A 42,869-nucleotide genomic window follows, 5' to 3' on the forward strand; every position below is an offset into this window, starting at 1 on the left:
TGGTGCGTGCAGCTGCAAGGCGGAGGAGGGAGTCATGGCGGAGCCATGGCGAGTGACGACAACGCGGCAGATGTGCGTGCCAGGGCCCGCGACGCCGGGCTGATCCGAAAGGGAGGCCCCAGTAGTGGCTGAAGTTGGGCAACACGGTCAGAATTTGGGGAGGAGGGGGACGTAGGAATCCGGGGTGGGGGGAGTAGGGAACGGAACGGGCTTCGCCCGACGGGTGTGGCCGGCGCTACCGAAAGCGGAAAGCGGGAGGCAGCTGTGAGGACAGCGACACTGGGGCCGGCGCAGCGGGCCGAGTCACTGGCGGGAATGGCCGAGCGCGAGCTGGACGTGCTGGTGGTGGGCGGCGGTGTGGTCGGCGCGGGCACTGCCCTCGACGCCGTGACCCGCGGCCTGTCGACGGGCCTGGTCGAGGCGCGCGACTGGGCCTCGGGCACGTCCAGCAGGTCCAGCAAGCTCATCCACGGCGGCCTGCGCTACCTGGAGATGCTCGACTTCGCCCTCGTACGGGAAGCACTCAAGGAGCGTGGGCTGCTGCTTGAGCGGCTCGCCCCGCACCTGGTGAAGCCGGTGGCGTTCCTGTACCCGCTCCAGCACAAGGGCTGGGAGCGCCTGTACGCGGGATCGGGCGTCGCGCTCTACGACGGCATGTCGATGGCCCGGGGGCACGGTCGAGGCCTGCCCACGCACCGGCACCTGAGCCGCCGTCACGCCCTGCGCGTGGCCCCCGCGTTGAAGAAGGACGCGCTGGTCGGAGCGTTGCAGTACTACGACGCCCAGATGGACGACGCCCGGTACGTGGCCACCCTGGTGCGCACCGCGTCGTCGTACGGCGCGAAGGTCGCCAACCGCGCACGCGTGACCGCCTTCCTGCGCGAGGGCGAACGGGTCGTCGGCGCGCGCGTGCAGGACGTCGAGGCGGGCGGCGAGTACGAGATCCGCGCCAAGCAGATCGTGAACGCGACGGGCGTGTGGACCGACGACACCCAGGCGCTGGTGGGGGAGCGCGGCCAGTTCCACGTACGGGCCTCCAAGGGCATCCACCTCGTCGTACCGAAAGACCGCATCAACTCCTCCACCGGCCTGATCCTGCGCACCGAGAAGTCCGTCCTGTTCGTCATCCCCTGGGGCCGGCACTGGATCGTCGGTACGACGGACACCGACTGGGATCTCGACAAGGCGCACCCGGCCGCGTCCAGCGCGGACATCGACTACCTCCTTGAGCACGTCAACTCGGTGCTCGCGGTGCCGCTGACCCGGGACGACGTCCAGGGCGTCTACGCCGGTCTGCGCCCGCTGCTGGCCGGCGAGTCCGACGCCACCAGCAAGCTGTCGCGCGAGCACACCGTGGCGCATCCGGTGCCGGGGCTCGTCGTCGTGGCGGGCGGCAAGTACACGACGTACCGGGTGATGGCCAAGGACGCGGTGGACGAGGCCGTGCACGGACTCGACATGCGCGTCGCCGAGTGCGTCACCGAGGACGTGCCGCTGATCGGCGCGGAGGGCTACCGGGCGCTGTGGAACGCGCGGGCGCGGATCGCGGCCAAGACCGGCATCCATGTGGTGCGCGTGGAGCACCTGTTGAACCGGTACGGGTCGATGGCGGAGGAGGTCCTGGACCTCATCGCCGGCGACTCCTCGCTCGGCGAACCCCTGCAGGCCGCCGACGACTATCTGCGCGCCGAGATCGTCTACGCCGCCTCGCACGAGGGCGCCCGGCACCTGGACGACGTGCTGACCCGGCGCACGCGCATCTCGATCGAGACGTTCGACCGGGGGACGCGCAGTGCCCGTGAGGCGGCCGAGTTGATGGCGCCGGTCCTCGGTTGGGACAAGGACCAGATCGAGCGCGAGGTCGAGCACTACGAGAAGCGGGTGGAGGCCGAGCGGGAGTCCCAGCGCCAGCCCGACGACCTGACGGCGGACGCGGCGCGGTTGGGGGCGCCGGACATCGTGCCGCTGTAGGACGCGCGGCGGGGTGCCCTGCGGGGCGGCGGGTAGTGCCCCGCCGGGCAGTCGCCGGTCGGTCGCCGGTCGGTCGTCGAGCGGTCGTCGAGTGGTCGCCGAGTGGTGCTGTGACGGGCGGTCCGCGGAGTTCCGCGGGCCGCCCGCGCTATCACTCGAACGAGTGTCGCGAACCGGGATCTTCGTTCGGAACCGGGTCGTTCTACGAGGTGCGGGGGCAGAACTCGGCGGCGAGCAACCGGGGTTCGAGGTCGGGGTCTGCGATCGCGGTCGTGTTCACGCGGAAGGTGAGGACACGACGGCTGTCGACGGTGGCAGCGGTGCGCACGTAGCTGCCGGAGATGCGTCCGTTGTGCCCCCACACCGTGATGCCGCACGGCAGCTTCACGGGAAACAGGCCCATGCCGTACGAGCCGTGTGCGGTCCGGGTGTCACGCATCTCGCGCAGCCAGTGCGGGGGCAGCAGTTCACCGCCGAGCAGGGCCGCGTAGAAGCGGTCCAGGTCGGCGAGCGTGGTCACCAGCTCGCCCGCGGCGCCGGCCACCCGCGGGTCGAGTGCGGTGACGTCGGTTCCGTCGGCGGCGTAGGCCCGGCCGTGCGGGGAGGGGAGCGTGGTGCGGGAACCGGGGAAGGAGGTGCCGGTCAGACCCAGCGGAGCGATGATGCGGCGCTCGGCCTCGGTGGCGTAGGAGCGGCCGGTGACCTGCTGGACGACCATGCCGAGCACGACGTAGTTGGTGTTGGAGTAAGAGAACTGGCCGCGGTCGGCCGGAGGGTGGGTGAGCGCGAGGCGTACGGCTTGGACGGGGGTGAGGGGGACGGTGCCCGCGGTGTCGCGCGTGTAGTCGTACAGGCCGCTGGTGTGGGTCAGTAGGGCGCGCAGGGTCAGGGTGCGGCCGTCGTTGCCCGCTCCGCGGACGAGGCCGGGCAGGTGGTCCTCGACGGTGTCGGACAGGGACAGCCGGTGTTCGGCGGCCAGTTGGAGGACGACCGTCGCGATGAAGGTCTTCGTGATGCTGCCGGCGCGGAAGTGGTCGGCGCGGGAGATGCCGGTGCCCGCGGCGGCGTAGCGGGTGTCCGAGTCTTCCTGGGCGAGCAGTGCCGCGGCGGGGGCGTGGCCCTGGGTGACCAGGAGGGGGAGGAGTGCGGCCGTGACCGGCGGGCCTGGTGGTTCGGGGGGCGAGGCGGGCGCCGGGGTCAGGGCGAGGAGTGCGAGGGACACGAGGGACACAGGCAGGGCCAGTAGTGTCCGAAGCGGTGGCATCGCGGGTCCCGTCGTGGGTCGTTGTCGGGTCCGTCTCCGAACGGGGTCCGGTCCGTCTCCGGTCCGTCTTCGGTCCGTCTCTGAACCGGGCCCGGTCCGTCTTTGGTGGGGCCCATCATGCAGGGCGGGTGAGGGCGGGGTTCAACGGGGGCCGGGCTGAGCGGAACGGGTGGTTCCGGTGAGGGAGTTCCGGGGCTCGGAGTCTTGGGATGCGGGGGCTTCGGGTGCTTTGTTACTGCGGGTTCGGGGGCCTGGAAGACGGGGTTCCGGATGCGTGAGGGTTTTGGGGCAGGTGTTCGGGTCCGGGTGGGGCGTCAGAGGCACCCTGGGCGTAGGGCACTTGTCGGGTGAGGGACAATGGAGGCTCTGTCAGGGCGGGTTGTATGAGGGGACGCATGTCGGAGGCGGAGCGGGCGGGCACATCTCGCCAGGACACTCGTCAGGACAAGAGCGAGCGTCTTCTCGCCGGGCGGTACCGCCTGGGAGGAGTGCTCGGCCGCGGAGGCATGGGCACGGTCTGGCGGGCCGAGGACGAGACACTGGGCCGGACGGTCGCGGTCAAGGAGTTGCGGTTCCCGTCGAGCATCGACGACGAGGAGAAACGGCGGCTGATCACGCGGACGCTGCGCGAGGCCAAGGCGATCGCGCGGATCCGCAACAACAGCGCGGTGACGGTCTTCGACGTGGTCGACGAGGACGACCGGCCGTGGATCGTGATGGAGCTCGTCGAGGGCAAGTCGCTCGCCGAGGTCATTCGCGAGGACGGCCTGCTGGAGCCGAAGCGGGCCGCGGAGGTCGGCCTCGCGATACTCGACGTGCTGCGTTCGGCGCACCGCGAGGGCATCCTGCACCGTGACGTGAAGCCGTCGAACGTGCTGCTGGAGTCCGAGACCGACCGTGTCGTGCTCACCGACTTCGGCATCGCCCAGGTCGAGGGCGACCCGTCCATCACCTCGACCGGCATGCTCGTCGGCGCGCCCTCCTACATCTCCCCGGAGCGGGCGCGCGGGCACAAGCCCGGTCCGGCGGCCGACCTGTGGTCGCTGGGCGGCTTGCTGTACGCGGCAGTCGAGGGTGCGCCCCCGTACGACAAGGGTTCCGCGATCGCGACCCTCACCGCGGTGATGACCGAGCCGTTGGAGGACCCGAAGAACGCGGGGCCGCTGAAGGACGTCATCTACGGACTGCTCACCAAGGACCCGGCGCAGCGGCTCGACGACGCGGGTGCGCGCCGGATGCTCAACGCGGTCATCCACGCGCCCGAGCCGAAGGAGGCCGAGCCGGAGCCGGCGGCCGACGCGACCAGGGTCGTGCCGTTGCCCGCGCAGCCCGACGGGCGTCGGGGCAAGGGGAGTTCGGGTTCGACGGGTTCCGGCGGCAAGCGCGGCGAGGAGGCCGCGGAGAAGCTGCGCGGGGCGTTCCGTTCCGTGAAGAAGGCGGCGGTGGCGGCCGGCGCCGCCGGGTCGGCTGCAGCGGCGCGGACCAAGTCGGGCAGTGGGCCGGAGAGTTCGGCCCCTGAGGGCGGGACCGGTGCCCGGAACGACGGTGCCGGTGGCGCGGGTGCGGCCGGCTCGGCCGGGGCGGTGGCTTCTTCGGCCGCTGCGGCGCCTGTTGCCGCGACGAAGCCCATTGCTCCCGTGACTCCTGCCGCTCCGGCTGTTCCTGCGGCTCCCAAATCTCCCCCCGCGTCCGGTGGTTCGGCTTCTCGGGGTTCTTCCGGCGGGGCCTCGACGACGGTGTCGCCGTCTTCAGGGGTGTCCCCCTCGGCCCCCTCGTCGCCCTCATCAGCTTCTTCAGCGGCTTCGGGGTCCAACGCCTCGGGTGGTGGGCGGAGTTCGGGGTGGCCCGTGATGACGCCGCCGGATCTGCCGCCGCGGTCGGTGCCGAGGGCGCCGATCACGGATGTGGTGCCGAGGCGGACGTTGGTGATCATCGCGGTGGTCGTGGCGCTCGCCGTGCTCGCCGTCGTGCTGGCCTTCACGCTCGGCGGGGACGACGACGGGTCCAAGAACGGCAGCAGCGGGAGCGACAAGGCTGCTGCGAGCGCGGGTTCGAGCGCCAAGGCGAGCACGGGTTCCGAGTCGGGGGACAACACCAAGGAGGACACGAGCGCGGGCAAGGAGGCGGACGGGTCCTCCTCGGGGAACACCGGTTCCGGGAACGAGGCGGACGCCACTGCCAGTGCGAACGCGTCCGGCGACGGGTCGAGTTCGGGCAGTTCGAGTGGGTCGGGCGGATCGTCCGGGAGCGAAGCCGGCGTCGAGTCGACGCACAAGGGCAGCCAGGGGTACTCGATCGGGCTGCCCGCGGGGTGGAAGTACCAGTCCTCGGACGGGGCGGGTGACCGGTTCACGGGGCCCGACGGACAGAAGCTGTTGGTCGCCTGGACGTCCACGCCCAAGGGCGATCCGGTCGCCGACTGGAAGAACCAGGAGCGCTCCATGGAGCGCTCGCAGTACACGAAGATCCGAATAGAGCAGGTGGACTACCGCGGCTGGAACACGGCCGACTGGGAGTTCACCTACGTGGACGGCGGCACCAAGTACCGGACGATAGACCGGGGGTTCGTGGTCAACGGCAGTCTCGGGTACGCGCTGATGTATACGGCGAAAGCCGCGAACTGGGACAGTGACCTCCGCAAGGCCACATGGCAGACCCTCGCGAAGACGTTCGAACCCAAATCGTGAGCTGACTGGCCCGTGTTTGGGGCGTGAGATCTGGCATCCCCTCTTTGCGAGTTGCCTCCGGCACGTATCGTGAAGGTTCGCGGACCGTACGCATCCGGGTATGCGTCGGAACGGGACGCGAGGCGAACGGAATTGACCGACCGGGCGGCTGGGGGAGGCAACGTGGACGACTATGCGGGACGGGTCCTCGCCGACCGCTACCGCCTGCCGCTGCCGCCTTCCGACGAGTACGAACTGCGGGAGACCCGCGCCTTCGACACCTACAGCGGACAGGAAGTCCTCGTCCGCCAGGTGCCGTTGCCGGAGGTCGTCGAGGCCGAGGTGCTCGACGACCAGGGGTTGCCCGAGGGGTTCACGGCGCGTGATCGCGGGGCGCGACGGCCCCCGACGCGGGGCGAACCGCGGCGGCCCACCGATCCGGTCGTACGGCGCGCGGTCGACGCCGCGCAGGCCGCGGCCCGGATTCCCGACCACCCCCGGCTCGACCAGGTCTTCGACGTGTTCGCCGAGGGCGGGTCGCTGTGGATAGTGAGCGAGTTGGTGCCCGCGAGGCCGCTGGCCGCACTGCTCGCCGAGAAGCCGCTGACGCCGTACCGGGCGGCCGAAGTCGCCTCCGACGTCCTCATGGCGCTGCGGGTGCTGCACGCGCACGGCTGGGTGCACCGGAACATCACCGCGCGCACGGTGCTCGTCTGCGACGACGGCCGCGTGATGCTGACCGGGCTCGCGGTGGGGGCCGCGGAGGAGGCGCTGTGCGGGTACGACCCGGTGCCGCCCCCGGATGACGACGGCGCGGGTGGCGGCGGCAGTGCGGGCATCGGCATGGGCGGCGCTGGTGGGACCGGGGCGCCGGGGGCGCTCGGGCACGGTCACGCGCAGGGGCAGGGGCAGGGGCAGGGAATTGGGCCTGGGCAAGGGCCGGGGGCGGGGCAGAGGTCCGGAGCGGGACAGGGACTTGGGGGTCCTGGCGGGGCCGTGGGCCAGGGATTCGCCGGGGCCGGTGGGCCGGGCGGCGGGACCGGTGGTTCCCGTGGCGCTGGTCGTGGTGTCGGTGCGGGTGCCGGTGCCTTAGGAGTAAGCAACTCCCCGGGGGTTACGGGCGTTTCGGGGAGTCAGGGCGGTCCGAGTGGTACGGCGGGTGGTGCCGGGGGCGTTGATCCCGAGGCCGCTCGGCGTGCTGCCATCAACGCGCGTGCGGCGGGCGGGTTGCCGCCGGCCGGGACGGAGACGGCGGCCAACGGGACGGGGACGCAGGGCGCCCTCGCGCCGAAGGCACTCGAAGGCGGCGGGGACATCAGGGCCGCGCGGGCCGGGGCGATCGCGGCGTACCGGGCGGGCGCCCGTGCCGCGGCCCGGGTCCAGGAGGCGCAGCAGCACGGGCGGGCGGCCCTGCCTGGTGCCCGGCCGGCACCCGAGGTCGGGCCCGGCCCGGGGACCAACGGCTCGGCACAGCCGTATCCCCCCGGGAGCGGCGTGGAGAGCAGGCCCGGTGCGGGAGCGCCGCCGGGGCAGATCGCCGACCCCTATGGCGTGGGTACCTCCTGGCACGGTGCGACGCCTCGGGGGGCGACTCCGGTGACGGGGGAGCAGGACCGTAACGCGCTGCCGCCCGGCGGCGAGGCCGGCGGTCATCCCGGAGGCGGCGTCGGCCAGGAGCCCGCCGCGTACGCGCCTGGGTCCGGCGCGGGTGCCGGACCCGGCTTCAGCATGCCCTCCGCGCCCGGCGCCCCGGCTCCCGGCCTGGGCGCAGCCCCCGCGACGGGCGTCCCGACCCCCGGCGCGCTCGGTCAGCCCGGTTTCGGCACCCACCCCGGCTCGGCGGGTCATCCCGACTCCTCGACCGGTACGCACAGCTTGCCCGGCCCTGGTTCTCACCCTGGTCAGCCGGGAACCCATCGTGGCGCCACCGCCCTTCCCGCCGCGCCCGACCACTCCGCCTCCGGCCAGCGCCCCCACCCCCCGAACCGTTGGGACGACCTCCGCGCCGACGTCCCGGCCGCTCGGCGTGGGCCCGCCACTCCGCTCGCCGCCGAGCGGGCGCGGCAGGCTCGGATGGCCGTGGTGGGGCCGGTGACCGAGCGGTGGGCGCCGGAGCAGGCCGGACCCGTGCACGAGAACTGGCAGTTGGCCGCGCCGATCGGGCCCGCCACCGACCTGTGGGCGCTGGGGGCGCTGCTCTACCGGGCTGTGCAGGGGCACGCGCCGTATCCGGAGGAGTCGACGGCCGAGCTGGTGCAGATGGTGTGCGCCGAGCCGCCGGCCTTCGCGGAGGAGTGCGGTCCGCTGCGGCCGGTCGTCGAGTCGTTGCTGCGTCAGGATCCGACCGAGCGGCTGGAGTTCGAGGAACTCCGGGGCTGGCTGCGGTCGTTGGTGCGGTCCGCGCCCGAGGCCGAGGCCGGGGTGAACGTGGTGGCCGCGCCGCCCGCCGACTCCAGCCGGCTGCCCATCGTGCGCAGGCGGGGCGAGTTGGTGCGCAGGCGGCGGGCCGGGCTGCCCGCGACCTCCCCGCACGGGCGGCACAAGCGGGCCAAGACCGAGGCGAAGTCGCCGCGTCACCTCGGCCGCACCCTCCTGCTGCTGATCCTGCTTCTGCTGGCCGGGGCCGTCGCGTACGCCCTGATGTTCATGCCGAAGTCCGGCGACGACGGCGCGGCAGGCACGGACCGGACCGGGGCCGCGGGTGAGGTCAGTCCCGAGCCGCAGCGGTCGGACCTGACCGCGAGCAGCGAGCCGCGGCCGGACCAGACCTCGCCGCAGCCGGAGAAGACACCGTCGAAGTCGGCGTCGGCGAGCGTCAGTGAGACGGCGACCTCCGGACCCGACGTCGGTGCCGGGTTCACCCTGCGCAAGGACCCCGAGGGCTTCCAGGTCGCCGTGGCCAAGGGCTGGACCCGGACGCCCAAGAACTCCTGGAACCAGGTGGTGTACGCGCACGGCGACTTCGAGCTCATCCTCGTGCCCGGCCGCGACGGCGCCGTGACCTACGGCAGCGACCCGATGGCGTACCAGCGGGACACGGAGCACGAGTTGCAGCCGTACCGCACCTCCAGCTGGGCCACCGCCACCGGGCTGAAGTCGATCACGGTGGGCGAACGGAAGATGGCCGAGGGGCAGTACACCTGGAGCGACGACTCGGGGCGCGACCTCTTCGTACGGAATCTCGCGATCCTGATCGACGGCCGGTACCACGTGGTGCAGGTGCGCGGGCCCGAGTCGGAACGGGACGAGGTGACACGGCTGTACGAGCAGGCGTCGGCCACCTATCAGTTCACGGGCTGACCTCCCGTCCGCATGACGGGCCGACCTCCGCTCACGTCACCGGATGGCCTCCGCTTGTGAACAGTGCGTGAAGGGGGCGATCGGTTCACTCCGCGGCCCAGAAGCGACAACCGTCACAGTGGGGTTTCCTTGGGACCCCCCTGGTTCCCTGGACGCGGGCCGGTCCTTAGTCTGAGCCTGTCAAGACCATTGCGGGGCAACGTGAATCAGATGCAGGGCCAGCTTGTCGCCGGCCGATACCGGCTCGCCGAGTCGATCGGCAGCGGTGGCATGGGCCGCGTGTGGCGCGCGCATGACGAGGTGCTGCACCGGGCCGTCGCGATCAAGGAGTTGACCGCCGCGCTCTATGTGTCCGAGGGCGACCAGGAGCGGTTGCTCGCGCGGACCAGGGCCGAGGCGCGCGCCGCCGCGCGGATCAACAACTCCGCGGTCGTCACCGTGCACGACGTACTGGAACACGACGGCCGGCCGTGGATCGTGATGGAGCTCGTCGAAGGCTACTCGCTGGCCGACGCGGTCAAGGAGCGCGGGCGGATCGAGGCGGCCGAGGCCGCCCGGATCGGCCTGTGGGTGCTGCGGGCGCTGCGCGCCGCGCACACCGCCGGCGTGCTGCACCGCGATGTGAAGCCCGGCAACGTGCTCATCGGGCACGACGGGCGCGTGCTCCTCACCGACTTCGGCATCGCCCAGATCGAGGGCGACTCGACGATCACCCGCACCGGCGAGGTCGTCGGCTCGGTCGACTACCTCGCCCCCGAGCGGGTCCGCGGCCACGACCCGGGCCCCGCCTCCGACCTGTGGGCGCTGGGCGCCACGCTGTACACGGCGGTGGAGGGCAGGTCGCCGTTCCGCCGCACCTCGCCGCTGTCCACGATGCAGGCGGTCGTCGAGGAGGAGGCCGCCGAGCTGACCCACGCAGGACCGCTCGCCCCCGTCATCACCGCGCTGCTGCACAAGGACCCGGCTCTGCGCCCGGACACCGCCGAGGCCGAGCAACTGCTCGCCGAGGCGGCGGAGGGGCGCCGGCCGAACGGGGCGCAGGTGTACGTGCCGACGCAGCACTCCGGCGTACGCCACGACCCGGAGGCCGGTACGGGCCCGCAGGCCGAGTCCTGGACGGACGCGCGGTCGGGGTCCGGCGGGCGGGGCCCGCAGGCCGGTTCCGCGCCGCCGCCGTACGCGACCGGCTCGGGCGGCTCTTATCCGTCCGGCTCCGGCGGCTCGTACCCGCCCGGTTCCGGTACGGGGTATCCGTCGGGTCCGGGAACCTCGTACCCCTCCGGCTCGGCCACCCCGTACCCGCCGGTGAACGGGCCGACGGCGGTCGGGCCGCACGGGATGGGACCGGAAGGGCCCACCGGCATCGGCGCCGGTCCCGCGCCCAAGCGTCGGCGGCTGCGGACCTTCGTGCTCGCCGTCGTCCTCGCGGCGGTCGTCGGCGGGGGGACGGTCGTGGCGCTGCAGAAGTGGGACGAGGGGCGGCAGAACGACGGGTCGGGCTCGGTGTCGTCCAGCCCGCAGCCGTCGGCGTCGTCGGGGGCCACGGAGAACTCCAACGGGGCCGTGCCCTCCTCGTGGCAGAAGTACGACGACCCCTGGGGCTTCAGCGTCTATCTGCCCGCGGGCTGGAAGCGGTCGGTCGTCGGCATCGCCGGCGATCTGCGGCAGGTCGACTACACACCCGACGGCGGCGAGCACTTCGTCCGGATCGCCATCGACACCTCGCCGGACTTCGCGACCGCCTACGACCACCAGGCCGACCTGGACCAGCAGCTCACGGACCGGCTCGTCGACTACCACACCGTGCGGCTGGAGAAGAACGTCTACCGCGACCGCAGCGGCTCCGTCTGGGAGTACACCTGGACCGCGCGGGCGAAGGACACCCCCTTCCCCGGGCCGCGCCGGGCCGTCGAGGAGACGTACATCGCGCGGGACGGCACGGAGTACGTGATCTACATTTCCTCGCCGGCCGACGACTGGGCGACGACGAGCAAGCAGTTCACGTCGGTGCTGCAGGGCTGGCAGGAGAAGACCTCGCAGTGACCTGAACGGCCCTGTCCGCGAGGCGGGTTGGCCGGTCGCCGCCCCGGAGCCGGTTCGTCCGGTGCGGCATGATGGGGCGCATGGGGACCGAGGGGGCAGGCGTCCGCGTCATCGCGGGCCGTTACCGGCTGGAGTCGCGGCTGGGGCGCGGTGGCATGGGCGTGGTGTGGCGGGCGACCGACGAACTGCTCGGCAGGCAGGTGGCGGTCAAGGAGATACCGCTCGACCTCGACGAGACGCTCTCCGTGGAGGAGACCCGCCGCCAGCGCGATCGCACCCTGCGTGAGGCGCGTGCCGTGGCACAGCTCCGCCACCCGCACATCATCGTCGTCCACGACGTCGTCGAGCAGGACGAACGCCCGTATCTCGTCATGGAGTTGATCGACGGCGGCTCGCTCGCCGACCGGATCTCCACACGCGGCCCGGTCGACGCCCCCGAGGCCGCGCGGATCGGCATCGCCCTGCTGAGCGCGCTCGCGGCTGCGCACGCGGCCGGTGTCCTGCACCGTGACATCAAGCCCGCCAACGTGCTGCTGGGCTCCGAGGGCGACCGGATCGTCCTCACCGACTTCGGTATCGCGCAGGTCGCGGGCGCCACGACCCTCACCGAGACCGGGGCCTTCGTCGGCTCGCCCGAGTACACGGCACCGGAGCGGATGTCGGGGGCGCGGACCGGACCGGAGTCCGACCTGTGGTCGCTGGGCGCGCTGCTGTGCACGATCGTCAGCGGTGAATCCCCGTTCCGGCGCGACTCGTTGGGCGGCATCCTGCACGCCGTCGTCTTCGACGAGATCCGCCCGCCGGCCCAGGCCGCGCCCCTACTGCCCGTCGTACGGGGCCTGTTGGAGCGGGACCCGGACCGGCGGCTGGAGGCGCCCCAGGCCGAGCGGATGCTGCGGGCCTATCTGGACTCCGGCCGCACGCCCCAACTGCCGCCCGGCTACACACCGACCCAGCGGGACACACCCACGCGGGCGCCTGCTCCGACACCGTCCTCGCCCTCGTCCTCCCCGACCGTGGAGACCCGGCGCTCCACCCGTGGCGTGCTGGTGGCCGCGCTGCTCGTCGCCGCGATGGCCGGGGCGGGGGTGTCGGCGGCGGCGCTGCTCATGAACGGGGACGGGGACGGAGGCGGCGGGACGCCGAAGAGTTCGGGGCCCGGGGTGTCGGTCAGCGCGACGACGGCGGCCGGTACGCCGACTTCGCGTACGTCCGCGCCTAGTACGCCGGTGAGTGGTACGCCCTCAGCCGGTACGCCGACGCCGAGCGCGCCCCGCGCTTCCTCCCCCGCGCCCACCGACGGGCCCCACGCCTCCGCCCCCTCCGGCTACCGCGTCGCCGACGACCCCGCCGGCTTCTCGCTCGCCGTGCCGGAGGACTTCACCCGCAGCCCCCAGGGCGAGCGCGTCTTCTACCTGTCGCCGGGACAGACCTTCCGCCTCGGCATCAAGGTCACCGATCCCCAACAGGGCGGCCCGCTCGCGGTGATGCGGCGCGCGGCGGCCAAGGGCCCGGACACGAACCCCGGTTACCACGACGGCAGGGTCACGGAGACCACACACCACGAACTCCCCGCCGCTCTCTGGGAGTTCACCTGGAACGGCTTCAGCACGGCCGAGGGCCCCCGGCACACCTACGACCTGTGCTGGGAGGAGGACGGGCGGCTGTACGACGTGTGGGTCTCGGCGCCGGTCGGGAAGGTGCGGGAGGCCAAGGAGTACTTCGATGTCGCCGTGGACACGTTCGTCACGGCTCTGTGACCGCTGTGCCTTCTGTCTGGATGTGGAGCCGCGTGGCGCGATATGCATGGTGACATGAGCAGCAACGGGGGATCCGGGCACGGGCCCGACGACACGACGAGTTTTGTTCTGCAACCGCCCAACCCGGTCGCCGCGCAGACGCAGGTCGTGCAGTCGGGTCACGTGGCACCGCCCCACCAGGCGCCCCCGGCCCACGAGGCCACCCCGCCCCACCAGACCGCCCCGCCGCAGGAACCCGGCACCGGTCGGCTCATCGCCGGTCGCTACCGGCTGCTGGCCAAGCTCGGGCACGGTGGCATGGGGACGGTGTGGCGGGCCAAGGACGAGACGGTGGACCGCGAGGTCGCCGTCAAGGAGCCGCGCGTCCCGGACACGCTTCCCGAACGCGAACGCGCCAACGCCTTCGAGCGGATGCGCCGCGAGGCCCGCGCCGCGGCCCGCCTCGACCATCCGGCCGTCGTGAACGTCCATGACGTGGCCGTCGTGGACGGCCAGCCGTGGATCGTCATGGAGCTGGTGCACGGCCGCTCGCTCGGCGACGCCCTCCAGGAGGGCACGCTGGACGCCCGCGAGGCGGCCAGGGTCGGCCTGGAGGTGCTCGGCGCGCTGGAGGCCGCGCACGCGGCGGGCATCCTGCACCGGGACGTCAAACCGGACAACGTGCTGCTTGGCCGGCATGACCGGGTCGTCCTCACCGACTTCGGCATCGCCCAGATCGAGGGCGAGACGAACCTGACCGACACCGGCGGCTTCGTCGGCTCGCCCGAATACATCGCCCCCGAGCGGGTGTTGGGGCAGCGCCCCGGCCCCTCCTCCGACCTCTGGTCCCTCGGCGTCGTCCTCTACGCGGCCACGGAGGGCGTCTCGCCGTTCCGCCGCAGCAACACCCCGGCGACGCTCCAGTCGGTCCTCAACGGCACGCCGGCGCCGCCCAGTTCGGCGTCCGGACCGCTGGCCGACGTCATCACCGGCCTGCTCCACAAGGACCCGGCGCACAGACCGAACGCCGCTCAGGTCAGGGCGCTGCTGGAGGAGACGGCGAATCCGCCGACTCCCGCGCCCACACAGGCGGTTCAGGTCATCGCGGGCGCCCGGTCCGGACGTAAGCCATGGCTGGCGTTCGGCGCGGGAGCGGTCGTGGCCGCGCTGGTGGTGGGGGCGTCGGCGTATGTGGCGGTCGCGGATCCGTTCGCGGGGTCGGGGGGTCTGCCGGACGGCTGGAAGACGCACGACCTCGGCAAGAAGGTCGGCACGACGATCGCCGTACCCGCCGGCTTCGTGCGGGACAAGCGCGAGACGGACTCCGACGGGACCACCGTGCGGTTCAGGGACCCCAGCAGCGCGGTCTACATCAGCGTGGACCGGGACGCCAAGGCCGACGACAAGGACAACGAGATCCCGGACTCCGCCGCGGCCAGGGCCTTCGCGGAGTGGGAGTCGCTCAAGGACGGCGAGTACTCCTGGGGCATCGGCGACACACCCGCGCCCAAGGGCGGACCCGACGAGGCGACGTACAAGGGCCGCAAGGCGGAGGGCAATCACCTCACCTATGTGGCCGCCGACTCGCAGAATCCGCAGCCGCGCGAGGCCGAGGTCCGGTACTACCGGGCGGACAACGGCGACATGTACCGCCTGTGGATCGACTACCCGGGCAAGGGCTACTTCACGGACGAGGGCCGGGACATCGCCAGGTCCGTGATCGCGAACTGGCAGATCCACAACCTGTGACCCGCCCGCGGCGGCGGCCCGCGTCGACAACCGGGCGCCCCGCAGGGTACTGATGGGGCATGAGTGCAGGCGGCGAACGGACGCGCGAGGGACGGCTGCTGGGTGGGCGCTACCGGCTGACCGAGCGCATCGGCTCCGGCGGGATGGGCACTGTCTGGCGCGCGTACGACGAACTCGTGGGCCGGGACGTCGCCGTCAAGCAGCCCCGGCTGCCCGGCGATCCGGAGGACGAGCACCGGCAGCGGGCCGCCCACCGCCTCTACCGTGAGGCCCGCGCCGCCGCCCGGGTCGAGCATCCGGCCGCCGTCTCCATCCATGACGTCGTCGTGGAGGAGGACGGACTCCCTTGGATCGTCATGGAGTTGGTCCGCGGCGAGTCCCTCCACGAACTCCTCCAGCGCGGCCCGGTCGACGCCCCCGAAGCCGCCCGTATCGGCCACGCCGTCCTCGGTGCCCTGCAGGCCGCGCACGCCGTCGGCATCGTCCACCGGGACGTCAAGCCCGCCAACGTGCTCCTCGGCACGCACGGCCGGGTCGTCCTCACCGACTTCGGCATCGCCCATGTCCAGGGCGAGGAATCTCTCACGATGAGCGGGGAGTTCATCGGCTCGCTGGAGTTCGTCGCGCCCGAGCGGATGTCGGGCCGCGGCGCGGGTCCGGCCTCCGACCTGTGGGCCCTGGGCGTGGTGCTGTTCGCGGCCGTCGAGGGCTGGTCCCCGTTCCGGCGTACGACACTGGAGTCGACCCTCGCCGCGGTCATCGCCTCCGACCCGCCCGAGCCCAAACAGGCGGGCCCGCTCGGCTCGTTGATCACCCGCCTGCTGGCGAAGGACCCCGAACAGCGGCCCGGCCCCGAGGAGGCGTCCGCGATCCTGGAGGCGGTGGCCGAGGGCTGGCCGGTACCGGTCGGCTCCGCCGGGGAGGTGACGGACGTTCAGGACCCTTCCCTGCTCAGGGAGTTCAAGGACGACGCGGGGACGGTACGGCTGGGGGTGGGGCCGGCGTCACGAGCACCGTCGGGGTCGGCGGCGGCGAGTGACGTGACGGCGGGGGGAGGTCGGGCACCCGAGCGTGCGTCCGACCTCGACTCCGCGCCGGACCCCGTCTCCGCGCCGGACCCCGTCTCCGCGCCGAACTCCGACTCCGCGTCCGACCCCGACTCCGCGTCCCACCCCGACTCCGCGCCGGACTCCGAGGACACCCCGCCCGCCGAGAACCCGCCCCCCTCCGAACCGGTGACGCAGACCGTCCCCACCCCCGACACCCACCCCCGTCCCCCCTCCAGGCGCTCACCCCTCCGCCACCCCGCCCTCCTCGCGACCGCCGGCATCCTCGTCCTCGGCGGGGCCCTGCTCACCGTGCCCCACTTCACGGCGTCCGACGACCGGTCCGGCAGCGTGTCCAGCGCCCACAGCTCGGTCCCCGCGGCCCCTCGCACCGCGGTCCCCGCCCCCGCCCCGACCCCCAGCCCCTCCGCCTCCTCCTGGATCGCCCACCGGGAGCAGGACATGGACGCCGTCCTCTACCTCCCCGCCGCGTACAAGGAGATGGCCCGCGAGGGCAGCGCCGCCGACCAGCCCCGGCTCGTCGTCTACGACGTCGGGCTCATCCAGGTCCGCCTCACCCTGTGGGACAAGGCGCCCGGCACCGTACTGGACCGCGCGCAGCAGGTGTTCGACACCTGGAACCTGTACGCCCGCGACGCGAGCGGCGAGTCGACCCGTACCGTCTACCAGGGCCTGGACGCGGTCCTCTCCGACCTCACGTACGACAAGGAGGAGTCGCCGACCCGGGTGATCCAGCTGATCATCGCGACCGCGGACGACCGCATGTACGAGCTGCGGGTGGACATGCCCAAGGGCACGCCCAGCGAGAAGAAGGGCGCCGCGGTGTTCGAAGGGGCCAAGGACCGTCTCGTGATCGCGAAGAGCTGAAACGCGCCGGTCGCCCCCGCACGATCCCCGGCCAGCTCCGCGCAATCCCCGGCCGCCCTCGAACAACGCCCTGATCAGCGGCTTCGCTGCCAGTCATCACTGGCGGTGTGTGTGCGGTCGGTGAAGCCGCGTTACCGACGGGTACCCAAAGGCTCCGCTCCGGCATACGCTGCCCGTCATGACGGACTCGCAGGCCCCGGAGAAGACCGGCACCACCGTTGCCGGCACCAACCCCCTCGCCCCCGCCCCCGAGGGCGCCCGCACCGCCGCGGACGTGGTCACCCCCGAGCTGGTCGCCCAGCTCACCAAGGGCGTGGCCGGTTCCGGGCGCACCGCCAACCACAGCCCCTTCACCGGCGAGAAGCTGGCCGACCTGCCGGAGTCGACGCCGGAGGACGTGGCGGAGGCCTTCGCGACGGCCCGTGCGGCGCAGGCCCTGTGGGCGCAGACACCGGTACGGCAGCGCGCGGCCGTCCTGCTGCGCTTCCACGACCTGGTGCTGGCCCGGCAGGCCGAGGTCCTCGACCTCGTCCAGCTGGAGACCGGCAAGGCGCGGCTGCACGCGCACGAGGAGGTCCAGGCCGTCGCCGTCGCGGCCCGCCACTACGGCCGCAAGGCCCCGGCCTATCTGAAGCCGAAGCGGCACACCGGCGCCATGCCGAACCTCACCAAGGTCACCGAACTGCGCCACCCGCGCGGGGTGGTGGGCCAGATCGTCCCCTGGAACTACCCGCTCGAACTCTCCGTCGGCGACGCGCTCCCCGCCTTCGCCGCCGGCAACGCGGTCGTCATGAAGCCCGACACCGAGACCTGCCTGACCGCCCTGTGGGCCCGCGACCTCCTCATCGAGGCCGGCCTGCCCGCCGACCTCTTCCAGGTCGTCATCGGCGACGGACCGGTCATCGGCCCGGAGATCGTCCAGCACGCCGACTACGTCTCCTTCACCGGCTCCACCCGCACCGGCCGCGAGGTCGCGAAGGGCGCCGCGGCCCGGCTGGTCGGCGTCTCCCTCGAACTCGGCGGCAAGAACGCCATGGTGGTCCTGGAGGACGCCGACGTCGAGAAGGCCGCCGCGGGCGCGGTCCGCGCCTGCTTCTCCTCCGCGGGCCAACTGTGCGTCTCCATCGAGCGGTTGTACGTCCACGAGTCGATCGCCGACGCCTTCCTCGACCGCTTCGCCGCCCGCACGAAGGCCATGCGCCTGGGCACCTCCCTCGCCTACGGCGCCGACATGGGCTCGCTGGCCGGCGAACGCCAGCTGGAGTCCGTCACCCGCCATGTCGAGGAGGCCGTCGCCAAGGGCGCCACGCTCGTCGCCGGCGGCCACGCCCGCCCGGACATCGGCCCGTACTTCTTCGAGCCGACCATCCTCGACGGCGTCGAGGCCCCCATGGCCGTCTGCGCCGAGGAGACCTTCGGCCCGGTCGTCTCCCTCTACCGCTTCAAGACCGACGACGAGGCCGTCGAGGCCGCCAACTCCACGCCGTACGGCCTCAATTCGTCGGTCTGGACGAAGAGCACCGCCCGTGGCCGCGCGGTCGCCGCACGGCTGCGCACCGGCACGGTCAACGTCAACGAGGGCTACGCCTCCGCCTACGGCAGCGTCCAGTCCCCGATGGGCGGCATGAAGGACTCGGGGCTCGGCCGCCGGCACGGCTCCGAGGGCATCCTCAAGTACACCGAGGCCCAGACGATCGCCCAGCAGCGCCTGCTGCCGATGGCTCCCGCGCTGGGCATGGACGACGAGAAGTACGCGGCCTTCATGACCACGAGCCTGCGGGTGATGAAGGCCCTCCGCTTCAGGTGATCACGGCCGCGGACGGCCCGCAGCGCATCTCAATGAGGAGAACACGTTGTCGCAAGATGCCTATGACTACGACGTCCTGGTCGTCGGTTCCGGCTTCGGCGGTTCGGTGACCGCCCTGCGCCTGACCGAAAAGGGCTACCGCGTCGGCGTATTGGAGGCGGGCCGCCGCTTCACCCGGGAGTCCCTCCCCAAGAACTCCTGGGACCTCAAGAACTACCTCTGGGCGCCCAAGCTCAACATGTACGGAATCCAGCGCATCCACCTCCTGGGCAACGTCATGGTCCTCGCCGGCGCGGGCGTGGGCGGGGGCTCCCTCAACTACGCCAACACCCTCTACGTGCCGCCGAAGCCGTTCTTCGAGGACCCCCAGTGGCGTGACATCACGGACTGGCAGGAGGAGTTGAAGCCGTACTACGACCAGGCGCAGCGCATGCTCGGCGTACGGCTCAACCCGACGATGACCCCGTCCGACGTCCATCTGAAGGCCGCGGCCGAGCGGATGGGCGTCGGCGACACCTTCCACATGGCCCCGGTCGGCGTCTTCTTCGGCGACGGCAAGGACGCCGAGGGGGAGTCGAAGGCGGCCCCCGGCGAGCCGGTCGCGGACCCCTACTTCGGCGGCGCGGGACCCGACCGCAAGGCCTGTACCGAGTGCGGCGAGTGCATGACCGGCTGCCGGCACGGCGCGAAGAACACCCTCAACGAGAACTACCTCTACCTCGCCGAGAAGGCGGGCGCGGTCGTGCACCCGATGACGACCGTCGTGTCGGTCACCGACGACTCGCGGGGCGGCTACGCGGTCGCCACGCTCCCCACCGATGACCGCCGGAAATCTGGCGGCCGCACCTTCAAGGCCCGCCAGGTCGTCCTCGCGGCCGGCACCTACGGCACCCAGACCCTGCTGCACCGGATGAAGGCGGGCGGCCAACTGCCCTACCTCTCCGAGAAGTTGGGCGAGCTGACCCGCACCAACTCCGAGGCCCTGGTGGGCGCCCAGACCAACAACCGCCGCTACCGCAAGGCCACGGGCGAGCCGAAGGTCGACTTCACGCGCGGAGTCGCCATCACCTCCTCGGTGCACCCGGACGAGAACACCCACATTGAGCCGGTCCGCTACGGCCGGGGCTCCAACTCGATGGGCGGCCTGTCGATCCTCCAAGTCCCGTACGCCGAGGGCTCGTCGAGGGCGCTGGCCTGGCTGCGCAACGCCGTCCGCCATCCCCTCCTCGTGCTGCGCTCGCTCTCCAACCGGCAGTGGTCGGAGCGGACCATCATCGGCCTGGTGATGCAGTCGCTGGACAACTCCCTGACGACGTACCTGAAACCGGACGGCGTCGGCAGGGGCCTGCTCACCGCACGGCAGGGGCACGGCGCGCCCAACCCCAAGCAGATCAGGGCCGCTTCGGAGGGCGCGACCGCGATCGCCGCCGAGATCAACGGCTTCGCCGGCTCGAACGTCGGCGAGCTGATGGGCACCCCGCTCACCGCCCACTTCCTCGGCGGCTGCCCGATCGGCTCCTCGCGCGAGAGCGGTGTCATCGACCCGTACCACCGGCTCTACGGCCATCCCGGTATCTCGGTCGTCGACGGCTCCGCGGTCTCGGCCAACCTGGGTGTGAACCCCTCGCTGACGATCACCGCCCAGGCCGAGCGCGCGATGTCGCTGTGGCCCAACAAGGGCGAGGCGGATCCGCGTCCCGCGCAGGGAACGGCGTACGAGCGACTGAAGCCGGTCGAGCCGCAGGCGCCGGCCGTCCCCGCGGACGCGTTCGGCGGGCTGCGGCTGCCGTTCCTGGGGATGCCGACAGTGCCCGCGAAGAAGTAGCGGCCCAGGCTCCCCATCGGGAGCCGCAGCAGACGAAGTGGGGACCTGCACCCCCCTCCGAGCGCAGGTCCCGCACTTCGTCTGTGGCTGGTGGTCCTGGTGATAAGACCGGTGGTTCTGGTGGTGTGACCGACGAGGCGCGGGAATGGTTGCCTCCGTATTCACGGAAACTTTTCGGCGTGATGAATCGGCATGGGCATGGCTATCCTCGGCCCGTCGACCCATCCAAGAGAGAGTCCGATGTCTGACAGACGGTCCGAGGATCCATCGGGGGACGAGCCGTCGTCCTCACCCATATCCGACGAGGTGTGGGAGCAGTTCATCCGTGACACCGAGCGGGACATCCGCGACTCCGCTCCCAAGGAACCCTCCGCCCGGGCCCGCATGGTCACCGAGCGGCTGAAGCGCGAGGGGACGCCGCCCGAGGGCTGGCGCACCGGCCCGACGAGTACGCCGAAGAAGGGCCGTCGGCGCAAGGCGTGGGCGATCATCGGCGTACCCGTCGCGATCGCCGTGGCCCTCGTCGCGATGAAACCGTCGCTGCTGCCGGGCGACCCCTTCGGTTCGGGTTCGGATTCGGCTGCGGGCGCCTCCTCCTCCCCGCTGCCCGCCGAGAGCACGAAGCCCACCGCGCCGCCCGCCGCGGCCGACCCCGACATCCCCACGCTCGACGAGCCGTTCGCCGGTTCCCCCGCGCTGCGCTGGGCCGACGGCGAAGCAGGCATCGTGCTGCCGAAGGCCACGGCCCTCGGCGCGGTCTCCGAGGACCGGGTCGAACTGGCCCTCCAGCAGACCAGGAAGCTGCTCGTCGACGCGAACCTGAACCCGAAGGTGGTGGCAGGGGCCCGGCCCGAGGTCGCGCTCTCGGTGCTCGACCCCAAGCAGCCGAAGCTGATCGACGACCTGAACACCGCCCTGCGCACGCCGACCAAGGCCCACGATCCGCTGTCGATGTTCAGCCGCTTCGACCCGAGCGAGGTGCGGCTGGTCGGTGACGTGATCAAGACCCGCGGCCGGATCACCTTCAAGAAGGGCAAGTTCGACGCGGTCTCGGTGCACGCCGACTACACCTTCGTCTACCCGGTCGTGCGCACCGACGGCTCGACCGAGGTGACCCGCACCATCGTGCGCCGCGTGATCGACACCGAACTCCTCGACCCCACGCACTACAAGGTGACGCCGGGGCGGCTGAGCATCGCCAAGTACGACGAGGACGCCGGGAACTCCGCCTGCGACGTCAACGACGGTTATCTGCACCCCCAGTTCCCGTCCCAGGCCCCCTCCGCGAGTGCCACGCCGAGCGGTCCCGCGGTCGACCCGTACGACCGCAGCCGGGACATCGGCAAGGAGAGCGGGGACTGCGGCACGGTGAGCCGCACCTGACGGACTCCGTACGCGGGTTCGGTACACGGGCTCCGTACGCATGCGAAGGGCCCCGCGGGACGTGCGTCCGCGGGGCCCTTCTCCGTCAGCACCGACGTCAGGGCAGCGCCGGTGCCTGGGAGCGGCGCCGGGGGGTTGCGCCGCTTGTCTGTGCGCCCTGGTCGCCGCCCCGGCGCGAACCGGGCGCACGGATGGTCTCGACCTCTGGCAGTACGGAAGTACAGGGCTGTGCGATGGGCTGGTACAGGTCAATAGATGGAACTCTGGCGGGACTTGGGGCTTTCTAGGCATCGTGCTGGATGCTCGCGGCCTCCGCAACCGTTTGACCCAGGATCGTGCATATTTGCATATTCCGCCGGACGGCCCCGGGCGTCCCCGGAGCCGACCGTTCTCTTGGGTGACCGGGCTGCTGTCCCCTGCCGTCCGGTCACGACCCTGGGGCGAGGTCCCACGACGCACGGCACGATCCCGTACATCTCATCGCCCCAGCGGAGCCACGCGTGGTTCTTTCGGGCCCGCCCCTGGCTGGCACGGACATCGGGACCAACGAAGCGGTTCGCGCCGCGGTCACGCGCCGTACGGGTGAGAGGGGGCCCGAACTCAGATGCGCCCCCTGGACAGTTCGAGGAGCGTCATCGCGAGGGAGGTGCCGGGCTTGCCGAGCGCGTCGCTGTAGCGGCTGAGGATCTCGTTCTCACGGGACAGGTTCACACGCCGCCCTCCGGAGGCGATCCGTGCCTCCTGGACGAGGGCGGACACGGCGGCCCGTTCCTGGATCAGACCGATGATCCGGTCGTCGAGCGCGTCGATGCGCTCGCGGGCGTCGGCGATCGTCTGCTCGGTCGTGACGGTGGTCATAGGGGGCTCCTCGTCGGAACGGCGTCCCTGGAGCGACACGACCCGGGAAACGACAGGCGCCCCGGGCCTTGTCGGCCCGGGGCGCCTGGGAAGTCGCTTGTCAGTTGCTCAAGCAGCACGACCATGGCAGCCGGTGGGCCGGTTGCCATAGGTAAAGAGGAAGGTCGGGTGCGTGAGCATGGGCGCCAGTATGCCACGGGACCGCGCCGGGGCGGGCCTCGGTAGAATCGGCGTACGCACAAGACCCCCGCCCCACCGCCGGAAGGCTCCCGTGTCACCAGCGACCCCTACTGCCGCCGCCCCCGACACCGTCCTGGTCGTCGACTTCGGTGCGCAGTACGCCCAGCTCATCGCCCGTCGCGTCCGTGAGGCCCGGGTCTACAGCGAGATCGTGCCGAGCACCATGCCGGTCGCCGAGATGCTCGCCAAGAACCCGGCGGCGATCATCCTCTCCGGCGGCCCGTCCTCGGTGTACGCGGAGGGCGCCCCGCGCCTGGACCGCGAGCTCTTCGAGGCCGGCGTCCCCGTCTTCGGCATGTGCTACGGCTTCCAGCTGATGGCGACGACGCTGGGCGGCACGGTCGACAACACCGGCGCCCGCGAGTACGGCCGCACCCCGCTGCACGTCTCCCGGTCGTCCTCCACCCTCTTCGAGGGCACCCCGGACGAGCAGTCGGTGTGGATGTCCCACGGCGACGCCTGCTCGGCCGCCCCCGAGGGCTTCTCGGTCACGGCCTCCACGGACGTCGTCCCGGTCGCCGCCTTCGAGAACGACGAGAAGAAGCTCTACGGCGTCCAGTACCACCCGGAGGTCATGCACTCCACGCACGGCCAGCAGGTCCTGGAGCACTTCCTGTACCGCGGCGCGGGCCTCACCCCGTCCTGGACCACCGGCAACGTGATCGAGGAGCAGGTCGCCGCGATCCGCGAGCAGGTCGGCGACAAGCGCGCCATCTGCGGCCTGTCCGGCGGCGTCGACTCCGCCGTGGCCGCCGCCCTCGTCCAGAAGGCCATCGGCTCGCAGCTGACCTGTGTGTACGTCGACCACGGTCTGATGCGCAAGGGCGAGACCGAGCAGGTCGAGAAGGACTTCGTGGCCGCGACCGGCGTTCAGCTGAAGGTCGTGGACGCGGAGGAGCGCTTCCTCACCGCGCTCGCCGGGGTCTCGGACCCCGAGGAGAAGCGGAAGATCATCGGCCGCGAGTTCATCCGCGTCTTCGAGCAGGCCCAGGCCGAGATCATCGCGGACGAGGGCCCCGAGGTCGCGTTCCTGGTGCAGGGCACGCTCTACCCGGACGTCGTCGAGTCGGGCGGCGGCACGGGCACCGCGAACATCAAGTCCCACCACAACGTGGGCGGGCTGCCGGAAGACCTCGAATTCAAGCTCATCGAGCCGCTGCGCAAGCTGTTCAAGGACGAGGTCCGGATGGTCGGCCAGGAGCTCGGTCTGCCGGACGAGATCGTCCAGCGCCAGCCCTTCCCCGGCCCCGGCCTCGGCATCCGCATCGTCGGCGAGGTCACCAAGGACCGCCTCGACCTGCTCCGCGAGGCCGACGCCATCGCCCGCGAGGAGCTGACCGCGGCCGGCTTGGACCGCGAGATCTGGCAGTGCCCGGTGGTCCTGCTCGCGGACGTCCGCAGCGTCGGCGTCCAGGGCGACGGCCGCACCTACGGCCACCCGATCGTCCTGCGCCCGGTGTCGAGCGAGGACGCCATGACGGCCGACTGGTCGCGCCTGCCGTACGACGTCCTCGCCAAGATCTCGACGCGCATCACGAACGAGGTCGCCGACGTCAACCGGGTCGTCCTCGACGTCACGAGCAAGCCGCCGGGGACCATCGAGTGGGAGTGAGCCCTCCCGGGGCTCAGGTCCGCTTGAGGGTGCGCATCGGCTCTCCGGGCTTCCAGATCTCGACGACGAGGTACTTCTCGTCCTCGACGTAGGTCCGTACGACCTCCGTCAGCTCGGTGCGGAAGAGGTGGAACGGCTCCGGCGGTTCCACCTCTCGCGTGTACGCCGCCTTCACCGCTCCGTCCTCGACCTCCACCGCCCGCCCGCTCACCCGGACGTCCCCGCCGCCCATGCCGGTGCCCTCGCCGGGGTTGGCCTGGAGCGCGAAGCGGGGGTCCCGGCGCAGGTCGAGGGCCTTGAGCGAGCCGGTCATCATCCCGAACCACAGCTCGCCGTCCAGGAAGCGCACCTCAAGCCCGCTGGTGCGCGGGGAGCCGTTCGCGCGCAGGGTGGCCAGGACATGGTGGGTGTGGCCGGTGAAGCGTTCCTCGGCGATCCGCGCCAGCTCGGGTTCGGCGCCGCGGAAGGCGGCCCAGTTCGATGTCATACGCCGATCGTCGCCCGTAAACCCGACATCTTCTGTCGTGATTCGGTCGCGTGCGTCATCTTTACATCACAAGCCTGTTCTCCTGCGCTGACCGACGGTAACTTCCGCTCTTTACAGCAATCCAGTGCCGGAGGACCACATGCACGGGCCGACCCCACGGCTGCCGCTCCCCACGGATCGGCTGCGCTTCGCCATGCCGCCCATGCACGAGTCGCTCGACGACGAACGCCGGCACCGCAAGGAGCGGCTCGCGGGCGCGCTGCGGATCTTCGGGCGGCTCGGCTTCGAGGACGGGGTGTCGGGGCACATAACGGCCCGCGACCCCGAGTACAGCGACTGCTTCTGGGTCAATCCGTTCGGCATGCCGTTCAAGCACGTCACCGTGAGCGACCTCGTCATGGCCAACTCCGACGGACAGGTCATCGAGGGCCGCTACCACGTCAACCAGGCCGCCTTCACCGTGCACGCCCAGGTCCACGCGGCCCGCCCCGACGTCGTGGCCGTCGCCCACTGCCACTCCGTGCACGGCCGCGCCCTGTCCGCCCTCGGCGACCTCCTGGACCCCATCACCCAGGAGAGCTGCGCCTTCTACGAGGACCACGCGCTGTACGACGCCTACACCGGCGTCGCCGTCGACGCCGAGGAGGGCCGCCGGATCGCCACCGCCCTCGGCTCCCGCAAGGCGCTCGTACTGCGCAACCACGGGCTGCTGACGGTCGGCGACTCGGTGGACGCGGCGGCCTGGTGGTTCCTGTCCATGGAGCGCTCCAGCCAGGTCCAGCTCACCGCCAAGGCGGCCGGCCGCCCGCTCCTCATCGACCACAAACTCGCCGTCGCCACCCGCGAACAGCTCGGCGGCGACCTGGTGGCGTGGATCAACTACCAGCCGATCTGGCAGGACATCAGCCGCAGCGAGCCGGATCTGCTGAGTTGATCTCCCGCAGCGGCCGACGGTCTCAGAAGCCGCGCAGCACCGCCGCCTTCGTCATCGCGAACTCCTCGTCCGTCAGCACCCCGTCCCGGTACAGCTCGCCCAACTCCCGCAGCCTGCGCAGCAGTACGTCGTGATGGTCCGACTGCGCCGGCACGGCCGCCGCCAACCGCGGCCGCTCCTGCTCCCCGTCCGCGAGATCGCCGACGCCACGGGTGGACGGGTGCGGGAGCCGGGCGGTGACGGCGGTGGCGATCAGCGCCGTCAGCAGGTCACGGCGGGTGCTGCCCCACAGATCGAGGGCGTACGGGTCCTTCTCCGGCGGCAGTTTGGAGAACACCGTCTCCCGGGTCACGAAGCGCAGGAAGCCGTCCTCGTAGCCGGAGTTGGGCAGCCACTCGACCTGCACGAGGTCGCCGAGGGCGATGATCCGCGGCCCCGTCGCCCGCTTGACCCGGTCCGAGGTGTCGGCCCAGTCCAGGCGCACCTGGGTGCCGTCGAAGGAGACGGTGCCGTCGGAGGAGCGCACCGAGACCGGCACCGGCGGCCCCGGCAGCAGATACGCCTTCGTCGGGTCCTTGGGGACGCGGTCCAGCATCAGGGCCTGGCGGATCTCCTCGGCGATGTACTCGGCGACCCCGGAACGGTCCACGTCCACCAGCAGCCGGTAGGGATCGGCCGCCTCCGGCAGCCGCCCGCCGGTGGCCTGCAGCAGCGGGTCGGCGCCCTCGCGCAGCCTCAATCTCAGCCGCCCGCGCTTGCGTTCGGGCTCCAGGACCACGCCCGCCACGGCTTCGAGGGGCACCGCGACCTCTCCGTAGGTCTGCCGGAACAGTGGCACGGAGCGGTGGAGACCCGGCGTGATCCTGACCGTGGTGCCGTCGAAGGCCCAGGTCCCGTCCCGCTGGATGATCTCGGCCATAGGGAAATTCTCGCAGCCGGGTCAACACTGCGGTCCGGGCTTCACCCGCCTCGACCAGACCTGCCGGACGCGGACGGGGTGGCGTAGGGCACAATGCGCTGTCATCACGCGGGACTTGCAAGGCGGTGGCCGACCGACGGTCGGGGCCGCCGGTCGATGGGGTTGTGGGGAAGGCGGGCGTCGGGCGTGGCGGTGCAGGAGGCGAGAGGGGGCGCGGACGCGAGCGCCGGCCGGGCGGGTTACGGGGGAGCGCCGGGCGGTGCTCCCGTCGGCGCGCACGGGGGTGGCTGCACCTGCGGGGACTGCCCGCACGGGGCGCGCGAGGGACATCGGCGCGCGGTCGCCGAATTCCTGCTGCTGCGCGAGGAGTTCGCGGCCGGACAGGGGCTGCCCGCAGCGGTGGCCCATTCGGCCCAGGCTTCCCGGCAGTGGGTCTCGGAGGAACTGACCCAGTCGGCGGGGCTCGTCGCCGAACGCGGCCGGGCCGAGGGCGAGGCCTGGCTGGCCTGTCTGTGGCGCCGGGCCGTGTTCACGGTGTGGGCCCTGGTCCTGACGCTTCTGCTGGTGCAGGCCCTCACGGCGATCGGCGCGGGCTGGACCGCCGCGCGCACGGCCGGACTGCTCGCCGCGCTGCTCGTGGCCGGCGCCCTGACCGCCGCGTCCTGGTTCCACCGGGCGCGCGGTGGCGTACTGGCCCCGGTCATCGGCGAGGACAACCGCCTCTCCACCTCCCGCACGGTCGCCGCGGTCTGGGTGCTGTTCGTCGTCTACGCCGTGCTGGTGCTGGTCGGCCGCCTGGCCGCCGCGTCCGACCACGCGGAGCGCGACACCCTGATCTCCGGGCTCGAACTCGCCCGCGGCGCCGGTGTGGTGACCGTCCTCGCCGTGGTCTGCGCGATCGCCGTCCTGGTCCGCCGGGTCGTCGGACTACGAGTGCTCGGGCAACGCCTCCAGAAGGTACGGGCGGACCGGCCCCGCGCGGCCGACCTGCTGACGGACGACTCGGGGCGCGGCACCTTCGCGGACATCCAGTACGCCGTGATCAGCGCCGTCGCCGTGGTCTTCGCCGCCGTACGCCTGGCCCGGCGCCCGGACCAACTCCCCGACCTGCCCTGGGGCCTGGCCGTGGTCGTCCTCGTCTCCGCCGCCACCTACGTGGCCGGCAAGTACGCCGAGGGCGGGCGCCCGGTGATCCTCTCCGTGGTCCGCTCCCGCGAGGCGGGCGACCTCGACGCGCCCATCCGTACCGGCGACGACATCGAGATCCGGGGCGCCGGCTTCGTACCGCCCGGCGCGCAGGGCGCCGACCGACTGTCCCGGATGGTCGTCCGGATCGGCGCGGTCCACGTCCATGTCCCGCTCGTCCCGGTGGCGGGCGGCTTCCGCAATCCGACGGACGTGGTACTGACCGTGCCGGTGCCGGCGGACGTGGAACCGGGGCGGGTGGAGGTGCAGGTGGTCACCGCGGCGGGCGTGGAGACCAACCGTTACGCGATCGACGTCACGGACTGACCGGGACTGACCGGGGCTGACCAGGGCTGACCGAGACTGGCAGATCCTGACAGGGATTGATGGGTTCTGATGGGGGCTGATGGTCCCTGACCAGGTCTGATATGTCCTGGCGCCGGGCGTGCGCGCCCCGGCTCGAAATTCGGCACGAACGGATTGAGCGCTCCGCCCCTTACGTACGTATGGTCTTTGAAGGGGTCTTTGGCATGGCGGGCGAGAGGCGGCGGCTATGACTTACGGCACGCGTACGGATATGCAAACCCCCTACCTCGACGAGGGCCGGAGCTGGCGGGACACCGCGACCCGATACGCCCTCCTTCCTCTCCGTGTGTTCCTCGGCGTCACGTTTATCTACGCCGGGTTGGACAAACTCACCGACAGCGCGTTTCTCAAGGACTCCGGCTCCGGCTCCGTCGGCGAGATGATGCGCGCCGTCCGTGACTCCTCGGCCATCCCGGCCATGGTCGACATGGCCCTGAAGAACCCGGTCGGCTTCGGCTACGCCATCGCCTTCGGCGAACTCGCCGTCGGCATCGGCACGTTGATCGGCCTCCTCGCGCGAATCGCCGCGCTCGGCGGAGCCCTGATCTCCCTCAGCCTGTGGCTGACGGTGAGCTGGGGCTCGGACCCCTACTACTACGGCAACGACCTCGCCTACCTGATGGCCTGGCTCCCGCTCGTCCTCGCGGGCGCGTCGGTGTTCTCCCTGGACGCAGCGCTCCGAGCCCGACGGAGGCAACGGGCGGGCGGGTATCGGTAGACAGGTCGGTCGGGCAGGTCGGTCGCGTAAGTCGGTCGGGCAAGCCGCAGTTCCGGGGCCGCGGCCCTTGGCCGCGGCGGCTCCACGGTCGGGCGGACACCGGTAGCTCCTGGTCGGCGGGGGCTACCGGGCCGGTGCGTCCTGGTGGGGCTGGTCCGCGGTTCTTCGGGGGGCCCGGCGGCGCCGCACCGCCCGGGTCAGGACGCTGGTCGCGCCCGCCAGGAAGAGGCCGATCGTGACGAGCGGGATGATCGCGAACCACGGGGTCTCCCAGAGGCCGCCCGCGTCGCCGGCGTAGACGACGCCCGCGAGGGTGAGGGCGAGGCCCGCGATCAGTTTTCCGGGCTGGAACTCATGACGTGGCACGGCTGACCTCCGCCTGTCCGAGGCCGACCTGGATGTCGATGTCGAGCGTGCCGGTGTTCTTGCCGCCCGTGACGGGTGTCAGGGTGACCTCCTTGTGCTTGTCCGGCGCCACGTCCACGTCCTTCTGCTCGTCACCCGGCAACTGGATGTCGCCCACCCCCACGTCGATGCTCAGCTTCACGGTCGCGTCCTTCGGCACGATCACCTTCACCCGGCCCGCGCCGATCTCCGCCTCCGTCTCCACCGTCCGGCCCTTGGCCACGTGCACCCGGCTCAGGTCCAGGGTGCCGACCCCGGAGCCCAGGTTGTACTTGGCCCGGACGTCGGCCGCCGTGGCGGGCTGCCAGGTAGTACGTATCCAGTGCGTGTCGATGTCCTTCGGGAGCGCGACCGAGCCGGCGAGCAGCGCCGCGGTGATGATCGCGAGGAAGATCGAGCCCGCGCCCGTGCGTCCCAGGAACGCGCTGACCGCGATGCCCAGACCGAGGACGATCAGCGCGGCGGCCAGGCCGGTCTGCAGGCTGGTGCCGAGCGCGTGGTCCTCCCAGGTCCCGGCCGTGCCCAGGACGCCTGCGCCGAGGGCGAGCAGGAACACCCAGCCGCCGATCCAGCGCGAGCCGCGCTGCCTCGGCGCCGGGACCTGCGGGGCGCGTATGTCCGCGCGGCTGCGCCAGGGGGAGCCCAGGCTGATGTTGACCGCCGCCGCGATGTCCCGGTCGCGGGAGTCCTGGGGGCCCCAGAGGTAGCCGGTGCCCCCCACGTGCGTGCCGTCCTTGACGATCGGGTCCCGCCACCAGGAGGGGTAGGCGGCGGGGACCGGCGGTGCCTGGGCCTCCGGCGGGGCGTCCGCGGCGGCCTGGGCGGCGAGCGGGTCGGGGTCGGGGGTGCCGCGCTGGCGCGACCAGTACCCCGCGCCCGCGAGGAGGAGGGAGAGGACGACGGCGAAGGCCATCACCCCGCCGTTGGCCACCATCGTCAGGAACACTCCGCAGCCGACCAGCGCGAACAGCACGGCTGTCAGGGCCTGGCCGTCGACCCGGCCGGTGAGGAGCTTGCGGACCTCGTTCTCCTCCTCGTCCTGGTACGGCACGAGGAGCCAGGCGAACCCGTAGAAGATCAGACCGATACCGCCGGTCGCGGAGAGCACGGCGAGCGTGATCCGGAAGATCACCGGGTCCATGTCGCACTGCCGCCCCAGCCCCGCGCACACGCCCGCGAGCATTTTGTAGTCACGGTCGCGCCGGAACTTCCGGGAGATGTCGCCGCCCTCGGCAGACCCGCTGGCGCCGTCCGCGGCGGGGGGCTCAGTCGATGTCGTCGCCGATGCCGACGCCTGAGCTTGCGCGTCCCCAGCCCTTCGCCCCGGTCGGGGCCCCGCCCCCGCGTCCGCCGTGGGTGGGGCGTCCGCGGCGGGCACGGCATCCTGCGGCCCGGCGCCCGGAGCGGGGCGCGGGCCGGAGCCGGGTCCCGGACCCGTCGCGGCACGCTCGTGATCTGTCATGTGTCCATGGTGACGGGCGCGACGCGACAGCGGCAGTCGGTACGACCCTGGCCGGACCCTGATTTCCCCCCTGACCCGACGCCGGGGAAGCGTTCGACCGGCCCGGACGCCGAAGATCAGGGGAGTCTCCGGGGTCGACCCTGATGCTCTGTCTCCTCGGCCATGTGACCATCGATGCCATGCCGGAAGTCGCAGCAGCGCCCCTCGTCGAACCGCGACCGCCGCGCAAGCTCTACCGCAGCAGCGACGGACGCTGGCTCGGTGGTGTGGCGCGGGGGCTCGCCGGGCATCTCGGGCTGCCCGTGATCTGGGTGCGGCTGGTCTTCGTGGGCCTGTTCATGGCGGACGGGCTCGGTGCGCTGCTCTATGCCGCGTTCTGGTTCTTCGTGCCGCTCGGCATCGGAGGCGTGGCCGGTCAGCGGCCGCCGTCGTTGGTGTCGACCGAGACCTCCCCCGACGGTCGGCGAAGGCTGGTCGCCCGTCGCCCCGACAAGGGGCAGATCGTCGCGCTGCTCCTCATGGTCGTCGTGGCCATGGTCTTCGTCGGCAGCGTGAATCTGGGCAACGGCGCGAAGGCGTACCTGTGGCCCGTCGTCCTCGTCGGCGCGGGCGTCGCCCTGGTCTGGCGCCAGGCGGACAACGCGCGCCGGGCCCGCTGGGCCGAGGTCGGCCGCCGCAAGCGCACCCTGCGGCTGCTGCGTGCCGCCGGCGGTGTCCTCCTCGTCACGGCGGGCGTCACCGGCATCTTCGTCCTCCAGGGTTCCGCCGCCCACCTCGGTTCCGTGCTCCAGGCGGCGCTCGCGGTGCTGGTGGGGATAACGCTCCTCGCCGGCCCCTACCTCGTCCGCATGACCCAGGACCTCTCCGAGGAACGCCTGATGCGCATCCGCGCGCAGGAGCGCGCCGAGGTCGCCGCCCACGTCCACGACTCGGTGCTGCACACCCTCACCCTGATCCAGCGCAACGCGGAGAACGCGAACGAGGTGCGCCGTCTCGCCCGCGCCCAGGAGCGCGACCTGCGCACCTGGCTGTACAAACCGGAGGGCACCGGCAAGGACGAGGCCGACGAACCCACCACCCTGGCCGAGGCCGTCCGGCGCAACGCGGCCGAGGTGGAGGACAAACACGGCGTCCCCATAGAGGTCGTGGTCGTCGGCGACTGCCAGCTCGACGACCGCACGGGACCGCAGATGCAGGCCGCGCGCGAGGCAATGGTGAACGCGGCCAAGTACGGTGGCGAGGGCGGTGCGGTCCAGGTCTACGCCGAAGTCGAAGGAAAGACGGTCTTCGTGTCCGTCCGGGACCGCGGCCCGGGCTTCGACCTGGACTCGATACCCGCCGACCGGATGGGTGTCAGAGAATCGATCATCGGCCGCATGGAACGCCACGGCGGAACAGCCAGGCTGCGCGCGGTGCCTGGCGGCGGCACAGAGGTCGAGCTGGAGATGGAGAGGGCGGAGATGACGTCATGAGCGACCCGACCGAGGCGAACCCGGAGCGCACGGAACAGGCGGCCGGCGGCGCGGGGGAGCGCCACGTACGCGTGGTCCTCGTCGACGACCACCGCATGTTCCGTACCGGAGTGCAGGCAGAGATCGGCCAGACGGCACAGACCGGCGTCGAGGTCGTCGGCGAGGCCGCGGACGTCGACCAGGCGGTCACGGTCATCACCGCGACCCGCCCCGAGGTCGTCCTCCTGGACGTCCACCTCCCGGGCGGCGGCGGGGTCGAAGTCCTGCGCCGCTGCGCCCCGTTGATGGCCGACGCCGAACAGCCCGTGCGCTTCCTCGCGCTGTCCGTGTCGGACGCGGCGGAGGACGTCATCGGCGTGATCCGCGGCGGCGCGCGCGGGTACGTGACCAAGACGATCACGGGCACGGACCTGGTCAACTCCATCTTCCGGGTCCAGGAGGGCGACGCCGTCTTCTCCCCGCGCCTTGCCGGATTCGTCCTCGACGCCTTCGCCTCCACGGACGCCCCGCCGGTCGACGAGGACCTCGACCGCCTCACCCAGCGCGAGCGCGAGGTGCTGCGGCTCATCGCCCGCGGCTACGCCTACAAGGAGATCGCCAAGCAGCTGTTCATCTCGGTGAAGACGGTCGAGTCGCATGTCTCGGCGGTGCTGCGGAAGCTCCAGCTGTCCAACCGGCACGAGTTGACCCGGTGGGCCACGGCACGACGTCTGGTGTGACGGGTCGGTCCGGGGTTCACACCACGCGCGTGGCGCCCGCGAACGGCATCTCGTCGATCGGCGCGATCCGCACCGGCGCCGAGGGGTTCGGGGCGTGGATCATCTGGCCCTTGCCGATGTAGATGCCGACGTGACTGATGCCGGAGTAGAAGAACACCAGGTCGCCCGGGAGCAGTTCGGAGCGGGTGACGCGTCGGCCGGCGCCGATCTGGGCGTAGGTCGTGCGGGGCACGGAGACGCCCGCGGAGCGGTACGCGGCCTGCACCAGGCCCGAGCAGTCGAAGGCGTCCGGCCCGGTCGCGCCCCAGACGTAGGGGCTGCCGAGTTTGGCGTAGGCGTACGAGACGGCCGCCGAGGCACGGGAGTTGGGGGCCGCGGCGGTTGCGGAGGAGGGGGCCTCCAGGGCGGTCCGGGCGCCCGAGGCGGACCGGGACGCGCGGTCCGAGCCGGCTCCCGTGCCCTCCTCGAACCGGGCGCGCTCCGCGGGCGACAGCTCGGACATCAGCCGCTTGGCCGCGTCCAGCTTCCCGGTGATGGTCTTCTTGTGGCGGCTCAGCTCGGCCTGCCGTGACCGCAGCGCGGCCAGCTCGACGCGGGCGGCCCCGCGCAGTTGCTCGATCTCCCGCAGCTCCTCGCGGACGTCCGCGACGGCCGCGGCCTGCCGGGTGCCGGCCCGGTCGACGAACTCGGCGCCGTCGAGGTAGCGGTCGGGGTCGTCGGAGAGCGCGAGTTGCAGCGCCGGGTCGAGACCGCCGTCGCGGTACTGGGCGGCGGCCATCGAACCCAGCGACGCACGCGCCGAGTTGAGCTTGTCCGTCTTGCGGGCCGCCTCGTCGCGCAGGGTGCCGAGACGCTGCTCGGCGGAGTCCGCCTTCTCCTTCGCCCCGTTGTACTTCTCGGTGGCCTTCTCCGCCTCCTGGTACAGCTGGTCCACCTTGGCCTTGACCTGCGACGGCGTCAGTTTCGGCTCGGCGTGTCCGGTCCCGTCGAAGGCCGTCGCGGTCGCCGCCCCCGCCAGGGCGATGGTGAACGCGGTGCGGGCCGTACTGCCGCCGGCCGAACGCCGGCCGGGCTTTCGGTGCGCTGCCAAGTGGACTGCACGTCCTTTCGTACGACCGCTCTCACACGTCCGGCGGCGGCCCGCACAGGGGGAGCGGGCCGCCGCCGGACCTTCTCGGCGGTGGTGTCCGACTGCCGCCCCTGGCCCGGGCGGCGGTGGGGAGCCGGTCACCTGGGGAAGGACGCTAAACCCGACTGTGTCGGCTTGGTAACGCGATGTGCGGAACTGCCGCCAGGGGACCGCCCGGTGACCGGAAACGATCGTGATCGCGGCCCAGGTCCGTCGACTTCACACAGTGCGCTGACCGATGTGACGATTCCCGGACACGTATGGGCGACGCGGTGCTATAGCCCGCATTTATGCAAGATCGGCCGAACGGGTTCGGCGCGTGAAAGGCGGCCCGGTGTCGGGTGGCACCCGAGCCCCTGATTAGGCTCCGGCGTCATGGACGTACTCATCCATCTCTTCGTCGGCCTGCACATCATCGGCATCGCCTCGCTGCTCGGCGGTTTCCTCACCCAGATGAAGGCGATGGGCCGCGGCGAGGCCCGGTTCGTCCCGGCGATGCTGCACGGCGCGCTGACGATGCTGGTCACCGGCGCGATCCTGGTCGGCCTCAACCAGGCCGACGACCAGCACGTGAACAACATCAAGATCGGCCTGAAGCTGGCCCTGCTGATCGTGATCCTCGGCCTGGTCTACGTGAAGCGCGACGACGAGAAGGTGGACAAGAGCCTGTTCGGGCTCGTGGGCCTGCTCACCACGGCGAACATCTTCATCGCGGTGCTGTGGACGTGACGTCCCCCCGGCCCGCGCCGTAGGACCGCACCGCCCCCGCGGCGACCGTCAGCCAGGCCGCCGCCGACACCCACAGCAGCACCTCGCCGGGGTCCTTGAGCCACGACACGTCCACGGCGGCGGAGACCGACAGCGTGGCGGCGGCCGTCATTCCCATCGGGAACACGGTCGACCAGCGGCGCACGTCGTAGCCGAGCCGCGGCCGGAGCACCTCCGCGACGAGCAGTACGGCGAACCAGGCCAGGTCGAGCACGAGCACCGCGACCGTGACGCCGCGCAGGACGCCCCGGTCGTCGTCGTTCCACAGGTACAGCCGCGTGCTGTCGGCGGCCAGCAGTTTCGACCCCGCGAGCGCCGAGATGGCGAGCGCGCCGCCCGCGATCCAGTGGTCGCCGGCGCCCGTGACCACCTGGCGCAGGTCGAAGCGCGGCAGCGCGACGAGGTAGAGGCCGAGGCCGAGCCAGAACAGCACGAGGGCCGCGTGCGCGAGCCATGCCGTGGTCCCGGCGGCGGCGAGGGAGGCACCGAGCACGGCGAGCCCCTGCGTGGCCACACACCCCAGGAACACACCCCCGGGCATACGGCGCTTCCAGTGCCGTACGACATCGACGAGCAGCACCGGCCACAGCACGGTCGCCAGCGCGAGCAGCGCCTCGGCGAGGGTCCGCCAGCCGAGGGCTACGAACCGGGTGCCGAGTACGGTCGTCGCCGCCACGGCGGTCAGCGCGGCCGGGGTCGCTGCCTCGGCCCGCCATCGCGCCCGGTCCCGCAGCAGCCGTACGGCGAAGTCCGCGGCCAGTGCCAGCCAGGCGACGCAGGCGACCACCAGGGCGATCCGCGACAGGACCTCGTAGCCCGTCAGATGCCAGCCGACGGAGATGATGCCGGTCGCCATCACGACGGCTCCGGCCGCCGGCGGACGCTGCGCCCACCAGGCGCGAAGGGAGGAGAGACCGGACATGGGCCGATGCTAAGGAGCACGGCACGGGTTGCGGGCGGGGCACGCGCGCGGGGGTGCGGAATTACGCGCGGGTGCGGGGCACGCAGGTGGCGCCGGGGCGCGTACTCCTCGCGTCAGGCCGGGCGTACCACGCTGTGGATCGCCGACTCGCCGTCGTAGTAGATCGATTCCTCGCGGACGTACGCGCCCGGCTTGGGGGCGTGGATCATCATGCCGTTGCCTATGTAGAGGCCGACGTGGCTGATGTCGTCGTAGAAGAAGACCAGGTCGCCGGGTTGGGCGTCGGCGAGGGAGACGGTGGTGCCCGCGTTCACCTGGTCGTAGGTGACGCGGGGGAGGGTGACGCCGGCGGCCTTCCAGGCGGCCTGGGTGAGGCCGGAGCAGTCGTAGGAGTCGGGGCCGGTGGCGCCCCACACGTACGGCTTGCCGACCTGCGCGCGGGCGAAGGCGAGCGCCTTGGCGGCCTTGGTGGCGTAGGCGGAGTCGCTCGTGCCGGACGAGGATGAGCCCGAGGTGTTTCCCTGGGCCGCCTCTTGTGCCGCCTTCTCCTCCGCGGCTTGCTGCTCCGCCAGTTCCGCCGCCTTGCGCGCGGCCTCCTGCTGCTTCTTCTTCTCGATCGCGGCGAGCCGCGCCTTCTCCTGGGCGGTCAGCTGCGACAACAGGTCGCGCGCGTCGGCGAGTTTCTTCTGGACGGTCGACTTGGCCGTCCGCAGGGCGCTCTGCGTCTCGGTGAGCGTCTCCAGGCCCTGGGTGGCCTCCTGGCGCTTCTTCATCGTCGCGGACTGCTCGGTGACGTAGTCGTCGACCGCGTCCTTCTGGCGGCCGGTCATCCGGTCCATCAGCTGGGTCTGGTCGAAGTAGTCCTGCGGGGAGTCCGCGAGCAGGAAGGTCGACGTGTCCGGTGCGGAGGCGCCGGTCCGGTACTGGGCGGCGGCGATGGAACCGAGCTCCTGCCGCGCCTCGTTGAGCTTCTGGGTGCGCTGGGCCACGTCGTCCAGGAGGGTGTCGACGCGCTTGCGCTGCTTGGTGGTCTTCTCTTTCGCCGCGTTGTACTTCTCGGTCGCCGACTCCGCCTGGCGGTACAGGTCGTCGACCTTCTTCTCGACCTCTTCGAGGCTCGGGTTCCCGTCGGTGGACGGGGCCGCGTTGGCCGACTGGGAGAGCAGGGCCACGGAGGTGAGGGCGGCCGTGGCGATCGCAGGGGTGCGTATCCCTGCTACGCGCGTTCCCGAGGGACGCGACTTGCGGTGCGACGCCAAAGGAGGCGACTCCTTCCGATGCTCCGCCTACCGAGCCAGCGGTGGGGGCCCAGACTGTTCGGCGGTGCTTGGAACGGTAGCCAACTGGTGTGGCCTGTGTGAAGGTTGATGTTCGATATGCCCGATACGTTTTTGTGACCTTCGGTCAGAGACCGTCCGGCGAGGGTGCGAGTATCGCGGAACGTGAAGGTCCGGTTCCGGAGAGTGGGGGCGGGTCCGCCGTCACCGGATCCGGGGATGTTCCCGGGGCGGCGGCGGGTTGTCAGTGGGGCGCCCTAGACTCGGAGAGCGATGAGCAGCCTCTTTGACGACAGCTTCCTGGCGGACCTCCAAGCCCCTCGCGGGCACGCGGAGGAGCCCCCGCCACCGCCCGAGGACGAGCACGGACCGGAGCCCGTTCCGGACGATCTGTTCGGCGGGAAGTTCGACGTGCCGCCGGACAGGGACGCGTACTACCGCGACGGCGCCCCCCGCCCGGCGCTGGACGCGGCGGCGCTCCTGGAAGGGCTGAACGAGAACCAGCGCGCGGCCGTCGTGCACGCCGGCACACCCCTGCTCATCGTGGCCGGCGCCGGCTCCGGCAAGACCCGTGTGCTCACCCACCGCATCGCCCACCTGCTCGCCGAGCGCCATGTGCACCCGGGCCAGATCCTCGCGATCACCTTCACCAACAAGGCCGCGGGCGAGATGAAGGAGCGCGTCGAGCAGCTCGTCGGCCCGCGCGCGAACGCGATGTGGGTGATGACCTTCCACAGCGCGTGCGTGCGCATCCTGCGCCGGGAGAGCAAGAAGCTCGGCTTCACGTCGTCGTTCTCGATCTACGACGCCGCCGACTCCAAGCGCCTGATGGCCCTGGTCTGCCGCGACCTGGACCTCGACCCCAAGCGCTACCCGCCGAAGTCCTTCAGCGCCAAGATCTCGAATCTGAAGAACGAGCTGATCGACGAGGAGGACTTCGCCGCCCAGGCCACCGACGGTTTCGAGAAGACCCTCGCCCAGGCCTACGCCATGTACCAGTCGCGGCTGCGCGAGGCCAACGCCCTCGACTTCGACGACCTGATCATGACGACGGTCAACCTGCTGCGCGCCTTCCCGGACGTCGCCGAGCACTACCGCCGCCGCTTCCGGCACGTCATGGTCGACGAGTACCAGGACACCAACCACGCGCAGTACGCGCTCGTGCGCGAGCTCGTCGGCACCGGTGCGCATGACGAGGACACCCCGCCCGCCGAGCACGACCTGCCCCCCGCCGAGCTGTGCGTGGTGGGTGACGCCGACCAGTCGATCTACGCCTTCCGCGGTGCGACGATCCGCAACATCCTCCAGTTCGAGGAGGATTACCCGAACGCGACGACGATCCTCCTGGAGCAGAACTACCGCTCCACGCAGACCATCCTGAGCGCGGCCAACGCGGTCATCGAGCGCAACGAGTCCCGCCGCCCCAAGAACCTGTGGACCAACGCCGGCGCGGGCGCGCGCATCACCGGCTACGTGGCGGACACCGAGCACGACGAGGCCCAGTTCGTCGCCGAGGAGATAGACCGTCTCACCGACGCGGGCGACGCGAAGGCCGGCGATGTCGCCGTCTTCTACCGCACCAACGCGCAGTCCCGTGTCTTCGAGGAGATCTTCATCCGCGTCGGCCTGCCCTACAAGGTCGTCGGCGGCGTCCGCTTCTACGAGCGCAAGGAGGTCCGGGACGTCCTCGCCTACCTGCGGGTGCTGGCCAACCCGGAGGACTCTGTCCCGCTGCGCCGCATCCTGAACGTGCCCAAGCGCGGCATCGGCGACCGCGCCGAGGCCATGATCGACGCGCTCTCCCAGCGCGAGAAGATCAGCTTCCCGCAGGCGCTGCGCCGCGTCGACGAGGCGTACGGCATGGCCGCGCGGTCGACGAACGCGGTCAGGAAGTTCAACACGCTGATGGAGGACCTCCGTACGATCGTCGAGTCCGGCGCGGGCCCCGCGACCGTCCTGGAGGCGATCCTCGAACGGACCGGCTACCTCGCCGAGTTGCAGGCCTCCACCGACCCGCAGGACGAGACCCGCATCGAGAACCTCCAGGAACTCGCCGCAGTGGCCCTGGAGTTCGAGCAGGAGAACAGCGCCGTTGACGGCGACAGCGAGACGCCCGTCGGGCTCGCCGCGTTCCTGGAGCGGGTCGCCCTGGTCGCCGACTCCGACCAGATCCCGGACGAGGAGGAGGACGGCTCGGGCGTCATCACCCTGATGACCCTGCACACCGCCAAGGGCCTCGAATTCCCGGTCGTCTTCCTCACCGGCATGGAGGACGGCGTCTTCCCGCACATGCGCGCGCTGGGCCAGCCCAAGGAGCTGGAGGAGGAGCGCCGCCTCGCGTACGTCGGCATCACGCGCGCGCGTGAGCGCCTCTATCTCACCCGCTCCTCCCTGCGCAGCGCGTGGGGGCAGCCCTCGTACAACCCGCCCTCCCGCTTCCTGGAGGAGATCCCGACCCAGCACGTCGACTGGAAGCGGACCGGCGCCACCGCGTCGGCCCCCGCCGGGCCGGTATCGGGCGTGGCGGCCTCGCTGTCCTCGTCCCGCTCCCGTTCCTCCGCCTCGGGTGCGTCGGGCTTCGCCACGCGCCGGAGTTCGGAGAAGCCGGTGGTGTCGCTGGCCGTCGGCGACCGGGTCACGCACGACCAGTTCGGACTCGGCACGGTCGTGGCGGTCAAGGGCACGGGCGCGAACGCGGAGGCGACGGTCGACTTCGGCGAGGAGAAGCCGAAGCGGCTGCTGCTGCGGTACGCGCCGGTGGAGAAGCTGTAGGCGAGTCGTACGGTCGACTCGCAGGAGACATGAGTCGAGCCCCCGCTCCAACTGCGGGGGCTCGCAAGGAAGTCGGCGGGACGGCCCGCGCGAGAGCTACGTCGGGTTGATGCCGTGGCTGCGCAGCCACGGGAGCGGGTCGATCGCCGCGCCGCCGGCCGGCCGGACCTCGAAGTGCAGGTGCGGCCCTGTCGAGTTGCCGGAGTTCCCGGAGTACGCGATCGCGTCGCCGGCCTTCACGGTCGTACCGGAGGCGACCTGGTAGCTGGAGAGGTGGCAGTACCACGTCTCCGTACCGTCCTTCGCGGTCACGATCATCATGTTGCCGTAGGCGCTGTTCCACTGCGTCCGTACGGTGCCGTCGGTCGCGGCCATCACCTTCGTGCCGTACGAGACCGGGAAGTCGATGCCGGTGTGCACGGACATCCAGTTGATGCCGGCCTGGCCGAAGTAGGCGCTGAGTCCGTGCTGCGCGACCGGGAGCGCGTACTTCGGGCGCAGCCGCTCCTTGCGGGCGGCCTCCGCGGCGGCCTTCTTCTTCTCGGCCAGCTGCTCGGCCTTGAGGTCGATACGTTCCTGCGTACGGCTGGCCCGGTCGGCGAAGTCGTCGGCGCCGGCGGAGAGGCTCTTGAGCTGGGCGTCCAGCTTGTTGTTGGCGGTGGACGGTTTCACCGCGGTCGCGTCCGAGGCCGTGGTCGAGGTGTCCTGCTCGCTGGCGAAGGTGCCGACGGAGGCGGCGGCGACACCGGCCACGCCCATCACGCACGCCGACGGCACGGCGATGGTCAGCAGCGCGGAGCGCTTGGGGGGCGGACGGCGGCGGGAACGGTTCGCGTTCCTGGTGGCCGCGCGGCCCTGCGTCGGGACGACCTCTTCCTGGTCGTCCAACAGCGGGGCCACGGCGGGCAGTTCACCGGTGGAGGCCAACTCGGAGGCCGACTCGTCCTCGGCCGGGGCGTGTTCGGCGTACGCGGTGGTGTCGTACTCGGAGTAGTCCGCGAACTGGTCCTGCTGCTCGCCCTGTTCGCCCGGCGTTCCCTGGCCGTCCGAGTTCCACTGGGTGGCGTCGTAGGTACCGGTGTCGAAGGTCTGCGTGCCCCATTCCCAGTGCTGGGTCTGGTCGGCGGGGGTGGTGGTCTGGTCGGGCTGGAGCCAGGCGCTCGCGTCCCACTGGCCGGAGGTGTCGTTCCCGGTGGCCTGCGGCGGGATGGCGGAGAGCTGCTGGTACTCGGCCGACCACGCGGTCGTCTCGTACGCGCCGGTGTCGTAGGCGGCGGCGTGGTGCTGGGCCGCGTACGCGTCGTAGTTCAGGGTCTGCTGCCCGCCGGTGGACCAGGTCGAGCTGTCGTACGTGCCGGTGCCTGTGCCGTCGTCCGGGAGGCAGCCGAAGAGGGGGTCGGCCGCGAAGGTCGCCGTGGCGTGGGTGCCGGTACCGGTCGCGAAACCGTTGGCGTCGTAGTCGCCGTACGTGGTGAAGTCGCCGTACTGGCCTTCCTGGGTGCCGTAGGACGCGTAATGCGTCGCGGCGGCCTCGGAGGCCGGAGCCGGGGTCATGGTCCCCGACGGGTGACGGTCGTTCACCAACTTCTCTTTCGCCTCGACAACAGGGGCTGGCAGAGCAGTGCGGCGACTGTACCCGGCGGTACGCGGGCGCGACAATCTTCAACAGGTTTTGCGCTCGCAGGAAACGGGCATTCGGCTGTGTTTCGGGGGAGGCCGGGCGAGGGTTTGGCCCTGTGTTCGAAGAACGTTCGATACGCGGGAGCTGTCCGAGGGGTGTCCGAGGCGTGTGGGACGGCTGTGCGGAGGCGGTGCACGGCCCGCCGGCAGCGCACCGAGACGTCACGCGCGGTGTGTCATCGGCGCCCCACCGTCACGCCAGGGTCAGGCCACCGTCAGGCCGCCGGCGCGAGCGGCCGTCTCGGATCCTGTCTCCGTCGTGTCGAGTGCCTGCCGTATCCCGGTCGCGACGGCGGGGTGCACCGGCAGGGCGAGATGTCCGATTCCGCTCACCCGCACGTTCTGCGCGATGAGGTCGGGGTGGTCGACGCAGGCCGTCTCCAGCGGGTCCATCAGGTGGTCGAGGTCGCTCCAGAAACTGACGAAGTGCGTACGGCAGCCCGGCGCGGGCCGGGTCAGCTCCTCCAGGACGTCCGAGCCGGGGCGCATCTGGCGCACGATCGGGTGCGCGTTGGCCAGCGGCACCACGCGGGTGCCGGAGTGCGGGGTGCCGAGCGTCACCAGCGTGCGGACGCGGAGGTCGCCGCCGAGACGCTGCACGTAGTACCGCGCGATCAGGCCGCCGAGGCTGTGCCCGACGATGTCGACCTCCCGGCTGCCGGTGCGCTCGCAGATCTCCTCTATATGCCGGCCCAGTAGCTCGGCCGCGGTGCGGATGTCGCAGGTCAGCGGCGAGTAGTTCAGCGACTCGACCTGCTGCCTGCCGTGCTGGGCGAGGCTGCGGCGCAGCAGGACGAAGACCGAGCGGTTGTCTATGAAGCCGTGGAGGAGGACGACCGGGGGCTTGGCCTGGGTGGGCAGCTGCGCCGTGGGGTTCTCGTCCGGCGCGGGGAGCGGGTCGGCGGGGGTCCGGCGCTCCTGGGTGATGCCCGAGGGATAGAGGAGGAGGTGTCCCGCCAGGATCGCGAACTCCAGCGCGGTCGCTTTCAGCAGGGCCAGGGAGAGTCCCGCCAGCCGGCTCGGCAGCAGCTTCTGGCAGAGGGGAAGAAAGGGCGACACTGCCCCGGTGACCTTCATGGCCGACCTCCTGTCGGCACGCGGAAGACAGCTCTGTCCCCCGTGTGCCCTCGTGGGAGGTCGCGGCGAAGGTGGTCGACGGTGTGCGGGAGGCCTGCGGCGTGCGGGTTGTCGGCCCCGTATGCCCTTCCCGCCGTCGCCGACCCGCCGCACCACCACGCCGCGCGGCCTGCGGCGCGGTGGTGC

General features: G+C 71.7%; 29 protein-coding genes. 18 read left to right on the forward strand and 11 right to left on the reverse strand.

Translation table 11 applies throughout. The features are described from left to right. Nucleotides 1-264: 264 nt before the first annotated feature. On the forward strand, nt 265-1,971 hold the full coding sequence (locus ACWDR3_RS30775; protein ID WP_450355844.1) for a glycerol-3-phosphate dehydrogenase/oxidase: 1,707 nt from the start codon (nt 265-267) through the stop codon (nt 1,969-1,971). A 202-nt stretch (nt 1,972-2,173) separates the two neighbouring features. Here the strand turns inward: ACWDR3_RS30775 and ACWDR3_RS30780 are convergent, their stop codons facing one another. Beyond that, nucleotides 2,174-3,235, reverse strand: a complete 1,062-nt coding sequence (locus ACWDR3_RS30780) for a serine hydrolase domain-containing protein (RefSeq protein ID WP_450355845.1) — start codon at nt 3,233-3,235, stop codon at nt 2,174-2,176. Between the two features lie 395 nt (nt 3,236-3,630). On the opposite strand from ACWDR3_RS30780, the gene ACWDR3_RS30785 reads away from it, so the two are divergent. The 9 genes from ACWDR3_RS30785 (at nt 3,631) to ACWDR3_RS30825 (ending at nt 21,681) form a co-directional block, all read left to right on the forward strand. Beyond that, a complete protein-coding gene (locus tag ACWDR3_RS30785; RefSeq protein ID WP_450355846.1) occupies nt 3,631-5,922 on the forward strand; it encodes a serine/threonine-protein kinase in 2,292 nt (763 codons plus the stop codon). A 162-nt stretch (nt 5,923-6,084) separates the two neighbouring features. Further along, a complete protein-coding gene (locus ACWDR3_RS30790; RefSeq protein WP_450355847.1) occupies nt 6,085-9,201 on the forward strand; it encodes a protein kinase in 3,117 nt (1,038 codons plus the stop codon). A gap of 210 nt (nt 9,202-9,411) precedes the next feature. Beyond that, on the forward strand, nt 9,412-11,244 hold the full coding sequence (locus ACWDR3_RS30795) for a serine/threonine-protein kinase (protein ID WP_450355848.1): 1,833 nt from the start codon (nt 9,412-9,414) through the stop codon (nt 11,242-11,244). An 80-nt stretch (nt 11,245-11,324) separates the two neighbouring features. Further along, nucleotides 11,325-13,004: a protein kinase domain-containing protein gene (locus ACWDR3_RS30800; RefSeq protein WP_450355849.1), complete on the forward strand. Its 1,680-nt coding sequence runs from the start codon at nt 11,325-11,327 to the stop codon at nt 13,002-13,004. A 54-nt stretch (nt 13,005-13,058) separates the two neighbouring features. Beyond that, a complete protein-coding gene (locus ACWDR3_RS30805) occupies nt 13,059-14,732 on the forward strand; it encodes a serine/threonine-protein kinase (RefSeq protein WP_450355850.1) in 1,674 nt (557 codons plus the stop codon). A 59-nt stretch (nt 14,733-14,791) separates the two neighbouring features. Beyond that, nucleotides 14,792-16,666 carry a protein kinase domain-containing protein gene (locus tag ACWDR3_RS30810; RefSeq protein WP_450355851.1) on the forward strand — a complete coding sequence of 625 codons (1,875 nt, stop codon included), beginning with the start codon at nt 14,792-14,794 and terminating at the stop codon, nt 16,664-16,666. 178 nt (nt 16,667-16,844) lie between these two features. Continuing rightward, nucleotides 16,845-18,473 carry a succinic semialdehyde dehydrogenase gene (locus ACWDR3_RS30815; protein WP_450355852.1) on the forward strand — a complete coding sequence of 543 codons (1,629 nt, stop codon included), beginning with the start codon at nt 16,845-16,847 and terminating at the stop codon, nt 18,471-18,473. Between the two features lie 46 nt (nt 18,474-18,519). Further along, the gene (locus ACWDR3_RS30820) at nt 18,520-20,298 is read left to right on the forward strand and encodes a GMC family oxidoreductase N-terminal domain-containing protein (protein ID WP_450355853.1); all 1,779 of its coding nucleotides are present in this window, start codon (nt 18,520-18,522) and stop codon (nt 20,296-20,298) included. Nucleotides 20,299-20,538: 240 nt separating this feature from the next. After that, nucleotides 20,539-21,681 carry a hypothetical protein gene (locus tag ACWDR3_RS30825; RefSeq protein WP_450355854.1) on the forward strand — a complete coding sequence of 381 codons (1,143 nt, stop codon included), beginning with the start codon at nt 20,539-20,541 and terminating at the stop codon, nt 21,679-21,681. A gap of 600 nt (nt 21,682-22,281) precedes the next feature. Here the strand turns inward: ACWDR3_RS30825 and ACWDR3_RS30830 are convergent. Next, on the reverse strand, nt 22,282-22,539 hold the full coding sequence (locus ACWDR3_RS30830; RefSeq protein WP_450355855.1) for a chorismate mutase: 258 nt from the start codon (nt 22,537-22,539) through the stop codon (nt 22,282-22,284). Between the two features lie 271 nt (nt 22,540-22,810). Here ACWDR3_RS30830 and guaA point away from each other — a divergent pair, with 271 nt between their 5' ends. Further along, a complete protein-coding gene (gene guaA / locus ACWDR3_RS30835) occupies nt 22,811-24,391 on the forward strand; it encodes a glutamine-hydrolyzing GMP synthase (RefSeq protein WP_450355856.1) in 1,581 nt (526 codons plus the stop codon). A gap of 13 nt (nt 24,392-24,404) precedes the next feature. Here guaA and ACWDR3_RS30840 read toward each other — a convergent pair whose 3' ends face one another. Further along, nucleotides 24,405-24,878 (reverse strand): pyridoxamine 5'-phosphate oxidase family protein, encoded by a 474-nt coding sequence (locus tag ACWDR3_RS30840; RefSeq protein ID WP_450355857.1) that lies wholly within the window; start codon nt 24,876-24,878, stop codon nt 24,405-24,407. A gap of 139 nt (nt 24,879-25,017) precedes the next feature. On the opposite strand from ACWDR3_RS30840, the gene ACWDR3_RS30845 reads away from it, so the two are divergent. Then, the gene (locus ACWDR3_RS30845; protein WP_450355858.1) at nt 25,018-25,812 is read left to right on the forward strand and encodes a class II aldolase/adducin family protein; all 795 of its coding nucleotides are present in this window, start codon (nt 25,018-25,020) and stop codon (nt 25,810-25,812) included. A gap of 22 nt (nt 25,813-25,834) precedes the next feature. On the opposite strand, the gene ACWDR3_RS30850 is transcribed toward ACWDR3_RS30845, so the two are convergent. Beyond that, a complete protein-coding gene (locus ACWDR3_RS30850; protein ID WP_450355859.1) occupies nt 25,835-26,731 on the reverse strand; it encodes a DUF4429 domain-containing protein in 897 nt (298 codons plus the stop codon). 186 nt (nt 26,732-26,917) lie between these two features. Between ACWDR3_RS30850 and ACWDR3_RS30855 the strand changes: the two genes are divergently transcribed. Both ACWDR3_RS30855 and ACWDR3_RS30860 read left to right on the forward strand, forming a co-directional pair. Then, nucleotides 26,918-28,243, forward strand: a complete 1,326-nt coding sequence (locus ACWDR3_RS30855; protein WP_450355860.1) for a hypothetical protein — start codon at nt 26,918-26,920, stop codon at nt 28,241-28,243. 226 nt (nt 28,244-28,469) lie between these two features. After that, nucleotides 28,470-29,000 (forward strand): DoxX family protein, encoded by a 531-nt coding sequence (locus tag ACWDR3_RS30860; protein ID WP_123998239.1) that lies wholly within the window; start codon nt 28,470-28,472, stop codon nt 28,998-29,000. A 123-nt stretch (nt 29,001-29,123) separates the two neighbouring features. Here ACWDR3_RS30860 and ACWDR3_RS30865 read toward each other — a convergent pair whose 3' ends face one another. Together ACWDR3_RS30865 and ACWDR3_RS30870 are read right to left on the reverse strand one after the other, a co-directional pair. Continuing rightward, entirely contained in the window at nt 29,124-29,366 is a 243-nt protein-coding gene (locus tag ACWDR3_RS30865) for a hypothetical protein (RefSeq protein ID WP_450355861.1), read from the reverse strand. Continuing rightward, nucleotides 29,353-30,867 (reverse strand): PspC domain-containing protein, encoded by a 1,515-nt coding sequence (locus tag ACWDR3_RS30870; RefSeq protein WP_450355862.1) that lies wholly within the window; start codon nt 30,865-30,867, stop codon nt 29,353-29,355. Before ACWDR3_RS30870 ends, ACWDR3_RS30865 begins: the two co-directional genes overlap by 14 nt. Before the next feature lie 179 nt (nt 30,868-31,046). On the opposite strand from ACWDR3_RS30870, the gene ACWDR3_RS30875 reads away from it, so the two are divergent. Together ACWDR3_RS30875 and ACWDR3_RS30880 are read left to right on the forward strand one after the other, a co-directional pair. Then, nucleotides 31,047-32,339: an ATP-binding protein gene (locus tag ACWDR3_RS30875; RefSeq protein WP_450355863.1), complete on the forward strand. Its 1,293-nt coding sequence runs from the start codon at nt 31,047-31,049 to the stop codon at nt 32,337-32,339. Beyond that, the gene (locus ACWDR3_RS30880) at nt 32,336-33,058 is read left to right on the forward strand and encodes a LuxR C-terminal-related transcriptional regulator (RefSeq protein WP_123998235.1); all 723 of its coding nucleotides are present in this window, start codon (nt 32,336-32,338) and stop codon (nt 33,056-33,058) included. The genes ACWDR3_RS30875 and ACWDR3_RS30880 overlap by 4 nt, the downstream gene beginning before the upstream one ends. 16 nt (nt 33,059-33,074) lie before the next feature. Here ACWDR3_RS30880 and ACWDR3_RS30885 read toward each other — a convergent pair whose 3' ends face one another. Next, complete coding sequence (locus ACWDR3_RS30885) at nt 33,075-34,148, reverse strand: NlpC/P60 family protein (protein ID WP_450355864.1); 1,074 nt, start codon at nt 34,146-34,148, stop codon at nt 33,075-33,077. A gap of 414 nt (nt 34,149-34,562) precedes the next feature. On the opposite strand from ACWDR3_RS30885, the gene ACWDR3_RS30890 reads away from it, so the two are divergent. Further along, nucleotides 34,563-34,916 (forward strand): hypothetical protein, encoded by a 354-nt coding sequence (locus tag ACWDR3_RS30890; RefSeq protein WP_280878376.1) that lies wholly within the window; start codon nt 34,563-34,565, stop codon nt 34,914-34,916. Here ACWDR3_RS30890 and ACWDR3_RS30895 read toward each other — a convergent pair. Both ACWDR3_RS30895 and ACWDR3_RS30900 read right to left on the reverse strand, forming a co-directional pair. Next, entirely contained in the window at nt 34,894-35,877 is a 984-nt protein-coding gene (locus tag ACWDR3_RS30895; RefSeq protein ID WP_450355865.1) for a tellurite resistance/C4-dicarboxylate transporter family protein, read from the reverse strand. The genes ACWDR3_RS30890 and ACWDR3_RS30895 overlap by 23 nt on opposite strands. Nucleotides 35,878-35,990: 113 nt before the next feature. After that, the gene (locus ACWDR3_RS30900; protein WP_450355866.1) at nt 35,991-37,136 is read right to left on the reverse strand and encodes an NlpC/P60 family protein; all 1,146 of its coding nucleotides are present in this window, start codon (nt 37,134-37,136) and stop codon (nt 35,991-35,993) included. A 291-nt stretch (nt 37,137-37,427) separates the two neighbouring features. Here ACWDR3_RS30900 and pcrA point away from each other — a divergent pair, with 291 nt between their 5' ends. After that, nucleotides 37,428-39,926 (forward strand): DNA helicase PcrA, encoded by a 2,499-nt coding sequence (gene pcrA / locus ACWDR3_RS30905; protein WP_450355867.1) that lies wholly within the window; start codon nt 37,428-37,430, stop codon nt 39,924-39,926. A 96-nt stretch (nt 39,927-40,022) separates the two neighbouring features. On the opposite strand, the gene ACWDR3_RS30910 is transcribed toward pcrA, so the two are convergent. Then, nucleotides 40,023-41,507 (reverse strand): M23 family metallopeptidase, encoded by a 1,485-nt coding sequence (locus ACWDR3_RS30910; RefSeq protein ID WP_450355868.1) that lies wholly within the window; start codon nt 41,505-41,507, stop codon nt 40,023-40,025. A gap of 303 nt (nt 41,508-41,810) precedes the next feature. Further along, complete coding sequence (locus ACWDR3_RS30915; protein WP_450355869.1) at nt 41,811-42,683, reverse strand: lipase family alpha/beta hydrolase; 873 nt, start codon at nt 42,681-42,683, stop codon at nt 41,811-41,813. Nucleotides 42,684-42,869 lie beyond the last annotated feature (186 nt).

It is taken from the genome of Streptomyces sp. NPDC001002 (genome assembly GCF_053599215.1).

Bases quoted from the DNA above. Each gene is read 5' to 3' on its own strand.
- ACWDR3_RS30840 (WP_450355857.1), bottom strand. From the start codon at position 24,878: ATGACATCGAACTGGGCCGCCTTCCGCGGCGCCGAACCCGAGCTGGCG.
- ACWDR3_RS30915 (WP_450355869.1), bottom strand. From the start codon at position 42,683: ATGAAGGTCACCGGGGCAGTGTCGCCCTTTCTTCCCCTCTGCCAGAAG.
- ACWDR3_RS30870 (WP_450355862.1), bottom strand. From the start codon at position 30,867: ATGACAGATCACGAGCGTGCCGCGACGGGTCCGGGACCCGGCTCCGGC.
- ACWDR3_RS30780 (WP_450355845.1), bottom strand. From the start codon at position 3,235: ATGCCACCGCTTCGGACACTACTGGCCCTGCCTGTGTCCCTCGTGTCC.
- ACWDR3_RS30795 (WP_450355848.1), top strand. From the start codon at position 9,412: ATGCAGGGCCAGCTTGTCGCCGGCCGATACCGGCTCGCCGAGTCGATC.
- ACWDR3_RS30815 (WP_450355852.1), top strand. From the start codon at position 16,845: ATGACGGACTCGCAGGCCCCGGAGAAGACCGGCACCACCGTTGCCGGC.
- ACWDR3_RS30880 (WP_123998235.1), top strand. From the start codon at position 32,336: ATGAGCGACCCGACCGAGGCGAACCCGGAGCGCACGGAACAGGCGGCC.
- ACWDR3_RS30810 (WP_450355851.1), top strand. From the start codon at position 14,792: ATGAGTGCAGGCGGCGAACGGACGCGCGAGGGACGGCTGCTGGGTGGG.
- ACWDR3_RS30860 (WP_123998239.1), top strand. From the start codon at position 28,470: ATGACTTACGGCACGCGTACGGATATGCAAACCCCCTACCTCGACGAG.
- pcrA (WP_450355867.1), top strand. From the start codon at position 37,428: ATGAGCAGCCTCTTTGACGACAGCTTCCTGGCGGACCTCCAAGCCCCT.
- ACWDR3_RS30850 (WP_450355859.1), bottom strand. From the start codon at position 26,731: ATGGCCGAGATCATCCAGCGGGACGGGACCTGGGCCTTCGACGGCACC.
- ACWDR3_RS30845 (WP_450355858.1), top strand. From the start codon at position 25,018: ATGCACGGGCCGACCCCACGGCTGCCGCTCCCCACGGATCGGCTGCGC.
- ACWDR3_RS30890 (WP_280878376.1), top strand. From the start codon at position 34,563: ATGGACGTACTCATCCATCTCTTCGTCGGCCTGCACATCATCGGCATC.
- ACWDR3_RS30895 (WP_450355865.1), bottom strand. From the start codon at position 35,877: ATGTCCGGTCTCTCCTCCCTTCGCGCCTGGTGGGCGCAGCGTCCGCCG.
- ACWDR3_RS30785 (WP_450355846.1), top strand. From the start codon at position 3,631: ATGTCGGAGGCGGAGCGGGCGGGCACATCTCGCCAGGACACTCGTCAG.
- ACWDR3_RS30825 (WP_450355854.1), top strand. From the start codon at position 20,539: ATGTCTGACAGACGGTCCGAGGATCCATCGGGGGACGAGCCGTCGTCC.
- ACWDR3_RS30830 (WP_450355855.1), bottom strand. From the start codon at position 22,539: ATGACCACCGTCACGACCGAGCAGACGATCGCCGACGCCCGCGAGCGC.
- ACWDR3_RS30875 (WP_450355863.1), top strand. From the start codon at position 31,047: ATGCCGGAAGTCGCAGCAGCGCCCCTCGTCGAACCGCGACCGCCGCGC.
- ACWDR3_RS30805 (WP_450355850.1), top strand. From the start codon at position 13,059: ATGAGCAGCAACGGGGGATCCGGGCACGGGCCCGACGACACGACGAGT.
- ACWDR3_RS30800 (WP_450355849.1), top strand. From the start codon at position 11,325: ATGGGGACCGAGGGGGCAGGCGTCCGCGTCATCGCGGGCCGTTACCGG.